Raw genomic sequence first — 55,524 nt, 5'->3', positions numbered from 1 at the left:
ATCCCTGTATGGAGTAAGCCGCTCCCGGGCGCAGTCCGCCCGGCAGGAGCCTGCTAAGTGAAGGGAGCACGGGCAGGGAGCGTTCGCTTCCGCGCTTGCCCTGCATGAGGTGGATCTGCGCCTGCAAGTCATCGCGCAGCGAAGCCGGCGAAGCGGAAGACAGGCGGGATGACATACTTCAATTTTCGAACATATATTCGAATGAGTCAATTGCTCGGGATCCGCTTCGAAGGTTGGCCTCCTCAACGATCTACTGTTTTTGATGCGGACTCCCTGTTTCCGGGCGCGTGGTTCCGGGTCGGCGGGGCAGTGTCAGGGGCGAAACTGGTCAGTTGTTGAGGGCTAAGGCCCCCTGCGAGCGCGACCACGTCACGCTCGACAGCGAAACGGCCAGGATCGAAGCGAGGATCAACGCCGAGGCCGGGGCGGCAACGGCCCAAGGGGCACGCTCCACGTAGTTGATACCCTCGGCGAGGATAAGGCCCCACTCGGGCGACGGCTGGTGGGGGCCGAGGCCGAGGAACCCCAAAGCAGCCAAGGCGAGCGCGATTCCCGGTACCCGGAGCATCGAATGCCTGAACACCGGGCCAAGGATGGCCGGGAGGATGTAGCGCCAGAGGATGCGGACCCTTCCCACGCCCAGGACCGGAAGGATCTTCACGTGGGGCTGGGCCCTGGCCTCCTGCGCCAAGGCCGCCGTGTGGGCGGCGAGGGGTGCCCAACTGACCAGGGTGACGGCTATCGCCGCACCTTCGGCAGACGGCCCGGTCACCACGGCAACGATCAGGCCGGCCAGGATGGGCGGAGCGGCGTTGGCTACTTCAAGGGGACCGGTCGCCGCGAGCGGGAAGAGCCCGACGACGATCCCGATCACAAGGCAAGCCAGCACCACGAGCAGAGCCGTTCCCAGCGTGGACACGGCACCGTGCCCCACCCTGGCAAGAATGTCCCGTCCGCTCGCGTCGGCCCCGAAGGGCAGCTCGAAGCCCGGGCCGGCAAGCCGCGCATGGCTCGAGGTGAATGGGTCGCGAAGCAATCCCGCGACGACGATGAGCATCAACGCTCCTGCCGCAACGAGCGGAACCGCGGCATCCCGCCGTCGTGATCTTCCCGGCGAGTCCGGGACCGGAACCGTCCCCGAGCGCAGCGCCGCTCCCATGAGAAGGTATCGGGCCGCGGCGCTGAGGGAACCTGCCACGACGGCCAACATGAGGAGGGCCAGCACTCCTGCCTGCAGCGCGGGTATGTCCTGGGCGCTCGCCGCGCCCAGGACCGCGCGGCCCAAGCCCGGAATCGCGAAGACTCTCTCCACGGCAACCGCCCCGCCGGTAAGGCCAATGAGGACAAGTCCGATCTGGCTCATCACCGATGGCAGGGCCCGGCGGAGCACCGCCGCGGTGAGCCGGGCGCGGCTTGCTCCGGCCATCGCCCAGGTGGCCACCCATTTTTCGGCGAACGCCAGGCTGATGGCGTCGGAAAGAAGCCGCCCGATGAGCCCGCCGGCGGGCAGGCCGAGGGCGAGCGCCGGCAACACCGCGTGGTCCAGGCCCTGCCAGCCATACGGCGGGAACCAGCCCAGCCACACCGCACCGACGACAAGGAGCATCGCCGCGAGGAGGAACTCGGGGAGCGCAGTCATGGCCGCGGCCACGACGCCGGAGCCCCGCCCGGGGTTTCCGGCGAGCCCGCGCATCACGGACGGAACGCACAGCGCGGTGGCCACCACCATTGCGACGGCTACGGCGCACGCCATCAGGGTGACGGAGACTCCCAGGGTTTCCACGGTGCCGGGGCCAACAGGTGTGTTGGTAATCCAGGAATTCCCCATGTCCCCGCGCAAAAGGCCTCCGGCCCAGTCGAGGAAGATGTGCACCGGTCCTCGATCAAGTCCGAGCTCCGCGCGGATCATGCCCAGCGTTTCATCAGTCGCTTCCCGGTCGGCGTACCGGGCCCGCAGGATGGTGTACTCCGGGCTTTGTCCCGAAAGCCATGGCAAGAGCCCGATCAGCAGAACGATAGCGAAGAGTGCCACGGCTCGGGAAGCCGCGGTTTTGACGAACGCCGGGCCCCGCATCAGTCGGCGATTCCTGTCTTGCTGGTGATCAGGGCGCGCTCGCGGGGATCACGTTCTACGTTGCGGATCCTGGCTGATTCGCCTTGGATGACGCGCTCGTGCAGGAGCGGCACGGCCGCATCCTTCGAGAGGATCAGCGCCTCGGCGGCGGCAATTGCCGCCCGGCGCTCCGGGCCTGCCGGAATGGCTGCGGCCTTGCTCAGTGCTGCGTCCACCTCCGGATCGCAGAACTGGGAGATGTTGAACGAGCCTTTGCAGGAGAAGTCGCTGAACATGTAGGCGACGGGGTCGCCGGAGTCGAGGACCGTCGCGCGGGACAGGATGAAGGCATCGAACTTGCCGGCCAGGGCGTCTGCCTCGATGTGCTGGTACTCGCGGACTTCCTGCTCCACGATGAAGCCGGCGGCTTCGAGCTGCTGCTCAAGCTGCACGGCGACCTCGGGCAGTTCGGCCCGGTCCGTGAACGTGCCGAGTTTGATGCGGCGGCCATTGGCGGGTGCCGCTTCCGCCCGCTTCTTCAGGGCTTCAACGTATGGGGTGTTGTGCCGCTCCTTGGCCGCCCAAGGGAGAGCCGGGCCCAGAAGGCCTTCGGCGATGTCCGCCCGTCCCTCGTAGACCCGGTCGACAATGGTGGCCCGTTCGACCGAGGTGCGTGCCGCTGCCCGGACCGACGGATCCGCGAAAGGACCCGCCTTGGTGTTCAGGTAGAGGGTATTGGTGCGGGGCATGGGGACTTCATGAATCAAGTCCGCCTTGATCTGGGCGACCTGGCCCACGGGAATGGCCTCCACGACGTCGGCAGTTCCGGCCCTCAGCGCGGCTGCACGCGCTGTGCCGTCGGGAACGTATTGGACGTCGACGCCGCTGCTCGCTGCTTTCTCGCCCCAATAGTCGGCGAAGCGGTTGAGTGTTGCCGAGCTGGTGCCGTCCGCGGATGCAAGGACGTAGGGGCCAGTTCCGGCGTTGATGGGGCTGACGACCCCGCCGGGCTTGTAGGCGGACGCGGCGAGGATGGAAAGCTGCGGGCTGGAAAGCCGCTGCGGAACCAGCGGGTCGTCCGTCTGGGTGGTGACGACGACGGCGTTCCCGCCGTCCGTGCGGACGCTCAGCTGCACGCCGTCGAGGATCCGTGGCTTGGGCTTTGCGCTGGCAGCCGCCGTCAACGATGCCGCCACTTGCCCGGCCGTGAGAGGCGTTCCGTCATGGAATTTCACGCCTGCGCGGAGTTCGAAGCGCCAGTTCCTGCTGTCCAGTTGCTTCCAAGCTGTTGAAAGCGATGGCTGGGCATCGCCGAGGGTATCGAGGACAATCAGCGTCTCGGCGGTCTTCCACCGTGAGAGTTTGAAGGCGTCGTCGCTCAGGGGAGTGAGTCCGGAACGGGGTGGCTGCAACATGGCTACCTTGATTCGGGAGTCGATACTGCTGCCAGCTGGAGTGTTGCCTTGGGCGAAGCAGGCGCTCAGTATGGCGGCCATTGCGGAGGAGAGGAGTATCGCGGCAACTGCTTTTGGACGTGGAATAGCCATGGATGGATGCCTTCTTTCGTGGGTGCGAGTGGATTTAGGCGGGGTGGACTTGTTGCGGGTACGGCGCAGGGAGGGGTGCCGGAAGGAAACGGTGCATGAGTGCCGCGGAGGTTACGAGCTCCTTGGCTTCCCGGGTCTGTGGATTGGCATACACGGCTGCGGTCGGCCCGCGTTCCACCACGCGACCCCCGGAGAGGACCAGGGTCTCGGAGCACAGGCGGGCGACGGCGGACAAGTCGTGCGAGACGAATAGGAGCCCGAGGCCGTCCCCTTGGACCAGCTGTTCCATGAGGTCCAAGACCGTGTTCCTGAGGGGAAGATCGAGCCCGCTGACCGGCTCGTCTGCCAGGAGGATGCTCGGCGCGGGGACCAATGCCCGTGCAATGGCCACGCGCTGGTTTTGCCCGCCGGAGAGTTCCCGGGGCCGACGGGTGAGCATGCCCGGATCGAGATCTACCCGTTGCAGGGCATTCAGGATCATCCCCCGGTGGTCGCCGTCAACGCGCAGTTGCCTCAGGGGTTCCAGGAGAAGGCGCTCCACGTTCATGCCCGGGTCGAGGCTCGCCGCCGGGTTCTGCGGGATGTATTGCACCGCGCGGCGGTACCATCTCAAGGACGAGGCCGGACCGGGCACAACCGGAGTGTTATTGAACGTGACGGTTCCGGCATTTGGCTTCTCCAAAGCGAGCAAGATCCGCAGGAGAGTGGATTTTCCGGCGCCCGAGCCACCCACCAAGCCGATGCTGCCGCCAGTGGCAATGCTGAGGGAAACGTCCTGCAGGGCCGGCCGGGATGGCCGTTTCTTCAGGAGCCCCCTGCCCGGGTAGCTGAGGCCCAGATTGTCGGCGCTCAATACTGCATTCATGATGCGGCTTCCGTGCGAAGGGAATCAGTGCCGACATGGGCGGCTTCCACCAACTGCTTCGTGTACCGGTGCGTGGGTCGTTCCACGAGGGACTCCATCGATCCGGCTTCGATGATCCGGCCGGAACCCAGGACAAGGGCCTGGTGGCAAAAGGCCGCAGCCACAGGGAGGTCATGAGTGATGAACAACATCGCGCCGGTGGGCGTGGAATGCCCGGACGTGGAATGCGCGGATTCGGAATGGGTCGATTCCGAATACAAGGACAAGGCATCGAGGACCTTCGCCTGGCTGACCATGTCCAGTGCGGTAGTCGGTTCATCCGCCACCAGGACGGCGCTACGGCAGGCCAGGGCGAGGGCGATGCAGACCCGTTGCAGCTGACCGCCCGACAATTCGCCGCTGAAGCTTTGCATGGTCCGCTCGGCTTCTTCTATCCCCACCGACGCGAGCAGCTCAAGTGCCTGTTGCCGTGCGATGGAGGCCGAATGGCCGGCATGCCGCAGCGGGATCTCCAGCTGTCTGCCCAGGCGTACCAAGGGATTGAGCGCTGACATCGGGTCCTGATGGATTGCGGTGATTCCGGCGCGACGCCTTCGCCCATTGGACAACGGCACGTCCACTCCGTTGATCTGCAACCGCCCTGAAGCAGTCATCGTGTGTGGAAGCTGTCCGAGGAGCGCGGCCGCGGTTAGGGACTTGCCTGAACCCGAGGCTCCGAGAAGTGCCAGTCTTTGACCCGGGTCAATAGCGAAGCTGACTCCGTCAATCAGGGCGCGCCCCCGGAGGGACACCCTCAAATCTCGGACCAGGAGGGCAGGGTGCATGGGGGACTTTCATGTTAGGAGCGACGAGAATACTGATGCTATCAATACTCATTCTCATTAAGCGAAATATTGAGACGCGTTGAGTTCCCCACGCTCTTGCCAAGTGGCTACAGCCGGCGGTTAGGGTGGGGGCGGGGACTTTGAGCATGGCTACGCACACAACGGCTCCATCACGGCTTCGACTCTCGTATTGCTTGGCGACCGTGATGTGATCAAGCCCGAGCACGGGGTGCAGATGGTCCGTGCCATTCCGGGGAGCCGCCTGATGATCGTGCCGGGGAACCATGGAGACTACCTCGGGGAGCAAGCAGCCAGCGACGGCGATCTCCGGACTATGCGCGCGGCCCCTCCTTTCCTCCTGCGCCACCTCGACGACGATTAAGGCCAGGTCACGTTATCGCGGCGTGGAGAATTGCCGCGTTTTCGGCCAGCCACGCTCGGCGGCGAAGAATCTTGTCACCGACGCCTTCGTCCCACATCCGTTTCCACCCGCCGCCCTGGGTAAGCGCCCTGCGCCGCATCAAATGCCAGGAGCGCTCGGCGGCGTTCAGGGCCACGTCGACTACCTTGGCGCGATCAACCGGACCCAGGCCATAGGCGTCCACCAGCACGTCAGCCCGGGAGGCGGCGTCGACGTCGCGCATGACGGGATCACGGTCCGTGACGGGCATCCAGGCGCCCCACCAGAGCAGCAAGTTCGCGATTTCTTCCGCGCGGGTTGCCGGGCGCACCAAATCGAAGTCGATCAGGGCTACCGCGGTACCGTCCCGGAACACGACATTCTCCGGGGTGATGTCCATGTGGGCGAGGAATGTTGCCGGTCCCGCGATCGAGCTAGGGCACCCCTGCGGATCGTCATCGTCGCCCGCGCGTGCCCAAGAGGGTACGCCCAGCGGCTGCACGGCGTCATCGTAGCTCCGGACCAGGCGCGCGACGCTGATGGCGCTCGATTCGTCGGCGACCCAGCGTGGCCAGGGGCGGCCGGCGGTGTCCCCGGGAACGAAACTCAGGGTGTCCCTGCCGCGTCCGTCGATGCCCAGGAAGCGGGGCGCTCCCTGGAATCCGGCCGATTGCAGGAAATCCAGGAGACGGCGGACCCGTTGCGAAGCGTCGCCTACAGGGCGCCGCACTGTGTCGCCGACCCGGACGAGCCCCTCCGTCACGTCTCCGCCGAGTAGCGGAACGGCAAGTTCCGGCTGCCCGGGCTCGACGTACGGACGGGTATCTGCAGTCATCGTCCGATGCTGCCACGGCGGGGCCGCTGGCGCCAGCCGGTGTGGTCCGGGCCAGCTCGAGTCTCCAAGCGGTAGTGTCATCAACGATGGAAGATCTGGGCGGCACCGTACTGACAGCGGCCGGAGCCTTTGCGGCGACAAACCTTGATGACCTTCTGGTCCTGTCCGTTCTTTTCTTGTCAGCCAGGACGCGCCCGGTGCCAAGACTCTGGCGAATTTGGGTAGGCCAATACATCGGCATCGGAATACTGACCGGGGTGGCGGCCGCAGCGGCATTGGCGCTCAACCCCGTCCCGGTGGAGTGGGTGGGTTTCCTCGGTCTGGTCCCGTTTGCTTTGGGCTGTTACGCCTTGCTCAGGATTGCCCGCCCGCCCGGAGATCCACCGAAGCCCCGGTCGCTGACCGTGCCCGTGGTTGTCGCCGTGACGGTAGCCAACGGTGGAGACAACATCTCCGTCTACATTCCGCTGTTCCGCTCGCTGGCACAGGCTGCTTCGGTGGTGACGGGTCTGACTTTTGCGGTGATGGTGGCAGTGTGGTGCGCCGCCGGCTACTGGCTGACAGCGCACCCGACCGTAGCCGCGCTCTGCCGCCGGGCTGGAGAATGGGTGATTCCTGTGGTCTACGTCGCGCTCGGGGCCACCATCATTGTCCGCTCCGGAGTCATTGCGCTGCTGTTCCAGCGCTGATCTTCGCAGCATGCAGGGTTCTCCCATGCGGAACTGATATGACTGCGGGTGGGTTTCATCCGGAAGCGCGCAGGAGGATTGGCAGGATATGTTCCGAGGTTCGTTTGTTGTAGGCGCTCTGGTGCTGCTTTTCGGGGCAGCGGCCGTGTTGGGGTTCGGAGCCATCTTCCGGGCCAAGAGTGTCGCGGCCCGGATTGACGCCGCCGCAGCCGGGATATTGGCCGCCGCAATGGCGGCGGCAGGGCTCGGGTGGGCTCCGCTTGGTGTGGTCCCGCTCGGAGCTGCGATTGGCCTTGTCTTCCTCTTGTTCGTGGTCAGGATCGTGTACCAAGGCCCACGGACAGCGGGGACAGCGGGGACAGGGCGATGGTCGGCGATCTATGGCGCAGCGGTGGCGGCCATTTCAGGCTGGGTGCTGCTCTCTGCGTCGAGTGGAGCTGGATCGGTGTCGGATCATCCAGGACACCAACTGGGCATCATCCTTGCCGACATCATGAGCGCGATCCTCATGCTCTTCGCCGCCACGGGTTGGCTGTTGGGCACGTTCGCGATGCCAGCTGAGAGCAAATCGCACGCCGTTCCCCGATTGAAAGGTGTCCGCGAGGCGCTGATGGCAGCTGGACTTGCCGTAGCGTTGTACGCGATCTCCTAAGCCCGGTGCCGCCCGGAGCGACCGGGTGGTGGATTTAGAATGGAGCCATGATCGATATTTCGGTCGAGAAGGTAGCCCTTCTCCTGATTATTGCCGTTTTGGTCCTTGGACCGACCAAGCTTCCGGAGTATGCGAGGAAGCTGGGGCGGCTTATCCGCGAACTGCGGCGCATGGCCTCCGGCGCGCAGGAAAAGCTTCGCCAGGAGCTCGGCCCGGAATTCGAGGACATCGATTGGCGGAAAATGGACCCACGCCAATACGATCCTCGCCGCATTATCCGCGAAGCCCTCCTGGAGGACGAGCCGCTCACTGAGCCGGTCGTCCCAACCCAGGCGCAGCCTCCGGTCCAGCCTCCTGCCCGCCCGGTTGTTCGGTTGGCGGCCGGGCAGAAGGCCCCTTTCGACGACGAGTCCACCTGATTCGTCAGTCGAGGCGCGGTGTGCGCGGGGGACTTGTGCGGCGCTCGCCTGTTGCTTCAAAAGCCGCGGCCAGTGCGAGCAGTGCGGTGTCGTCGTAGGCGCGGCCGGCGAATGTGAGTCCGACGGGCATGCCGATATCGCTCATGGTTCCCATCGGTACGGTGACTGTCGGGATCCCCAGGTGCCGGGGGACGAGGTTGCCGTTGGCTACCCAGACGCCGTTGCGCCAGCCGAGGTCGGCTGAGGATTCGTTGACGTCCATGTCGGCTGGTCCGACGTCGGCGGCGGCGGGGAAGATGACCGCATCCAGGCCGAGGCCGTCCATCCATTCCTCAAGGTCCACTCGCCGGGTCGCTTCGAGTCCGCGCAGGCCTTCTTCGAGGTGCGGGATGTCGGTAAGGGAGGCGACCGCGTGTGCGCGGATATGTGCCGGGTAGTCGGCGATGTCGTCGTCGAACCCGTCATAGCGGTCCGGGAGGGCGCCGTCGGGGTGCGGGAAGATCGCCGTGCCGTCGACGTCGGCCAGCCTGTTTAGTGCCGGATCGCCGTTGGCTGCGAGGAAGTCGTCCCAGGCCCAGGCCGAGAGATCGACGATTTCCCGCTTCAGAAACTCCGGGCTGACCAGTCCACGGCTGGCGATGGTGGGCGCTCCCGGGCGGTCGCCTTCGTAGTTGGAAACCACGGGGAAGTCCACCAAGACCACGTCGGCACCCGCGGCTTCGAGGTCGCGACGGGCAGCCTCCCACAGTTCCATCACGGAATCGCGCGTCTGGATTCGTTGGCCGGTGGGTCCGCCGATGCCGGGAGTTTCGCTGGTGCCGGCGTCGGGGTCTGCGTTGATGTACATGGCCGGTATCCCGAAGCGCTTGCCCTCCAAAGCCGAGCGGGCGCCGTCGACGTCGGACGGTGCCAGCGCCGGATAGGAAGCCGGACGCACCCGGGACGCGGCCGGGATCCGGACCCAAGGCTGCGCGCGCCAGAAGTCGCCGCGGGTTTCGGCGTCGTCGGCAACGATGACATCGAGCAGTTCCAGCAGGTCTGCCATGGACCGGGTGTGAGGCACCACGACGTCCATGGTGGGGACCAGTGGCCAGTTGCCGCGCACCGAGATGACGCCGCGCGAGGGCGTGTACGCGCACAAGGCATTGTTCGACGCCGGTGCGCGGCCACTGGACCAGGTCTCCTCGCCCAGGCCGAAGGCTCCGAAGCTCGCCGCGGTCGCGGTTCCCGAGCCGTTCGAGGAGCCGGAGCCGAAAGCCGCGGTGAGGAAGTCGCCGTTGTAGGGGCTCTCGGCGCGTCCGTAGACCCCGCGCTGCATGCCGCCGTTGGCCATGGGCGGCATGTTGGTCAGTCCGATGAGCACGGCGCCTGCCGCGCGGAGGCGTTCGATGGTGAAGGCATCGCGTTGGGCGATGAGGTTTTCGAACGCGGGGGAGCCCGCGGCGGCCGTGAGCCCTTTGGCCAGGTAGCTGTCCTTGGCGGTGTACGGAATGCCGTCGAGGGGCCCGTGGGTGGTGCCGCTTGCCCGGCGTTCGTCGGAGGCCCGGGCATCTGCGAGCGCTTCGGGGTTCATAACCACCATTGCGTTCAACGTGATGCCGTTGCGGTCGTAGGCGTCGATGCGGTCCAGGTACGCCTGGGTGAGTTCCTCGCTGGTCACCTCACCGGCTTCCAGTGCTGCACGCAACTGCGCAATGGAGGCCTCGACGACGTCGAAGCGGCTCATCGCGCGGCCTGACTGGTGAGTTTGGGCTGCTGTTGCGTGATGCAGTGGATTCCTCCGCCCCGGGCGAGGATCGGCCGGGCATCCACTGTGACGACGCGGCGGCCCGGGTATGCCTCGGCCAGGATTTCCGCGGCCAGCGCGTCGGCTCGCTCTTCGCCATAGCCACACGCAATCACGCCGCCGTTGACCACGAGGTGGTTGACGTAGCTCCAATCGACGAAGCCTTCCTCGTCGCGGAGGGTCTCAGGCGCGGGAAGCAGGGTGATCTCGAACGGCTTGCCTGCGGCGTCCTTCTGGGTTTCGAAGAACCGCTGCAGGGTGCGGCTGACCTCGAAATCGGGGTGACCTGGGTTGGTCTGCGAGTGCAGCAGGACCCGGCCGGGGGAGGGAAGCGTGGCCACCATGTCGATGTGACCGCGTGTGCCGAGGTCCTCGTAGTCACGAGTGAGGCCCCGCGGTACCCACACCGCGCGGGTAGTGCCCAGCGTGCGCGACAGTTCCGCTTCGACGCGTGCCTTGTCGGCGTAAGCGTTTCGGCGAGGATCCAGCTGGACGGTTTCGGTGACAAGGACGGTGCCTTCACCATCGACGTGGATGGCGCCGCCTTCGTTGACGAGCAGCGAAGTGACCAGTTCCGCCCCGGACTCTTCGGCGACAAGGCGGGCCATGCCGGCGCTCTTCTCCCATTCGGACCAGGCCGGCGCGCCCCAGCCGTTGAAGATCCAGTCGACCGCGCCGAGCACGCCGGGACGCTCGTCGTCGACGACGAAGGTGGGTCCGACGTCGCGCATCCAGAATTCGTCGAGCGGAGCCTCAAGCTGTTCGATTCCGGCGCCGAGCATGCGGCTGGCCCGGTCCCGTTCGCTGGGGTCGACCACCATAGTGACGGGCTCGAACTCGGACACTGCATGCGCGACGGCGGTCCAGGCCGCGTACGCTTCTTCGGCCGAAGCTGCGTCGTCGCCCAAGGTCAGGCCAGTGCGGGGGAACGCCATCCAGGTGCGCTCGTGGGGTGCAGTTTCGGCTGGCATTCTCCAGGCCATGGAAGTCTCCTCTGTGTTGTGAGGTGAAAATTCTTATTGATCGCATGATCAACAACAAGAAAACTACTTTAGACTGTTGTGTGATGTCAAGCACCATACAGAAACGCGCTGCGCGGAAGACGCCGGCCGAACGCGCGGCCGAAATAGCCGAGGCTGCCAAGGAAATAGCGCTTGAACAGGGGCTTTCCGCCATTACGCTGCGCAACGTGGCAGCGCGGGTAGGGGTGGCCTCAGGCCTCGTCGCGCATTACCAGCCCAATGCGGAGGCCTTGGTGGCGGGCATCTTTTCGACCATCGTGGCGGCGGAGACCGAGGAGGTTGCGGGCCTTCTGGAGAAGCAGCCGACTCCCTTGGAACAGCTCGGGATGCTCCTCGAAACGCTTATGGACGTCAGCCGGCTCGATGTCACTGCAATCTGGGTGGAGGCGTGGACCCTGGGGCGTCGGAACGAGGCGCTCGCAGCCTGCGTCCGTGAGCAGATGGATGCATGGCAGGCCGTGGTGCAGCGAGTGGTCGAAGCGGGGATCGACGCCGGTGAGTTCGATACGTTCGATGCTCCGTCTGTCGCCTGGCAGATCCTGGGCATGGTGGACGGACTGAATGCCCAGGCCCTGGTGCGCTGGGACGGCGTCAGCGACCGCGGTACGCACCTCGCCCGCGCCGTAGAAGGCATGGTAGGTGCGGCCCGCGGTTCGCTGGTGCCGGGCGGTGTCCAGCACCTCGGGCGGATCTCAAGCTCGGATTCTTAGATCCCCAGATAGTGTTCCAGCCGCTCGAACTCCGGTTGGGAAAGCTCGCTCGCGACGGCGGCGGCCCCCACCGCGCAGGCGGCCGCGAGGCTGCTTTCCTCATCCAGGCCCGACGCGAGTGCCAACACGAGCGCCGCACAGAAGGCGTCACCGGCCCCCACGCTGTTGACGACGCTCGTCTTGGCTGCGGGGGCATGGGCGGTCCTGACCCCTTGTGTGTACATCGACGCGCCGCCTGCGCCGTATGTGACGGCCACGCGTTCGGCGCTCCGGAGCTCGGGGATGAGTTCGTACTCCGACTCGTTGACGATCACCAGGTCACAGCGTTCCAGAAATCCTGCCGGGAGTGCCTGTGCCGGAGCCGCATTGAGGGCGAAGAACCCGGTGGTGCGGCGCGCGGCTTCCAGGACGGCGTCTACGGCGATTTCAAGCTGCGCGAGCACTGGCCCGCCATCGGAGAAATCGGCGCGATCCAGCGAAACCACCGCGTTGGCTCCCGGAGCCACGGCGATTTGGTTTTCGCCCTCGCTGTCAATCACGATCAACGCCGTCCCCGTCGGCGCGGAAACCTGCTCCACTGCCGAAATGTCGACCCCTGCCCGGTCCAGGGCCTCCGTCAGAAACCGGCCATCCGGATCCGCTCCGACGGCGCCCACCATGCGGGCAGCCCCGGCCAGCCGTGCAGCAGCCGCGGCCTGGTTGCCTCCCTTTCCGCCGGGCTGACGGGTGAGGGTGCCGCCGCCGATGGTTTCGCCGGGGGAGGGCAGGCGGTGGACGCGGCACGTGAGATCGACGTTGAGGCTGCCGAGAACAGTGAGCGTGCTGGGGATGGGCATGAGTTGTCCTTTTGGTGGTGCTGGATTGCGGTGTCGGGGTTCCGGTCTAGTGCCAGAAGCCACGGTGGACCTCTGTTGCCTCCGGAAGCGGAACGGGACCCGTCACGGTGACGCTACTCCCGCCATGGGCAAGGACTTCGCGGCAGGGCAGGTCAAGAGTGGGCACGCCGGACTGCTCGGTGACAATCGAGGCAAGGTCCTTCTCGGACAAGGCATAGACCACGCGTCCGATTCCCGCCCAATAGATTGCCCCGGTGCACATGGCGCACGGTTCGGTGCTCGTGTACAGCGTACTGGCGGCCAATGCGCCGGCATCGAGCTTCCTGGCGCTCAGGCGGACCAGATTGGTCTCGGCATGACCGGTGGGATCGTGTTCCGTGTTGACGGTGTTCATCGCTTCCACAATTGTTCCGTCCGGCGCCAACAGAAGTGCGCCGAACGGGTGGTCGCCGCGGTCCCGGGCTGCCCTCGCGAGGGAAATGGCGCGGTCCAGCAGTTCGAGGTCGGCCTGGCTGGGCTCGGCGCCGTGGGAAGCAGTGTCTTCGGAAGTGTTCATCAAAAGCCCCTTCAGTTCGCCGCCGGCAAGGACAGGATCCGCTCCAGAAGGTGCGCAGCGGCGTCGCCCTTGACGGACAGCACAACCCGGGACGCCCGCTCCGGCACCTCCCGCGCGCCGGCGGCTCCGCCGTCGAGCAGCTCGCAGCGAGTCTTGCCACTAGCCGCACCCGTGCTCGTGTCCACGGAAATTCCGACGTACGGGGCGTCGTCGAGCTCGAGGGCACCGACGGCGATGGCCGCTGCCAGCGGATCGTGGAGGGCGGCGCAATGTTCACCGAAAATCGTGTTGTAAAAGGCGAAGTACTGGACGAGCATGCCCGACAGTGCGCTGGCCACCGGATGTCCGGCAGTCGCGAGCGCCGCGCGATGGGTTTCATCGAAGCGGTGGTTCATGGTGACGTCCAAGGGAACCATCGTGACCGGCCAACCGGCTTCCATCACCACGGCGGCTGCTTCGGCGTCATTGAAGATGTTAGCCTCGGCGACTGGGCTGATGTTACCCGGCACAAACGCGGCTCCGCCCATGACCGTGACATCGCGGATGAGCGACGGGAGCTTCGGGTCCAGTTGCAGCGCGAGGGCCAGATTGGTGAGCGGACCGACGGCGATGACGCGCAATTCACCCGGGTGCTCGTTGGCGAGCCGCACCAGCATCTCCGCGGCTGTCTCTGATTCCGACAACACTCCCGAGTCTTCCAACGCGACCCCGCCGATGCCGTTCTCGCCGTGAACGTGCGGCGCCCCGCCGTCGAACGTGCCCACGAGGGGATCGTGGGCACCCACGGCAACCGGGATCCCGGCCCTTCCGGCAGCGTGCAGCAGGTTCAATGTGTTGACGGCGCCGACCGCGGCGCTGACGTTGCCGCTGACGGTTCCGATCCCGGCCAGCTCCACCTCGGGGCTCGCCAGGAGATAAGCGATTGCCAGGGAATCGTCGATGCCGGTATCGCAATCGAGGTAGAACGGCTGCGGTGTGGTGGTGGTCATGGAGCTCCTTTGTGGGTTGGGTGACTCGAGTTCGGGCTTAAGCATGGGTGACGACGACGGCGGGCGCCGCCGCGGCGCTCGCAGCCACTGGGCGGAGGATCAGGGAAGCAGCAAATGCCGCGAGGGCGAAGCCGGCAGAGATCCACAGGGCAGTTTGGTAACCGGCGATGGTTCCGGCGGCGACGACGGGTGCGACGACGGCGATTCCCACACTGGCTCCGATTCCAAAGCATGCTCCATTCAGGCCGGGCACGGAACCCGGCGCCGATTTGGGTGAGTTCAGCACCGCGATGCCGCTGACGGTGCTCTGGAACTGGCCGAGATACAGGACTCCCATAATGATCAGCAAGCCGAACACCATCCAACGGTCCGCGGCAAAGATCGCGACCGCAACCGCGGCGACAACGATCAGGCCGCTGCTGATCCTCAGGGCCCTGAACCAGCCGATGCGCTGCGCGAACCAGCCGGAGAACACCGCCGTGAGTACACCCACGAACGCCGTGGGCGTCAGGTACAGGAGGGCTGACATGGAGGCCGACAGTCCGTATCCGGCTTTTGCGTCCTGGCTTAGGAGGATCACGGTGAAGTTCAATGCCGAGAAGATACCGGCAAGCGTCAGCACCGTGCTCGCCAAAACCGGCCACACCTGGCGGGACCGCAATTGCTCGACGGCGATCAGCGGACGGGCAACACGCTTTTCCACGGCGACGAACGCCAGCCCGGCAACCACTGCGCCGGCGAGATACCCAAGGGTCCAGGCGTCGCCCCATCCGGACGTGGAAGCCTGTCCGATCAGGTTGCTCAAGAGAACCAGGAACGTGCCCAGGGTGCCTGCGCCCCACCAGTCCATGCGTCCCTCGCGTGTCCGGGCGGCCCTCTTCGGGACCACGACGGCAACCAGCACGATCGCCAGCACGCCCACGCCGAGGACCAAGACAAAGAGGAACTGCCAGCCGATGGTGTCGGTGATGAAACCGCCCAGGAAGCCGTCGAGTCCGCCAATGCCGCCGTTGACCGCCGAAATAACGCCGACGGAGATGCCGAAGAGGCGTTTGCTGAAACGCTCGGACAGGAGCAGGAAGGAAATGGTGAACGTGGCGCTCGTTGCACTTTGCAGGACCCGGCCCACGAGTAGGACGGTCAGGTTCGGAGCCAGCAGGCACAGGACCGTGCCGCACAGCATCATGGAGAGGACGATCAGCAGGGTGCGGCGGCGTCCCAGGAAGTCGCTCCATCGGGAAAATGCCATACCCAGGACCGCGCCGGTCAGGAAGAAAAGCGACTGGACTTTGGCCACGTTTTCCGTGGATTCCTGGAAATGGGCGGCCATGGCGGGTAGTGCCGCCGAGAACAGGCTGGCGTTGAGCTGGTAGCTAAGGATCGAAAGGATGAGCGTGGCAATGAGGACGGGCACTCGGGCTGCTTTTCGCCGAAGGGGGAGCCCTGCGGTGCTGGTGGCTTGGGTAGTCATGGACAAACTTCCTTGTTTGAAACAAAACGGCTTCGGGAGCGGCTCGATGCATGTGTGGCGCAGAGCACAAGATGGCTTATATGTGCATCATACATGCTTGTTATACAAGCTCGGAATACCCATCGCGTAAACTCTCAATATCGACGAAGGGAGCCATTTTGGACCGCAGTGCTGAGGCCGTTCTTTCGGAGCCGTTGGATGCCACCGCCAACATCCCGCTCCGAGTTGCCGTGTACTCGCGCATCATGAATGCGATCCGGGCGGGGCACTTCCCGGTTTCGTCGCTGTTGCCCTCGGAAACGGACCTTGGTTCGGCAATGAAGGTCAGCCGGACGGTGGTCCGTGAGGCTCTCATCCTCCTCGAGGAAGACGGATACGTACGCTCGCGCCGAGGGATTGGACGTTTTGTGGCCACCCGCCTGCCGCGGGTTGGCCTCGAACGGATCAGGCCCATGGAGGAGATCCTGGCCGAGGCCGGATCCGCCATCCAGGTCAGCCGGACACAGCATGTGCTGCACCCGTCGTCGTCGGTTTTCACTGCGGAGCCCCTCGGAATCCGCGAAGAAGAGCCCTCCTGGTTCTTCGAGAGTGTCCTCAAACGGGACGGCTCACCCATTGCCCTGGTCCAGGAACACATGGCAAGTAAGGGGGCTCTCATTGATCGTGACCCTGAAGCGGCACGCGCCATTGTGGACGACTTCGAGAGAGAGGCCACGCTGCTGGCTAACTTAATTGCGGCTGTCGGCCCGGCCTTTGGTCCGGGCGAGACCGATATCGCGGCAGGCACCCCGGGCGTCGCGCGAGGCGAGCTGCTTGAGCTGGACGCCAAGGACCCTGTGCTGATCCTGACCCAGACCGTCGAGCATTCCGGGCAGGTTGTCTATTTGGCAAAGACGCTGGTCAACACGGGAGTGGTCCAGATCGGAATCATCCAGGGAACCTGAGCGCGGGGCTGCCCATTGTCGTGTGGCAGCCCAACTGACTGGCAGTAGGTGTCGTTTTGGGCGCTCAGAACGACACCTACTGCTAGCTAGTTGGTAGGGCGCACAGCTCGTCCCGCGGCTGCGATCACCAGCTTCTCCGGCAGGAGCTTGACGGCCACCCGGGCAACAAAGGAGTTGAGACGGCCATCGACGACGCTCGGCTTGTTCCCGCGGATCGCGGACATAGCGGTGTCCACAACCTGCTCCGGGGTCCGCATCGATCCGGCGGCTGCAGCCTCGCCGGCGATTTCAAAGAATGGCGTGTCCGTAGCGCCCGGGCAAACGGCCAGGACTTTCACGCCTGTGCCTTGTGTCTCGGCCCATAGTGCCTGGGTGAACGAGAGCACGAAGGACTTTGTCGCGCCGTAGACGGCCATGTGGGGTATCGGCTGGAATGCGGCCGTACTCGCGATGTTGATGATGGCCCCCGAGCCGCGCTCAACCATGCCGGGCAGGTATCGCGTGCTGGTACCGACCAAGGTGGAGCAGTTCAATTGGATCTGTTCGACATAGCGATCGGCGTCTGCGTGGAGAACTTGTCCATGTGTTCCGAATCCCGCGTTGTTGACCAGGATGTCCACTGTGAGTCCCAGGGATTCGGTGGCGAGGTGGAGCTCCTTTGCGGCGTCCGGCAGGCTCAAGTCCATTGCGATGACAGTCACTTCCGTGCCCTGCCCGCGGAGTTCACCCGCAAGCGCTTCCAGCTTGTCCTGGCTGCGGGCAACCAGAATCAACCGTGCGCCCTCGGTAGCGAGCCTTCGGGCAAAGACTGAACCAATGCCGGTAGACGCTCCAGTGATGAGGGCTGTTTTGGCTGAAATATTCATTTCTACTCCTAGTAAACTGAGCTAATAAACTGACTGTGCGGTTTGTTTTTTGGCCAAGTGTTGAAGTCTTTGACTCGTGGGTTGCTGCGTTACTGGCTGGAGATGAACTGCTGTTCGAGGAGTTGCAACAGTAGCGTCGCGCGTCGCTCGAAGGCATCGAGATCTTTGGGGTCAAGGGCGTCGGTGACCGACTTCAACCCATCGAATGCGGCCACAATAACCGTTGCCGCGTCGCCGGGATCGCCTGAAAACGTCAAGACGCCGCTTGCGCGGCCCCGTTGAAGAATGCCGGCGACGAGATCCACCCATGCGGCCAGTGGGGAGGCTCCGCCGGGGTGCTCCTTCGTGGATGCCAGTTGATTCGCCAAGTGCACCACGCCCCACGCGGAAGAGTCGCTCAGGACTGTCCTGACCATGAACTCCCCGAGATTGCGCAACTCCTCCAGAGGGTTGTTCTTGCTGAGAATTTCCTCGTGGACGCGGCGCAGCCAACGTGCCTTTTGCTCGTCGACGACGGCCTGGGCCAACATTGCCTTCGAGGAGAAATGGAAGTAGATGGCCCCCTTCGTGAGCCCGACTTCGCGGATGATGTCGTCCATCCGGGTCTGCTCGAAACCCTTGCGCGCAAAAACATCCGCGGCAACCCGAAGGATCTCACTACGCGTGGCTGCGCCCTTGGGCGTGCTTCCGGTATCGCCCATCTCCATATAGCCAAACTACAAACCGACCAGTAGGTATGTCAATTTGGGCCGGTTCACTCCCTCCGATAGCTCCACGGGCCCGGCTTGCCGATAGGATTTGGGCGTTTAATGGGGGCGCAACAGCAGCGATCGTTGCTCCAGCAGATCCTGGGAGGAGTGGGGGGACCCAATGCGCGATGAAGCGCTCTTCGAGGCTTCCGTCAATCGGGAGCTCGTTCATAAGCGCTCCGTTTCGGAAGTATTCTTGACTGACTTTGTTCAATCAAGTTCCAGGCGGTTCGTTGCAGGGGCGCAATGGCCGCGATGGCATGTTTTTTATGGGTCGCCGGACGGTTCCCCGGATTCGGCCCTCATGGCCGAGACGTTGAGGCAGGCAGTGATCTTCTTGTCCCACTTGTGCGGAGTGCCCCTCACGCACAAGTTCCTCATGCCGCACATGAGCATCTCGGTGGAACCCACCGCCTTGGATCCCCTGGTGCCCGCGCAGGTTGCTGTCGAGCTTGACGTGAAGGATATGAAGCTCAGCGGAGGGCAGTTGTCGGCCCTGACTGTGTCTGCGCGGTTCGTCGTTGATGGCACTCCCATAGGGGAAGGTGCGGCGGCTGCCCGCATTGTGAATGCTGCCACGTACGAGCGATTTCGCGGCGCGGTCCCCACTGTCCTTCCCGGTGCCGGCGAAGACTTGCTGGCGTGTGCCGACCTCGGGCATGCCACCCAGCGGAACGTGATGCTCGGGCAAAGTTCGCGCCCGTTCGTCTGGCCGCTGCGGGTCGATCCAACGCACCCCATCTTCTTTGATCATCCTCTTGACCACGTACCGGGAATGCTTTTGGTGGAGGCTGCGAGGCAGGCTGTGCGCGCAGCGTGTTCCCGACCGGATGCCGATTTTGCCGTGTTTGAGGCGGAATTCATGAAGTTGGTCGAGTTCAGCTATCCCGTAGACGTCGCTGTGACGCAGCTCGAGTCACATAGCGCCCACGGTGTGATGAGGGTCCGGCTGTTGCATGAAAAAGAAACCCTGATGTCCTTGTTGGCTCGGGTCAAAGCACCGCGTTGATTCAGGGAGTCCCTTAGCCTTGCCGGTGAATCGGCACGATGGCCGGCATCATGAAACGCCACATGTCGTCAATCCGATTGAGAACGTCGCGCCGTTCGGTCAGCACGTTGGAAACCATTTGGACGCCCGTGAAAGACGCAACCAAATACCGCGCGAAGTCTGCGGCATCGACTTCGGGCCGCACGTCACCCTCCAGTTGGGCTTGCCGCGTCAGCATCTCCATGGTCGCGACCCAGTCCTGATAGGGACCCTTGACGTCTCCATTGAACGCCGAAGCTTCAAACGTCAGCCGGATTCCAGCCCTGACGATTGGCTCATCGAGCAACTGTTGGCCGAATGTCCGGCACATAGCGATCATCGTCTCAAGCGCAGGCAGCCCGGCGGCGGCGATCTTCTCCCCAGCGACACGCACAATATTGTGCTGTTCGGCGATGACTGCCAGCGCCAGGTCTTCCTTCGACTTGAAATGGAAATAGAGCGCGCCCTTAGTGACCGAGGCGCGGTCAGTGACGTCGCTCAGGCTGGCATTCCCGTAACCGACTTGTTCGAAAATCGACGCTGCACCCTCAATGACTGCCGTTCGGGTGGCTTTGGCACGTTGTTGCATGATCCGCGTGGAGACCTCTCCGGTTTCTGCGTCCGGGATACTTGAGTACATGAAACTGACGGACCTGAAGACCGGTGGGGGCCATGTCGACATGTGTTGACCACGTGCCCCGGGTCCTGGTCCTGGGTTCGTCAGGTTTCATTGGAAGCCGGGTTGTAGCCTCGCTCGCCGGATCCGGAGGGGCGCACGTTGTGGCACTCTCACGAAAACCGCTTGCAAGACTACGAAACAATAACGCTACCATTGCGACCGCCGACATTTCCGTACCGGGGAGCCTGACCCCCTTCCTGGCCGATGCGGATGTTGTCATCCACGCCGCGTCCTATGTGGGCTCCGAACCTCGCCTTGCCCATGAGATCAACGAGGCCGGCACCGGCCACGTCGTCGAGCAATGCCGGCAAGCCGGCGTTGCCCGGCTGATCTATGTCAGTACTTGCAGTGTTTACGGGAGCGGCCCTCACAGCGGCATCCTTGAATCCGAGGCCGGGTATCACCCAGCCTCGGTGGCCAGCGCCAGCCGCGCCGTCGCCGAACAATTGATTCTCGGCTACGGCGGCGAAGTTGTTCGTCCCAACCTCGTGTTCGGCGCGGGAGACCGCTGGTTTGTACCGGGCCTGCTCAAACTGATGAAAGTGGCTGGAGGGTGGCCGGGCGATGGTTCGGCGCTGCTTTCGATCATCGGTGTGGAGGCACTGGGCAGGCTGCTTTCCGGGCTTGCGCTGGCGCCGGGACGACCTGGGCACGCTTTTCATGCCGCATACCCGGAACCTGTCCGGGTGTCATTCCTCTTACAGAGCGTTGCCCGGGCATTCGGTGTGGAGTACCCGAAGTTCCTGGGAGATGACGAACGTGCCGGCTCGGCCTTGCGCGCCGCAGGATTCAGTGGCCATCAGATTGACTTGGTGACGAAGGATCACTGGTATTCCTCTGAAGGCCTTTGGCGGATCTCCGGGCGGGAACCGGAGACGTTCGACAGTGCTCTTGGTGAATTTTCTTCCGCCTACCACGTTCCGCGGGAGTCCGCCCGGTCTTAAACCGGTTGAACGGTTTGTTTAATGGCCAATCAGTCTCTACACTTCAGTGCAGTGGCTCGTTGTGTTTTGCAGCAACAGCTGAAAGGCAGTAATGGGGGGAGGTGCGGCCGAGCAATCGACCGCACCTCATCTGTCTGCCGCACCTCATCTGTCCTAAGGCCAGCAGCGTCCGATTTCCTATCTCACATTGTTGTGGTTTAGTATTGACGAGTTGCTCCGGCGGGGATGTAAGTCCCTGCGGGCAAAGTTCGGGGCTGTGGCGCAGCTGGTAGCGCACCTGCATGGCATGCAGGGGGTCAGGGGTTCGAGTCCCCTCAGCTCCACCAAGGGAAAGGGAACCACCCGCGCGGGTGGTTCCCTTTTTCGTCTCTCCGTGGAAAGCGCATGATGCACCCGTACTACTCGGGCTTGACTCCATACTCTGCTGCGCTGACAAACTCGATGGCCGAGTAGGTCTCGTCGCCTACGACCCAGGCGTTGTGTCCCGGCGGAATGGTGTACGAATCTCCTTTGGAGATGCTGATCTTCTTGCCGTCGCTGGTCTCGACTTCGAGCGCACCGGCAATGCAGTAACCCACGTGGTTGAGCTGGCAGGAATCCGTTTGGACCACAGGTTTGATGCAGTCCGCCCAACTCCAGCCCGGTTCGAAACTGAGGCGGCCGATGGTGTAGTCACCCACAGTGACGTTTTCCACCACGGTTTTCTCCGGGCGGCGAATTTCATCGGGGGAATTGTGCGACTTTACTTCAAGCTGAGTGACGAGGTTGACAGTCATGGTCTGCTCACAAGGGGGAGTGGGAGCCTGGTTTTACAGATCCGCAACGTGGCTCGCCCTTCGCAGCGGACCCTGATGTCCGGGCTGCTTGCGGCGCGTGCCGTGCCTTAAGCAGCGGTCGGACGGTCGATTACTTGCAATCACTACCTTCCTCCGCCACCCCCGTGTTGTCGAGGGTTCCTGAGGGGGATAGATTGGTGCACCGTGACCTTGACCGAGCTGGATGCACACCTTGAGACGCTCTTCGGCACCTTGCGCCGCCTTCCCGACGTCGAGGCGGAGAACCTGCAGGCGCATGACGCCACCGACCGGCTCCTCCTTGAGACCGCTGCAGGCTACATCGTTAGTCCGGAGACCCGTGTTGCGGTGGTCGGTGACCGCTACGGAGCCCTGACCCTGGGCGCTTTGGCGGCCCTCGGCGTCGGGCACGTCCGCGTGACCCAAGACCTCTACGTCAGCAGGCTCGCGCTGCAACGGAACGCCGACGCGTCCGGGTTTGCCGGCCGCTTTGATCAGTCCGAGCTGGGCGCCGGGTTGCTCGACGGCGCCGAGCTGGTGATCATGCAACTCCCCAAAGCCCTTGCGGAACTGGAAGAAATCGTCGACGCCGTTGCGCGCTTTGCAGCGCCCGGAGCCGTCCTGCTGGCCGGAGGACGCGTCAAGCACATGACCCTGGGGATGAACGCCGTCCTTGAACGACGCTTCGAATCCGTCCAACCGCAGCTCGCGCAGCGAAAGTCGCGTGTCCTGCTTGCTGCCGGTCCCAAGCGGCCGGACAACCCCGAGCCCTTCCCGGTCTCAGAGCAGAACACCGAGCTGGGGATCATGGTCTGCGCCCACGGGGGTGCGTTTTCAGGCACGAAGCTGGATATCGGCACGCGCTTCCTCTTGGGCTTCCTGGACAGAATCCCCGAAGCCCGCCACGCCGTGGATCTTGGCTGCGGGACCGGGATCCTTGCCTCGATGTACGCCCGGAACCGTCCCAAGGCCCGGGTTACCGCGACGGACCAATCGGCCGCAGCAGTGGCGTCGGCCCGGGAAACCGCGGCGGCCAACGGACTGTCAGCTCGAATCACGGTTGTCCAGGACGATGCCATGTCCACCTTCGAACCTGGCAGCGCCGACCTCATCCTGCTGAACCCGCCGTTCCACCTCGGCGCGAGCGTCCATGCCGGCGCGGCCATGAAGATGTTTGATGCGGCGGCACGCGTCCTGGCTTCCGGCGGCGAACTCTGGACTGTCTACAACAGCCACTTGCAGTATCGTGCGGCGCTTGAAAGGCTGATCGGCCCCACCACCGAAATCGGCCGGAACCCGAAATTCACGGTGACCCGCAGCATTAGGCGTTAAGGGTCAGCGCTCCGACAGCACCTGCTCCACCCCGAAGTGCCCGATTCCAGCCATCCCGGGATTGTCATCTGAGAAACTGACCATCGCTGTCGCGAGGACCACTGCCCAGCCCTTGGCCCGGGCCCACGTAGCAGCATCCACGGCGCGTCCGAAAGCCGCCATGAAACGGTGCCGCGCGCCGTCGTCGAACATCAACCACGCGACGGCCAGATCGACGGCGGGGTCCCCGGCCCCGAGGTCTCCGAAGTCGACGACGGCCGCGAGCCGGCCGTCGGGCCGGAGGAGGACGTTCGCCGGGTGAAGATCTCCATGCAGCCACAGCCCGGGCCCGCCCCACAGCGGGGCCAGGCAAGCCTCGGACCAGATCGTCCCCAACCGCACCGCCTGCGGATAACGGTTGGAATCGTCGAGCCGGTCCATGACCGCGTCAAACCTCGCTGCCAAAGGCACCCCGCGGACGGGATTGACAGGCGAGCCCGGCGCGGCGGGAACATGGATGGCGAGGAGGAACGCGGCAAGGTCCTCGGCCGCCACATTCCGTGACGCTTGGGAGACAAGCACCGCGGATAGTCCCTCCAACCAAGGAGTCACGCTCCAAGGCCATGGATAGGCTGCAGATGGCCGTCCCGAGTGGATGGGGCCGGGGAGGGGCACGGGGGAACGCCTGGCATACCCGGGGAGATATTCCTGTTCATGCAGGATCAACTGCGCTGCTGCCTCCCGGCGGGGCAGGCGGACAGCCCACTCCTTGCCAAGCCGGTAGATGACGTTGTCCCAGCCGTTTGCCACCAGCTCCAATGGAAGGTGGGAGAGCCCCGGCAGTTGCTCCTCGAGTAAACTCCTCACCAACCCCGCGGTGACGTCGAGCTCGGCCTGCGGCATGAGTGCCATATTCGAGGGCCTCCAAAGGCAATATCCGGGTCCGTTACGCCTGGGCAGCGTGTGGGCATACCGGGACAAGCACGCGTGCCGTACGATGCAAATGCAACAGCATTATTCGAATGATTTTAGGGGAATCCGTGACTGAGATCCGCCAGCCGACTCCGAGGCGCGGAACCAATCTGCCCCGCATGGGGGACTTCAACCTGACTGTCATCCTCGACGCGATCAGGCGCTCGTCGGGCGGACTGAGCCGGGTGGAACTCGCCCAAATCGTCGGCCTTTCACCGCAGACTATTTCGAACATCTCCCGCCGCCTCCTGGACCAACAGCTCATTATCGAGGCAGGCAAGGAAGGCAGCGGTCCAGGTAAGCCCCGCACCATCCTGCGCCTGAACCCTTCCGGAATGTACGCGCTTGGCGTCCACCTTGACCCCGCGGTCATCACCACGGTGGTCCTGGACCTGGTGGGCGACGTTGTGAAGCACTCAAGGATTCCCACGCCCACCGGAAGCAGTCCACAGCGCGTCATTGCCGCCATAGCGGAGGAGATCAAGGCGCTGATCGAAGATTCCGGTGTTGATACGGGAAAGATCGCGGGACTTGGCGTCGCGGCCCCGGGACCCATAGATCTTGACGAGGGTACGGTCGTGGATCCGCCCCTCATGACGGGTTGGGACCGGGTGCACTTGAGGGACGCCCTCGCCGAAGCCACCGGACTCGAGACCCTTGTCGACAAGGACGTCACCAGCGCGGCCGTCGCCGAAACCTGGGCCGGCGGGGCCAGCGGCACCGGAAGTTTCATCTTCATGTATATGGGTACCGGCATCGGTTGCGGCATCGTGTTGAACGATGAAGTTGTCCGCGGAACATCCGGCAACGCCGGTGAAATCGGACACATCATTGTCGATCCGGACGGGCCCCCATGCGATTGCGGCCTGCGCGGTTGCGTCAAGTCTTCCTGCATCCCGCAGGTCCTCGTGGCCGAAGCCGAAGAGCAAGGTGTCCTGAACGGTGGCCGCAAAGGCACCGAAGGTCCGGAAGTCCAGGAAGGCTTCGCCCGGCTTTGTGATGCCGCGGATGCGGGTGACGAACGCGCCATCGCGATCATAGACAAGTCAGCGGTGCTGGTTGCCCGGGCGGTTGCGGTGGTGACCAACACCCTCGACGTCGAACGCGTCGTCTTCGGCGGTCCGTTCTGGGGCCGGATGTCCGAACGTTACCTGGATCGCATTCCTCCCCTGCTCGCCGCCAACAGTGCCGCCAACAGCATCCATGGCATCGAGGTTGTGGGGACCGGAGTGGGCGAGGACGTCGGCGCCATCGGGGCGGCCTGCCTGGTGCTGGAACATACGCTTGCGCCGCGCGCCCAGCGGCTCTTGTTGGAAGGCTGAGGCCTTCTCCACGTCCTGCGTCGCAGGGCTGCATTATCAATATCGGCAACAGGCTGGGCCAGCTGAAGTGTGGGGGCTGCAGCCGCTTGAAGATCGGAGCGTCATGCGTCGCCCAGTCCGGATCGGAGCAGCACTGCTCGGCGTCGTAGGCCTTTTGGCCTCGGCCGCCTGTTCCACCCAACCGCAAGCTGTCAGCAAACAAACCATCAAGATCGTCTATCAAAAAACGGACTCCTTCACCGCCCTGGACAAGGTCTTCCAGGACGCGAAGCAGGAATTCGAGGCAGCAAACGCCGGCGTCACTGTGGACCTTGAGCCCATCCAAGCCAACGACGACGACTATGGCACCAAGCTTGCGCTGTCCCAGCGATCCCCGGACACCGCTCCGGACGTCTTTTACGAGGACACCTTCAAGGTCCGATCGGACGTCGACGCCGGATACTTGCTCAAACTCGACTCGCAGCTGGCCGCTTGGGATGAGTGGTCCAAGTTCAACGAGGGTGCCAAAGCCGCGGGACGCGGTGACGATGGAAGTATCTATGCCGTCCCGCTCGGCACCGACACCCGGGCGATCTGGTACAACAAGACAGTCCTCCAAAAGGCCGGCATCCCGTTGCCCTGGCAGCCGAAAACCTGGGATGACATCCTGGCCGCGGCCCGCAAAATGAAGGCCGCGGATCCGAGCGTGATTCCCTTCAGCATGTACGCCGGAAAAGGCACCGGTGAGGGAACAGTCATGCAGAGCTTCTACGAACTGCTTTATGGCACGGGAAGCTCCCTCTATTCGGAAAGCGACAAGAAGTGGGTGGTGGGATCCAAGGGATTCACCGATTCACTCCAGTTCCTGAAGACCCTCTACGACGAGAAGCTTTCCGTGACCCCCGCGGACGCCCTCGATTCGAATGTATGGAAGAAAGTCTTTGGACAGTGGCTGCCGCAAGGCAAAATGGGCGCCACGGTGGAAGGCTCCTACGCGCCGTCGTTCTGGCAGAAGGGCGGTTCCTACGAATGGGCCGGGTATGCCCAGGATATGGGAGTAGCCAAGTTCCCCACCCAGTTCGGGCAGGATCCCGGCGGTGTGAGCATGTCCGGTGGTTGGACGCTCGCCGTTGGTGCGAAGACCAAAAGCCCGGACCTGGCCTTCAAGTTCCTGACCACTGCCGTGAACAAGAAGAACGCCTTGGCCTTCGACGTCAACAATTCCCAGATCGCCGTCCGCACAGATGTTGCGTCGGATCCCGGTTACCAAGCGGCCAACCCTTTCGTGAAGGAAGTTTCCAATCTGGTGGGCGTCACGCACTATCGCCCGGCGACCGCTGACTATCCGAAGATTTCCCTCGCCGTCCAACAGGCGACCGAGGCCGTCATCACTGGCAAACAAAGCCCGGCAGAGGCGGCAGCCGAATACGACGCTTCGGTCAAGAAACTCGTCGGCGACACCAAGGTCATGCAGAAATGACGCATGGCAGTCCCTGATTCCCTCAGCCGCGGTTCCCTGCGACGAAGATCTCCAATCCCAAGGTCTCTGCGTCGCGGGCTCCGCTTGCTGCCGGTGGTGCCGTCAATCCTGCTGCTGGCCCTCTTCATGTTGGCACCTGTGGCGTGGTCCTTCTTCGCCTCCTTCACCAATGCCGCATTGTCAGGCCAGGCGGCCCTGAACCCCCAATGGGTCGGCCTGGACAACTACGCCCGGATGCTGACGGATTCCGTCTTCCCGCTCTCGGCATGGTTGACGGTAGTCTTCGTGGCCGCCTCTGCCATCCTCGGACAGAACGCCCTTGGCCTGGTCATTGCCTTGTTGATGACGAGGTCCGGGGGAGCGACGGCGTCGCTGGTGGGCACGGTGGTGGTCGCCTCGTGGATACTGCCGGAGATCGTCGCGGCCTTCGCGGCCTACGCCTACTTCAGCCAGGACGGCACGCTCAACCAGCTCTTGGGTATGTTCGGTGTCCAGGGCACCAACTGGCTCTATGCCTTTCCGATGGCCGCCATCATCCTGGCAAATGTCTGGCGCGGCACCGCGTTCTCGATGCTGGTCTACAGGGCGGCGCTCTCCCAGGTCCCGCGCGACGTTTCCGAAGCCGCCCTCATGGACGGGGCAACGGGTTGGCAACGTCTGGCCTTCATCACCCTTCCGATCATCCGCGGTAGCATCGCTACCAACCTCATGCTCATCACCCTCCAGACGCTCGCGGTATTCACCCTCATCTGGGTGATGACGGCGGGTGGTCCCTCGAATGCGAGCACCACCTTGCCCGTGCTGGCGTACCAGGAAGCCTTCAAGCTCGGAGACATCGGCTACGGCACCGCGATCGCTTCGGTATTGATCCTGATCGGCATGGTCTTCGGTGCCGTGTACGTCAGGTTGATCCGCGGAGCGAAACCGTGACCTCCCTGCGCCGTGCGCCTTTGCTCGCCGGGAAGCGCCCGACGGCGGTGGCCGGGGGACGGCTCCGGGTCCGCCTGGCTGCCAATGCGGCTTTGGCCGTGATCGGGCTGTGTTTTGTGCTGCCCCTTGCGTGGTTGCTTCTTGCTTCCGTTGATCCGCACGCCGGCTACGAGACGCGGTGGCCGCAATCGGCGTCGCTCGCTAATTTTGCAGCCGTACTGACGCCAGGACTGCTCTTCCAGCCACTCATGAACAGCTTCGTGCTCTCAGCCGGAACCGCCGTCGTGAACCTAGCGGTTGCCGTGCTCGCTGCCTATCCGCTGTCCCGCTACCAATCGCGATTCAACAAGCCGTTCCTGTACGCGATCCTGTTCGGCACCTCGCTCCCGGTCACGGCGATCATGGTGCCGGTCTATGGCCTGTTCGTGCAGCTGCAATTGCTGGACTCGATGCCGGCAACCATCTTCTTCATGGCAACTACCACCTTGCCCATGGCCATTTGGATGACCAAGAACTTCATGGACTCCGTACCGCTCGAGCTGGAAGAAGCCGCCTGGATGGACGGGGCCTCAGGACTGGCCACCCTCCGGAGAATCGTCGTGCCCCTGATGAGGCAAGGGCTGGGCGTGGTGTTCATCTTCGTTTTCATCCAGGCCTGGGGGAACTTCTTCGTACCGTTCATCCTGTTGCTGTCCAGTTCCAAGCAACCGGCCGCGGTGTCCGTCTTCAGCTTCTTTGGCCAGCACGGAGCCATTGCTTACGGAGAACTTGCCGCGTTCTCCATCTTGTATTCGGTCCCGGTGCTTATCCTCTACACCGTGGTTGCCAGGGGCTCCGGCAGCGCGTTTGCGCTTTCCGGCGCGATGAAGGGCTGATCAGCCGACGGCCGGGACTCAGCAGCCGGGACTCAGTCGATGTCCTCCACGATGGTGCCGTACGGGATGGAATCATCCAGATGCGCTTGATGGCCTGTAAGGCCGCGGTTGTAAAGTACGCGCACACCGTGAAGCTTGTCCGCGGCCGATTGCATCAAGATGGGGCGGACGGTTTGGATGAACCGCTCGTCCTTGCCGTCGAGGTATTCCTGATAACTGGCTGGAAGCTGGATCATGGCAAAAGAATAGTCCTGCAGGACCGTCATGGGGAGGGCTCGCGACCCGGTTCTCCCTGACGTACTGTTTTGGGCTTCAACCGTGCCGGACGTCCAAACGAACAATCTTCAGAAATCAGGCGAAACGTAGCGTAAAAGTGCGTCTTAATTCGGTGGGGGATTTGTGGCGCCCGGGGGCTCGATCTAGAGTCGTATTCAAGTTACCGCGGTAACGTGTCAGCGATCCTCCGCCGGATCTGCCTCTTGAAGGCAGGCAGGAGGGTGTGGGTGCCCCCATGTGGGCCTGACATTTGCACACGGACAACTTCATTCCAGGCGTAACAGTCGCGGCTGCGCCCTGCTGGAGTTCGTTGCGTGTATCCCCAAACTCAATTCACCGATTCTGCAGTCCACGGACCTGGTTTTCAAGTCCGTGAACGCAGGCCCGCTGACACACAGCCAAGGACGCAAATGTCACCACCAAGCCTCATCGACACTCATCCGAACTTGACCGGCGCGGCTCCCGTTGCCCTGTCCTACGAACTTTTCCCTCCCCGCTCTCCAGCGGCCGCGGAGTCCCTCTGGACGACCATCGGCGAGCTCGAGGCCACTGACCCCGACTTCGTTTCCGTGACCTACGGCGCCAGCGGATCCAACCGGGACACCGCCGTCGAGCTCATCAACCGACTCCTGCTCGAAACGACCCTGCGGCCATTGGCCCACCTGACCTGCGTCGGAAACACCCCGGAGGAATTGGCCGAGATCATCGGCGAGCTTCTGGACAACGGCGTGCGCGGCATCCTTGCGCTGCGTGGCGACCTCCCCAAGGACAGCGGACAGCCGGTAAACGGTTCGCTGCGCTACGCCCAGGACCTGATCGAACTGATCCGCCGCGTGGAGCAGCGACGTTCGGCCCTCCTGTGCGCTGGCAAGATCGCCGTCGGCGTGGCCGCCTATCCCACCCGCCACCCTGAGTCCCCGAGCGTGGAGCACGACGTCGAGGTGCTGCTCGCGAAGCAGCGCTCGGGCGCCGACTTCGCCATCACGCAGGTCTTCTTCCACACCGAGCAATATGCGGACCTGATCTCCCGTGCCCGACGTGCCGGCGTCACGATCCCGATTATTCCGGGCGTCATGCCGCTGACGAGCCTTCGCCGGCTCAAGCGCCTCGGCGAGCTCACCGGCGTCGAACCGGCACCGGAGCTGATCGACCGCCTTGCCGCGGCGGACAGCGACGCCGAACGGCGCAAGATCGGAGTCCGCGCCACCGTGGACCTGGCCAATGCCGCCCTCCAGGCCGGTGCTCCGGGCATCCACTTGTACACCTTCAACGAGCACGCCTGCGCCCTGGACGTGCTGGACAAGCTTGCCTTGCCCCGGCCGGCCCGGCCTGCCAGCAGGCTCAGCGCGATTGCCCGCCGGCAAGAACTCGTGAGCTGATCAGCCAACGCTGCTACGCAAACCCCTAGACACCTCGATTTGCACCTACTGCCCCAAGGAAATCCCATGACTGAACAAAACAGCACCCAGTTCCCCGCAGCCTCGATTCTCGGCTACCCGCGCATCGGCCGCCGTCGCGAACTCAAGAAGGCCGTCGAAGCCTACTGGGCAGGCAAGATCGACGCCGCCGCCCTTGACGCCGCTGCCAAGGACATCCAGCTGACCACCGCCAAGCGACTCCAGGAGCTCGGCCTCAACGAAGCCGCCGCCGTTCCTGGCACCTTCTCCTTCTACGACCAGGTGCTCGACGCAACGGCTCACTTGGGCGCCGTCCCGGCCCGTTTCGGCCAGCTGCTCAACGCCGAAGGCCAGCTCGACATCGATGGCTACTTCACCTTGGCGCGCGGCAACAAGGAACAGCAGCCGCTGGAAATGACCAAGTGGTTCGACACCAACTACCACTACCTCGTTCCGGAAATCGGCCCGGAGACCGACTTCAAGCTCGCCTCCAACCGCATCGTCGAGGAATTCGAGTTCGCCCTCGCCAACGGCATCGAGACCCGCCCGTACATCGTCGGCCCGGTCACCTACCTGCTGCTTTCCAAGGCTTCGGATGACGCCCCTGCGGGCTTCGCTCCGCTGTCCCGACTCGAGGACATCCTCCCGGTCTACGTCGAACTGCTCGGCAAGCTTGCCGCTGCAGGCGCCAGCTGGATCCAGTTGGACGAGCCCGCCCTCGTTGTCGACCAGGACACCCCGGCCGCGGAAATCCAGGCTGCCACTGCCCGGGCGTACGAAGTGCTCTCGGGTGCCGCAGCGCGCCCGCAGCTCTTCGTCTCCACCCCGTATGGTTCGCTTGACGGCCAGCTCGGCACCCTTGCCGCGACCAACATCGACGCCCTGCACGTCGACGTCTTCAAGGGCGCGGTTCCGTCCGCAGCGGCCCTGGCGGGCCTCGGCAACAAGACCCTGGTTGCCGGCGTCGTCGACGGCCACAACATCTGGCGCAACGACCTCGCCGTCTCGGCCGCCAAGCTGGACGAATTGAAGGCCGCGGCCGGCAAGCTTGCCGTCAGCACCTCCACCTCAACCCAGCACGTTCCGCACGACACTGCCGAGGAGACCCAGCTCTCCGCGCAGCTCCGCAGCTGGCTCGCCTTCGCTGACCAGAAGGCCGTCGAGGTAAAGGTCCTCGCGGACTACCTGGCCAACCCGGCTTCCGCGAAGGCCGCCATCGACGAAGCTTCCGCTGTGATCGCCTCCCGCGCCACCGCCGAAGGCGTCCAGCGCGCCGACGTGCGTGCCCGCACCGCTGCTCTCACCGAGGCCGACTTCAACCGCTCCGAGTACTCAGTCCGCGAAGCCGCCCAGGAAGCAGCGCTGCACCTGCCGCCGCTGCCCACCACCACCATCGGTTCCTTCCCCCAGACCTCGGAAATCCGCTCCGCCCGCGCCCGCAACAACAAGGGTGAGCTCAGCAACGAGCAGTACGAGCAGCTCATGAAGGACGAGATCAAGCGCGTTGTCGAGCTGCAGGAAGAGCTCGGCTACGACGTCCTGGTGCACGGCGAGCCCGAGCGCAACGACATGGTCCAGTACTTCGCCGAGAACCTCGAAGGCTTCGACGTGACGGTTCACGGCTGGGTCCAGTCCTACGGCTCCCGCTGCACCCGTCCGTCCATCCTCTGGGGCGATGTCACCCGCTCGGCTCCCATCACGGTTGCCTGGGCCGAATACGCGCAGTCCCTCACCAGCAAGCCGATGAAGGGCATGCTCACCGGTCCGGTCACCATCCTGGCCTGGTCCTTCGTCCGCGACGACCAGCCGCTGGGCGAGACCGCCAACCAGGTCGGACTGGCGCTGCGTGACGAAATCGCCGATCTCGAAGCTGCCGGCATCAAGGTCATCCAGGTGGACGAGCCTGCCCTGCGCGAACTCCTTCCGCTGCGCAAGGCTGACCACGCCGCCTACCTGAAGTGGTCGGTTGACTCCTTCCGCCTGGCCACCGCCGGTGCCGCCGACGCGACCCAGATCCACACCCACCTCTGCTACTCGGAGTTCGGCGTGATCATTGACGCGATCGACGGCCTCGACGCCGACGTCACGTCCATCGAAGCAGCACGTTCACGCATGGAGGTTGTCCACGACCTCGAGGCGCACCACTTCGGCCGCGGCGTTGGTCCTGGCGTTTACGACATCCACTCGCCGCGTGTTCCGGGCGAGGCAGAAGTCACTGAGCTCCTGTCCACCGCCGTCAAGCATGTTCCGTCCCGCCAGCTCTGGGTCAACCCGGACTGCGGCCTGAAGACCCGTGGATACGCCGAGACCGAGGAGTCCCTGCGCAACCTGGTCAAGGCCACCAGGACGGTCCGCGCCGGACTGCTCGAATCAGCCAAGTAAAACCCCAGAAGTACAAACAGCTGCGGCCGGTCACCTCGAAAGGTGACCGGCCGACGGTGTTTTTTAATCATCGCTTGCTGGGCCCACGCCGGCAGGGTTCCCTGGCCGAACTTGTGAGGCGAGGGGGCCGGTGAGGAGCGTCAGGACTCCCAGAGGATCTCGTCGTCCACCACGCCGTCCTCATCCGCCGCCACGACCAGGAGTTCGTCGGTGAAGTGCGAGCCCAAGGTGAAGTCCAGGACGAAATAGCGCTCCGGCTGGCCGGGGTAGATCGCTACATGACCTAGTTTGAGGGCCCTGAGGAAGACGTCCTTGGTGAGCTGCGTCTTGTCGCGGACGCCGAACACCGCCTCCAGTTGCTCTTCCTTGAGCTGGTTGGAGTGGAAGTGGAGGAACTGCTGGGAGTTGGTGCCGTCCTGGTCCAGCTCCTCGGCGATCATGTCCCGGACCTGGTCCACCAACTCGGGGAGGTAGCCCAGGCGGTAGTCCACCTTGTGGAGTGCCTTCTCGTCGAAGTGGTCATGCGCCGTGACGTTCAGGTCCAGTTCAAGGGGATTTCCGGCGAGCTCGTGCGAAGCCACGTAACAGTGCTCCCGCCCGTGGTTGAGCTCGATCTCCCCAAAATGTTTGCTCGCTACCTTGCTCATGTCTTCAAGATAGTCCCAAACAAGCAGCGTGTTCCAGCATCCTGGAAGATTTCAGGTACGCGGTTTGGCCGTTGACTTTTGAGTCGTTTTGGGCATCGTCGCGGCGCTGCGCGCCCGGACCGTTGCGGTGCTCCCGCGAAGCGTGTCGGCCAGCAATTCCGTGAACAGCTGCACCTGCGCCGTGCGCTTCTCGTTGAGGAGCAGGGCGAACACGTTGCGGGCGAGCCGGATGTCCGGAACATCGAGAACCACGACGCCGGGCGGCCGGTGCCGCAGCGCGAGTTCGGGCACCAGGGCGGCGCCGAGTCCCGCTGCCGTCATCTCGAGGCTGGCGTGGAAGTCATCGCTGTAGGCCACGACGCGCGGGTGCAGATTGCAACTGGCGAACAGGCGCTCGATCACTACAGCGTCGCTGGTGCCCGGATGGTGCATGATCCAAGGCATGTCCGAGAGTTGCGAGGCCTGCATTTCGGCGTCCTCCCGGATGCCCCACGACGCGGGGAGCACCACCCGGAAATCGTCGTCGCCGATCCATTGCCGGTCCAAGGTGTGCGGCCACGCGAGCCCGGACTGGCCCACTTGGTACACCAGTGCGAGGTCCAGTTCGCCGCCGGTGCGCAGCCCCTGGATGGTCTGGGAAGGTTCGGCCACCCATACGCGGAGTTCAATGCCGAGATTCTTCCAGCTCGGGTTCCGGAGGATGTCCGGGAGGATGTAGGTTGCCAGGCTGGGGAAAATGCCCAGCCGAAGTTCCTGGACGGGGGAGTCCGTGCTCCGTGAGGCGGCCGCCAGGAGGGTCTCGACGTCGGTGAGCACCTTGGAGGCATGGCGCACCATGGTGAGGGCGGCTTCGGTGGGAACCACGCTTCGGGCGGAACGGTGGAAGAGTTCGACGCCGGTGTCCCGCTCCAGCGCTGCCATCTGTTGGGAGACGGCTGATGCGGTGTAGCCGAGCCGCGCGGCGGCTGCCGCGAAGGAACCGAGCCGCGTGACTTCAAGCAGTGTCCGCAGGTGGAGAAGGTTGACCATCAGTGATCCTTAGGCTCGGTGCCGGCCGAAAGACCGTGGAAGCCAGCATAGCTGTGTGAATTAGGTCTCCGCTGCCGCCCGGGCGGCGCCACGAAACCTTGTTTGCAGGATGCCGCGACACGCCGGGACCCAAGCGACACGCTGGCGATTAAATGTGGCTAAGTAGTCCACAGGGTGTGGATTACGTCTCCGGATTTGGCGGATTCCCGGACATTTTTACCTCCCTTGCCTGTGGACTACCGGTGCGTAAAATGACATACTTGTAATACATCATCTTGGGGTTCCGCCGAGGCGCTTGCACTACATGTAGTATCGATTTACGGATTGAGCGGGAAACCAGCACAAGACATGAATGCAAGACGTGAATAGGATAGTTTGGCCGCCCAGGCGGCCAGCGGGCCAGTATCGGAGTCGGAATCAGTTCCGGTCGGGGCCTGCCGAACGAAGAGCAAAGACTTCAACAAAGGGGACAGGGACCATGACTGTTACGGTTTACACGAAGCCGGCCTGTGTTCAGTGCAACGCAACGTACCGTGCACTCGACAAAAAGGGCATCGCCTACCAGAGCGTTGACATCTCACAGGATGCCGAGGCCCTTGAGCGCCTGAAGGCCCTTGGATACATGCAGGCCCCCGTCGTGGTGACCGAGCAGGACCACTGGTCAGGATTCCGTCCGGACAAGATCGAAGAGCTGGCACTGGCTGCCGCTTCGGTGGCCTAGTTTTCAAGACTCCGCCACAACAACAAAGTATTCCAATGTAGTCGAGGTGACTCCCATGGCAGCGCTGGCAACAGCTCCTGCTCAAGAAATGGCTGAAGCTGTCAGCACGCGGAGTCACCTCATCTACTTTTCCTCCACATCTGAGAACACCAAGCGCTTCGTCCAGAAGCTCGGCGTCGACGCGGCACGCATCCCGCTCCATGCCAAGGACGCGCCGCTGCTCGCACTGGAACCGTTCGTCCTTGTGTTGCCCACGTATGGCGGCACGAATGGCGAAGGATCGGTGCCCAAGCAAGTCATCAGGTTTCTGAACAACCCGCAGAACAGGGAACTGATCCGCGGCGTCATCGGAGCAGGAAACACCAACTTCGCGGAAAACTACTGCATGGCGGGAGACATCATCGCCACCAAATGCCGGGTTCCGCTTCTTTATCGATTCGAACTCATGGGGACTCCGGAAGATGTTGACCGGGTCAATCAAGGATTGGAAAAGTTTTGGACACGACTGTCGCAGATACAGAAGTAACCAAGGGCGCTATGGACACCGCCAAGGTCAAGAAGCCATTGCCGGAGGCCTACAAGGGCCTTGGCTACCATGAGCTCAACGCCATGTTGAACCTCTATGGTCCGAACGGAGAGATCCAGTTCGAAGCCGACCGCGAGGCCGCGCACCAGTACTTCCTGCAGCACGTGAACAACAACACCGTTTTCTTCCACGACCTGGAAGAGAAGCTGGACTACCTGGTCAAGAACCAGTATTACGAGCGCGAAACCCTAGATCAGTACACGATGAACTTCATTCGTGAACTCTTCAACCGCGCCTATAAGAAGAAGTTCCGCTTCGAGACCTTCCTCGGCGCCTTCAAGTTCTACACCTCGTACACGCTCAAGACGTTCGACGGCAAGCGCTTCCTGGAGCGCTACGAAGACCGCGTCTGCATGGTTGCCCTGCACCTTGCCCGCGGCAACGAAGAACTGGCCAGCCGCCTCGTCGACGAGATTATCGACGGCCGCTTCCAGCCCGCCACGCCCACGTTCCTCAACGCCGGCAAGGCCCAGCGCGGTGAGCTGGTCTCCTGCTTCCTGTTGCGCATCGAAGACAACATGGAATCGATCGCCCGCGGCATCAACTCGGCGCTGCAGCTGTCCAAGCGCGGCGGTGGCGTGGCCCTCTCGCTGACGAACATCCGCGAGCACGGCGCCCCGATCAAGCAGATCGAAAACCAGTCCTCAGGCGTCATCCCGGTCATGAAGCTCCTCGAAGACAGCTTCTCCTACGCCAACCAGCTCGGTGCCCGCCAGGGTGCGGGGGCCGTGTACCTGCACGCCCATCACCCGGACATCTACCGCTTCCTGGACACCAAGCGTGAAAACGCCGACGAGAAGATCCGCATCAAGACGCTGTCCCTCGGCGTCGTGGTCCCGGACATCACGTTCGAGCTGGCGAAGAAGAATGAGGACATGTACCTCTTCTCCCCGTACGACGTCGAACGCGTCTACGGCGTCCCGTTCTCCGATATCTCGGTCACCGAGAAGTACTACGAGATGGTGGACGACTCCCGGATCAAGAAGACCAAGATCAGCGCCCGTGAGTTCTTCCAGACCCTCGCGGAGATCCAGTTCGAGTCCGGCTACCCGTACATCATGTTCGAGGACACCGTGAACCGGGCCAACCCGATCGCCGGCAAGATCACCATGAGCAACCTGTGCTCGGAGATCCTGCAGGTTTCCACGCCGTCCATCTACGCTGAGGACCTCAGCTACGAGACTGTCGGCAAGGACATCTCCTGCAACCTTGGTTCGATGAACATCGCCAAGACCATGGATTCCCCGGACTTCGGCCTGTCGATCGAGACGTCCATCCGTGCCCTCAGTGCGGTGTCGGACATGTCCTACATCAACTCGGTGCCGTCCATCGCGCAGGGCAACGCCCAGAGCCACGCCATCGGCCTTGGCCAGATGAACCTGCACGGCTACCTTGCACGTGAGCACGTCCACTACGGTTCCGAAGAGGGCCTGGACTTCACCAACATCTACTTCTACACGGTGCTGTTCCACGCTCTCCGTGCCTCGAACAAGCTGGCCATCGAGACCGGTCAGCCGTTCGCCGGCTTCGAGAACTCCACGTACGCCAGCGGCGAGTTCTTCAACAAGTACACCGAGCAGGAATGGACCCCGGAGACCGAGCGCGTTAGCGAGCTCTTCGCCGGCATCCACATTCCGACGCAGGACGACTGGCGCGAGCTGAAGGCTTCCGTCATGGAGCACGGCATCTACAACCAGAACCTGCAGGCCGTGCCGCCCACCGGTTCCATCAGCTACATCAACAACTCGACGTCGTCGATCCACCCGGTGGCCGCCAAGATCGAGATCCGCAAGGAAGGCAAGATCGGCCGCGTTTACTACCCGGCTCCCTACCTCGACAACGGCAACCTGGAGTACTACCAGGACGCGTACGAGATCGGCTACGAGAAGATCATCGACACCTACGCTGCCGCCACGCAGCACGTGGACCAGGGCCTGTCCCTGACGCTGTTCTTCAAGGACACTGCCACCACGCGTGACATCAACAAGGCACAGATCTACGCATGGCGCAAGGGCATCAAGACCCTCTACTACATCCGCCTCCGCCAGCTCGCGCTGGAAGGGACCGAGGTTGAGGGCTGCGTTTCCTGCATGCTGTAACCGATAACGGTTGTTTATTTGCGGCAGCCGCCGCGCCTCAAAACTGAAGAGTACGACGCCGGGTGAGCGCCCGGCGTCGTACGCTTACCTTAAGAACACATACGTTAAGGGGACGAAATGACCGAAAAGGTCAAGCTGCTTAGCCACGTCGAAGCGATCAACTGGAACCGCATCCAGGATGACAAGGACGTGGAGGTCTGGAACCGCCTGGTCAACAACTTCTGGCTGCCGGAGAAGGTGCCGCTGTCCAACGACGTCCAGTCCTGGCACACCCTGACGCCGGACGAGCAGCAACTCACCATGCGCGTATTCACGGGCCTGACCCTGCTGGACACCATCCAGGGCACGGTTGGCGCTGTTTCCCTGATCCCGGACGCGATCACCCCGCACGAAGAGGCCGTCTACACGAACATCGCCTTCATGGAGTCTGTGCACGCGAAGTCGTATTCGTCGATTTTCTCGACCCTGTGCTCCACCAAGGAGATCGACGACGCCTTCCGCTGGTCCCTCGAGAACGAGAACCTGCAGAAGAAGGCCCAGATCGTCATGGACTACTACCAGGGCGACGATCCCCTCAAGCGCAAGGTCGCTTCCACGCTGCTGGAATCGTTCCTGTTCTACTCCGGCTTCTACCTTCCGATGTACTGGTCTTCCCGTGCCAAGCTCACGAACACGGCTGACCTCATTCGCTTGATCATCCGCGACGAAGCCGTGCACGGCTACTACATCGGCTACAAGTTCCAGAAGGGCCTGGAAAAGGTCTCCGAGGAGAAGCGCCAGGAAATCAAGGACTACACCTTTGAGCTGCTCTTCGAGCTGTACGAAAACGAAGTCCAGTACACGCACGACCTCTACGACGGTGTGGGCCTGGCCGAGGACGTCAAGAAGTTCCTGCACTACAACGCCAACAAGGCCCTCATGAACCTCGGCTACGAGGCCATGTTCCCGGCCTCCGTCACCGACGTGAACCCTGCCATCCTGTCGGCGCTGTCACCCAATGCTGACGAGAACCACGACTTCTTCTCGGGGTCCGGGTCGTCTTACGTGATTGGGAAGGCTGTCAATACTGAGGATGAGGACTGGGAGTTCTAGTTTTTGTGAGCTGTCACTTCCATTGAAAGAAACGCACCAGCTCCGGGCTAGTTGGCGAATATGTCGCAGTGCGAGACGGCGGGCTCCCTGAGAGAATCACCGTCCATATGGAAGAAACGCGTCGACTATTTGAACGTCTTCCAAGTGTCGGCGGCTTTATGAAGCATTTATTGAACGACCCCGTACGCCGGTCGTGCGGGGTCGTTTGTTCAGTCATCTTCTGGACGGTTGTTGGAGATCTACAACCGAGTGCCATGAAAGTTTGGACGGCCAGGCAAACGCATGGGCACTCTGCAAATCCAACAAGTGAAACGCAGGCTGGAAGACAGTATCGTTCCTCATCTCGACCTTTCCGACCTCAGCGCTAACCTCCGCCCGTTAGTCGCTCCTATTGCGCTAACGGAACCGCCAAAAAGAGATGTGAAAGCCAGGCCGGCTTCGGGCCGCCCGCCATATTGCGCTGGCGCGAGCCGAAGCCGGGTGTATCTGCTTCTGTGGGAGCCGTACTGAGAGTCCTTTGGTGTGGCAAGTTGATGAACGGCTCGGCGATGCCGCGGCGTTCAAAGCTCGCCAAGACCGAGCCGCGAGTAGCGAATGGGGGAGCTTCCACAGCCGGGACCGAGCGACGCTACACGATCGAGGGCCTTTGACCGTTTTTCGGAGGGTGACCTGAATTGCGGATCTCCGGCGTGTATCGGTCGATTTGGGTGCGAACCGGGTGGATACACTGTTAGCCGAGGAGGTGTGTGCCATGAGTGACAAAGACGGTCTCTCTGCTAATGAGCTGCTTAATGCGCTCAAAGCACTGGCCAATCCTGTGCGCCTGCAGATCATGGATTGGCTCCGCGACCCGGTCGCTGAATTCGCCGATTATGATCCCATCGCCGACCGGATCGAGGTCGGTGTCTGTGTCAGCCATATCCAAGCCAAAAGCGGCCTTGCCCAATCGACGGTCTCCTCGTACATGACCACCCTGGAGCGTGCCGGGCTGGTCCAATCCACCCGCGTGGGCAAGTGGACCCACTACAGGCGCAACGAGAGTCTCCTGCGCCGAGTGGGGGACAGGGTTGCGGGCAACGTCTAGCAACATATCGACATATCGCGATTTGTAGATATGATGAGCGGGTGAGCACGCAAACTGACACCCGCGCCTCGGCGCTCATCATCCACGCCCACCCCGAGACTGCCTCGTTTTCCACTGCCCAGGCGCACGCCGCGGCCGAGTCCCTGCGGGCGCAGGGTTACGCCGTCGAGTTCATCGACCTGTACGCAAAACAATGGGAGCCGGTCCTCGACAGGGACGAGTTCGAGCAGTTCGAGGGGCCGTTCAAACCGCAGCGCGAGCAATGGAATGCCGTGAAGACCGGGACCCTGCCGGCAGACGTCGGCGCCGACCTGGACGCGGTGTTCCGCGCCGATCTACTGGTGCTGTCGTTCCCGCTGTGGTGGTTCTCCCTGCCGGCGATCCTCAAAGGCTGGCTGGACCGGGTCTTCGTCATGGGCGGCGTCAGCGCCGGCGACCTCGGCGCCTTCGAGCAGGGCGCTTTGACTGGTCGGCGAGCCGTGGTCCTGGCCACGACCGGCGGTTCGGCCGATGCCTTCGCCCCCGACGGGGCGTTCGGGGACATCAATGATTTCCTCTTCCACATCCACCGCGGAATGTTCGAGTTCGTCGGCTACGACGCCCTCGAACCCATCATCACCTACGGCCCGGCCCACCTGGACGATGCCCGGCGGGCAGAAGCGCTCCACCGGGTGCGGCACGCTTTCAGCAACCTTCATCGCAGGCCCCTGGCGGCTTCCACGCGTTACCGCGACCTGACCGCCACTTCGTAACCACCTGACCATACCGGCAGCGGACAGTGCATCTTACACGTCCGCCGCTCAACTGCGCCCATCCGGACTTCCGGATGCCGCTCCAGAAAGGGACCACCATGACCGCGAATACTTTGCTCGCGACCAGGGCGGCGGAACGGCTTACCGTCCGCCAGCGCCTGGCCGTCGCCGTGCTGCTCACGGCGAACTTCACCCTCGCCGTGGACTTCTCTGTCCTTAACGTCGCCCTGCCGCACATCGGCAGCGACCTCGGATTCACCACCGCGAACCTGCAATGGATCGTCACCGCGTTCGCCCTGTGCGCGGCCGGCTTCACCCTGTTCTTCGGCCGTGTCGCCGACCTGTTCGGCCGCAAACGCCTGTTCATCCTCGGCATCATCCTTCTCGGTGCCTCCTCCCTCGTCGCCGGCCTTGCCGACGAACCCGTGCTGCTCCTGACCGCCCGCGTCGGGCAGGGCCTCGCCACCGCCATGGTCACCCCGGCGGCCCTGTCACTGCTCACCACCATGTTCGCCGAAGGGCCGGCCCGCGCCCGCATCCTCGGCCTCAGCGGCGCCCTCATGGCCGCAGGGTTCACCACCGGTGCCGCCCTCGGCGGTGTGCTCGCCGGCTTGGTGAGCTGGCGCTGGGCCTTCTTCATCAACGTCGCCGTCGCCCTGTTCGTCCTGGCCACGGCCCCGTTCGCGTTGACCGACAAGCCCACCGAACGCCGACCCCGCCTTGACGCTCCCGGCGCGATCACCGTCACCCTGGCCCTGGTCTCCCTCGTCTACGGCATCACCACCGCCGGTGAGACCGGATGGGCCGACCCGCTCGCTTGGGGTCCGATCCTCGCAGCCGTGGTCCTGTTCACGGTCTTCCTGCGGATCGAATCCCGTGTCGCCGAACCCCTCCTAGCCCCGGCGCTGCTGAAGCGCCGGAACATCGCCTGGGGCAACTTCGCCGGGCTCCTGGCGTTCGCGACCGAGACCTCGCTGGTGTTCCCGCTCACCCTCTACCTGCAGGAAACCCTCGGATTCAACGCCGTCACCGCAGGCCTGATCTTCGCCTGGCTCGGCATCGGGACCGTCCTCGGCGGACTCATCGCTCCGAAAGTCATCGGAAAGATCAACTCCAAGAACGCAATCGTCATCGGCTTCATCGTCCAGGGCGCCGCGACCCTGCCGCTCGCCTTCGTCTCCGACAACCAGGCCTGGGTCATTCCGCTGCTGGCCGTCACCTTCATCGGCGGCGTGGCCAACCTTGTCGCGATCGTCGGCTACGCCGTCGCTTCCACCACCGGAGTGCCGGCCGAACAGCAGGGCCTCGCCACCGGTCTGATCACCATGAGCCAGCAGGTCGGCATCACTCTCGGCACCCCCGTCATGTCCGCAATCGTCACTGCCTTCGCTGCCTCCACGCTCCTTCCCGGACTCCAGGCCGCAATCGGCATCAACGCGGCCATCTGCCTGGTCTCCGCAGTCGTGGTCGCGCTCTTCCTGCGACTGCCGGCCAGCAGTAAAGCCACGGCCTGAGGACACCACCGCCGCCAGGTTGACGCGGGGACCCCGCCGCGGATGTGGCCGTCCCCGCGGAAACCTTCGTCGTCGCTGATGCCCTGAGGACTGGTGCAAAGCAGGAGAAAATGGCCAAGTACTTCGGAATAGCGCCATCTTCGAGTGAGTGCACGGACAATGGGGCCAACTATGCGGAATGATCCAAATAGTTCGGAATCTCACATAGTTGGAAGTCTTCCAACTGGCTGCAACTAAGCGGCCCTGCACGGCAAATCGTGCCGGGCCGCTTCGTGCGTTGTGGCTGAGATCGGAAGCTAGTTCGCGGTCGGGCCATTACGATGCGAATGTGACCGAGAATTGGCGGCGACCGCGTTAATAAATGGTAAGCAGGCTGAGTGTTTTCGTCCGGGGCCGACGCAATCTCCGATCGGATAACCGGCGGCGGGCGTTGTTTCTCGAATCACAGAGCCTGTCCCGGCGGAACTCCCTGTCAATCAATCCTCACCGGCGGAAAACTTGGCACTCCGTCCGGTCAGACCGAGGCTGACGCGGCTTAGGCGGCCCTAATCGACCTCGATCGGCGGTGCTGAAGCATGTTGTGTCTCGACCGGGGTGTCGGGGCGAAGGCCCCATTCGGCCCAGGATCCGTCGTAGACCCGGACACCCTCGCGTCCGAGAACTTCGGTGAGGGCGTACCACGCGGTGGCCGCGCGGCCGCCGACGGTGCAGTAGGTGATCAGCTCGTCTTCTTCCTCGAGCTCCGGTACGTGCATCGCCTGGCGCAGCTCGTCGGACGGGAGGAATGCACCTTTCTGGTCGTAGAGATCGCCGAACGGCCGGTGGACGGCCGTCGGGATGTGGCCGGCGCGCCCTCCCTGTTCCATTCCGCCGGAGGGCCAGAACCGCTCACCGGCGTACTCGGGCTCGGAACGGACATCCAGAATCGTTGTTCCAGGGCGCCCGATGGCCTGCCGCACCGCCGGCATGTCGGCGAACAACCTCTGGTCCCGTTCGGTGAGCTGGTATGGAGACTCTTCCACGCGGATCGGTGACGTGCCGTAGGGATGTCCTTCGGCGCGCCAGGCGTCGCGGGAGCAGTTCAGGATGCGGACATCGGCGTGTCCGTACAGCTTGAGCAGCCAGTAGCCGAGCGGCGGGGTGTAGCCGTAGCACACGACCGTCGTGGCCGGGCCTATGCCGGATCGGGCCAACAGTCGTTCAACGGTTTCTCTGCCGACCGGACGATACCGATCGTCTTTGAGGTCGGCGTAGATGTTCCACAGCACGGCGCCGTCGATGTGCCATTGATTGAAGGCGGTCGCGGAAACATCCACCTCGACGACGCGGACTGCAGGATCGTAGAGGTGATTTGCCAGCCAGATGGGTTCGATGAGCATGTCCACATTCTGCGCGCTTGTCATTGGGCCAAGGTTGGCTCAAAGTTGGCGCTACATTGGCGTCGGCGAGTTTGCCTATTCCGCTTGAATCCACCCCAGCAGATCCTCGCGACTGACTGCTTGGAGGAGCGCCGGGTGGTCGCTCGCGATGTGGCCGCGGATCGCACCGATCACTTCCTCATCAGTGTCGCCGCGGACGACGAACCCGCATTCGCAACGGATGAGCTTCGCCATAACGACCTCCCAAAAACCTAGTCGAGCCCTCCCAGGAGCGATGAGGGCACATGAGATCATGTTGTCATGACCGTGCAGTCAGCGCTCCGTCTCCAGATCTGCGGGCCACTGGTTGTGGAGCGGCACGGTATCAGGCTAGATCACCGCCTGCCCGGGCGTCAGGGGCGCCTGATGTTCACCTATCTCGTGGTCAATCGTCATCGCCAGGTACCCCGTGACGAACTCGTCGAGGCGCTGTGGCGCTTTCCCGAATCGGCCGGGATCGACGCGCGTCTCAACCCGTTGATCTCAAAGCTTCGCCACGTCTTTGGCCCGGACGCGGTGGATGGGCGCGTCACTGTCCAGCTTCACCTTCCCGACGCGTGGATTGACCTCGAAGCTGCCGTGGAGGCAATACACCGAGCCGAGTCTGCCGTGGCTCAGCAGGACTGGGCCCGCGCCTGGGGTCCGGTTCTGGTCGCCTTGTTCGTCGCCGAACGCGGATTCCTGCCTGGTGAGGATGCCGATTGGATCGACCAGACCCGCAATCAGCTCGCTGAGATTCGGCTGCGGGCACTGGAATGCTACGCCGCCGCCGAGCTTGGCATCGGCGGCGCCGAACTCGCCGGTGCGCTCCGGGCCGGCCGCCGGCTCATCGCCCTGGACCCTTTGCGCGAAAGCGGCCATCGCTACCTGATGGAGGCTCTCGCCGCCCAAGACAACCTGGCCGAGGCGCTGGCTGTCTACGGCCGGCTGTCGGACCTACTGCGCGACCAGCTAGGTGCCTCGCCCGGCCCGAGGACCCGCGCGGTCTACCAGCAGCTTCTCGGCCGGACCTGATCTTCGGGAAGACACTCTTCCTCGGGACAGGCATTCATCTCACTCGAGGAACTCCGCTATCCAGTCAACTGGCTTGATCGCTACTGAGCCTTCACAAGTGAGTCACCTGCGATAGGCACCTTCCACCTGGACCTGCCGCAGGGGCCAAGTGTCCGGATGAGTGCCCTGCGGAAGTCCGCTGATTTTCTGTCCGGTTGAGGATGCAGTCTTTGAATTTAAGAGACCCCTTGACGTGAGCTGCATCATAGTTCTAATCTTCATTTAGTCGTAAATAAAGGAGAATACAATGGTTCGGCCGAGCGGCAACGCTGACGTTACGCGGTCTGCGATCCTGGCATTTCTTGGTACCTCCGGAGGCGCTTCCCGGGCTGACTTGGCAAGGGCACTTGGCGTCTCCCCGGCTCTCATGACCCAGCTCATCAAAGAGCTCATCGCGGATGGCCTCGTCAGGGAGCTGTCAATGTCTCCCTCCAACGGCGGTCGTCCTGCCCGGATGCTGGGCCTGGCCACCGCCGCCGGGCGCGTGGTGGGTATGAAGATCTCGAAAGACCACGTCGCCTTCGTGGAAACGGAACTTAGCGGGCATGTAGTCCGGTCAGACAATAAGGCATACGACGCTTCCTCGATCACGTCGCTTTCCGACGTCGTCTCACTCGTCCATTCATTCGTTGGCGAAGACCGTGTCACCCCCCTTCTGGGAATAGGTGTCGGTGTTCCCGGATCGGTGGACGCGCAAGGTAGTGGTGTGGTTGATTCAAGCCTCCTTGGGTGGCGGCAGGTACCGCTTGGAGCCGTTCTGAGCCGGGAACTGCATGTTCCGGTCCTGGTGGAAAACAATGTCAACGCCCTCGCCGTAGCCGAACGGCTCTATGGGTCGGGCCGCGAGCATGCCGAGTTTCTGGTTGTAACGATCGGCGAAGGCGTAGGTGCTGGATTTGTTACCGGCGGCGCCGTCGTGCGCGGCAGCAGGGGCGGTGCAGGCGAAATCGGTCACATACCAGCAGTTGCGGATGGACCTCTTTGCACCTGCGGCAACCACGGATGCATTGAGGCCCTGATCGGGGAAAAGACACTTGTCGCGCAGGCGCGGCAATCCGGAATCATTTCGTCGTCCGCCACCATGGCTGACCTGCAAGAGCGCGCGAACGACGGCGACCCCCTCGCGCAAGATATTTTCCGGGTAGCCGGTCAGCCGCTGGGTCGAATCGTCGCTGGGCTCGTGCAGATCCTGGATCCGGAGATTGTCATTGTCAGCGGGGAAGGAACCCGCGCATGGCGCCATTGGGCAGCAGAATTCGAGCGATCTTTCCGGGGTGCCCTGACGGCGGACCGCCGGAGCATTCCTGTGATCGTCGAGTCCTGGGACGACGAGGCCTGGGCGCGCGGAGCCGCCGCGCTCGTGGCGTCTGCGCCCTTCTACAGCGAAGAAAGTTCAGGTGAGCAGGGGAGACGGGTTCGTGCCCGGCTCACCCACGTACCGGCGGAGGTCGGAGGATTGTGACCGCACTACAAGACTCGAGGTCCGGCAGCCCCGGATCCACGGCAACTACGAAGCGCTACCGAGGCCCCGGGGTTCGGCGTGATGCCACCGGCCCGCGTCTCAAATACGGGCTGACTGTCGCAGCGTTCCTCATCCCGAGCGCGTTGCCACTCTTGTTCTTCACCATCATTCCCATGTTTTCCGCGTTTTGGATCAGCCTGAACCAATGGAATCTAGTCGGCCCGATGAAATGGGTAGGCCTCGGGAACTACGGCAAGCTCATCGGCGATCCGGGCACGCAGGGCGCCTTCCTGCACACCATCTACTACATTGTCGGATACCTGCCGCTTGTGTACATCGGGGGGCTGGCCATAGCGCTTGCGCTCAATTCCCGGATCAGGGGACGCAGCATGATGCGCGGCCTTTACTTCCTCCCCGTGGTGACCAGCTGGATAGTCGTTGCCTTGGTCTGGCGTTGGCTACTGAATCCCAGCACGGGAATCGTCAACTGGCTGCTTGGACTCATCGGGGTGACAGGGCCGGGGTGGTGGACAGATCCGGCATGGTCCATGCCTTCGATCATTGTGGCTTCGGCGTGGAAGGACCTTGGCTTTGTCATGGTGATTCTGCTGGCTGGCCTCCAAGCCATTCCGGAGGACTTGTATGAGGCCGCGACCGTCGACGGCGCCGGCCGGTGGAGGCGGCTGTTCAGCATTACGCTTCCCATGCTTTCCCCCTCGACCTTCTTTGTCATTGTGTTGTCGCTGATCAATGGATTCCAGGTCTTTGACCAGGTCTATGCCATGACCGGGGGCGGCCCCAACAACTCTTCCCAGGTGGTCGTCGAGCAGATTTACGACCTCACGTTCCGCTACGGCAGGGCCGGCGAAGCATCGGCTCTGTCATGGCTGCTGTTCCTTTTCATCCTGGTCATCACTCTGATTCAGGTGCGCGGTCAAAAGAAATGGGTCCACTATGCGTAAGCAGCGTCCCTCGATCACCCTGAACATCCTCGTCCTCGTTGGCGCCCTCATGATGGTCTTCCCTTTTCTTTGGGCGTTCGTAACGTCCATCAGCCCCGGCGCAGGCCTCTCCGCGACGCCGCAACTTATCCCGGAGAATCCTTCACTGTCCGCCTACGCTCAGTTGCTCCAACGGCTCCCGTTTGCCCAGATCGTGCTCAACAGCCTGATCCTTGCCATCCTCACCACGGTGTTCCAGCTTGTCACCAGCTCACTGGCTGCCTATGTCTTTTCCAGGATGCCGTTCAAGGGGCGCAACGCAGTGTTCGCGGTGTATCTGGCCACCATGATGATCCCGATGCAGGTGCTGGTCGTCCCGTTGTTTGTGGAAATGAAAAGTCTGGGCCTTATCGATACCTATCTAGGCGTGCTGTTGCCGGGGATCGCCAGCGCCTTCGGCGTGTTCCTCCTACGGCAGGCAATGAATTCCGTGCCGCAGGACCTGGACCAGGCCGCGACATTGGATGGGGCTGGCCACTTCCGGATCTTCGGCCTCATTGTTCTGCCCTTGGTTCGTCCGGCGCTGGCCACACTGACGGTGTTCGCGTTCCTCAACAGCTGGAACAGCTTCCTTTGGCCGCTGATTATCCTGCGCACTCCCGCAATGAAAACCCTTCCCGTGGCGTTGGCAGGACTGCAAGGCCAGTACACCACCCAGTGGGACATCGTGATGGCCGGATCAGTGGTCAGCGTCCTGCCAATGCTCGCCCTCTATATCTTCACCCAGAAGTACATCATCCAAGGGGTTGCGGGCACCGGACTCAAATAGACCGGATCGGCCAGTTTCCTCACCTATCAATGGAGATACACATGAACAAGAAGCCCCTGGCATCGCTGGGTCTAGCTCTCACCGCAATCCTGGCCATGTCAGGCTGTGGAACGGCGGCAAGCTCAAATGTTGCAAGCACCGAAAAAGTAACCATCAAATACTCAAACTTCACCTCGAACGGAGGCAATGAAAAGAACCTGGACACCATCGTTCAGGCCTTCGAGAAGGCCAACCCGAACATCACAGTCCAAGTCACGACGTTGCCCTACAAGGACTACGCCACGGCGCTCCAGACAGACCTGGCCGCCGGGACCCAAGCCGATACTTTCGACATTGAGTACGCGAACCTTCGTTCCTACGTGGCCAATGGGGCCGTCGCACCTCTGGAGGGAGTTGACGGTTCCAAATACAAGCAGTCCTTGCTGCAGTCCTACCAGTCAGACGGCAAGCAGTACGCACTGCCCAGTTCCTTCTCCGACGTCGTCCTCTACTACAACAAGGCACTCTTCGACGCCGCCAAGGTCGCCTACCCGACTTCCAGTTGGACTTGGGCTGATGAAACGGCCGCTGCGAAGAAGATCACGGACAACGCCGCGGGTGTCTATGGAGACTTCCAGAACGTGAGCTTCTACGAGTTCTACAAGGCACTGGCCCAAACCGGCGGCAAATTCCTCAATGACGACGGCAAATCGGTCGCCTTCAACTCGCCCCAGGGCATCAAAGCGGCCGAATGGCTGGCAGGGAAGAGCGGAACCACCATGCCCACACCCGCCCAAGGCGCCGGGACCCCGGACTTCGACACGAAACTGTTCAAGGACGGCAAACTTGGCATTCTCCACAGCGGCATCTGGGTGGCCAGCAGCTTCGCCGATTCACCCAAAAGCTGGGACATCGCCGTCGAACCCGGAGACACGCAGAAGGCAAGTGCGGAGTTCTCCAATGCCATTGGTGTTTCTGCCAACTCGAAGAACAAGGCCGCAGCCCAGAAATGGGCCGAATACATGACCAGCTCAGACGTCATGGCACAGACGCGCATCAGCGCGGGATGGGAACTTCCCGCCACCTCCGATGATTCAGTCCTGAAGCCGTATCTCGCAAAGGACAAGCCGGCAAACCGCAAGGCCATTTTCGACGCCCTTGACAACGTTGCCCTCCCGCCGGTCATCGGCGACAACCAGCAAAAGATGGTCGACATCATCACCAATGCTCTTGGCGAAGTCGAAGCGAAGCGCTCCAGTGCGGCCGATGCCCTGAAGGGCGCCGCGGACCAAATCAACGCTCTGCTGAAATAACCGGGCATAGCCCGAACAAGGCCGGTGAGCGGGCCGCGGTAACACCGTGAGCTGCTGGCGGCACGGCGACCCGCTCACCATCTGAAAGAGAAGCCAATGATCGACAAATCAAAGCAAGGTTCAACGGTAATGCGCAACGGAGATCCCGCAGTCCGTTCGATAGTCCAGGCCGGCATCCGGCTCATCCTGGAACAGCAGACCCCTGGGGGCGCCTACCCGGCGAGCCCGTCGTTTTCCGCCTACGCTGGGTACTGCTGGTTCCGCGACGGCTCATATACCGCTGACGCCATGTCCGCCGCCGGGCACATCGAATCCGCCGAACGGTTCTTCGACTGGTGCTCGAACGCCTTGACCTCCCGTGCGGGAAGGATCCGCCGTATCGTGGCTGAAAGCCTGGCCGGCAGGCCGGTGGCCGGCGACCAAATGCTTCCCACGCGTTTCACTCTCGACGGGGCCGAAGGAAGCGATGAGTGGTGGGATTTCCAGCTCGACGGATACGGTACATGGCTTTGGGCCTTGGCTGAGCACAGCGCCCGCCATGACCGGCCACTCGAACGGTGGACTGAGGCCATTGACCTCACAGTCGACTACCTTTCTGTCTCCTGGCAACGGCCCTGCTATGACTGGTGGGAAGAGTCGGCCCAGCACGTGCACGTGAGCACTCTGGGTTGCATCGCCTCCGGATTGGCCAGCATCGCCCAAAGCGGGCTGATCGAGGAGTCACTCTCAGAACGGGCCGCCTCGACCGCGTACCAGATCCGCCGTCGAGTCCAAGACGAAGGTGTCCAGGACGCCCATCTCACGAAATGGCTGGGAACAGACACGGTAGACGCTAGTCTCGTCTCGCTGATTGCTCCGATGAACTTCCTGTCCCCGTACGGTCCCTTGAGCGCACGGACCATCGCGGTCATCGAGGAGCAGCTCACCGTCGACAACGGAGTTCACCGGTATCTTGCTGACACCTACTACGGCGGTGGCCAATGGCCGTTGCTTAGTTGCTTCCTAGGCCTGGCCCATGCCGCTTCCGGAAACAGGACCAGAGCCCATGAGCTCCTGGAATGGGCCGCGTCGACCGCCGGCGCGAACGACGAACTTCCCGAACAGGTCGACCATCACCTTCTTGACCCCGATCATCTTCAACCTTGGAACGAGCGCTGGGGTTCCTCGGCAAGTCCGCTGCTGTGGAGCCACGCCATGTTCATCCGTCTCGCCATCGCCCTCGGCGTCCCCTACGACACCGCCGATCTGACTTCGGCTCCAACAGCGAAAGAGAGCGCTAAATGATCCGCCACAAGCCATTCGGTTCCGGCCACCCGTATGTGGACGACACCGATCAGCGCAGCCCGTCCCATCCTGTCGCGGGGGAGCCCGTCACCTTGGGAGTGCGAACCTCCCCGGAACTGACCGACGTGATCTGCGAACTCGAAGTCACCGGTCGCGACGGCGCTGTCACGAAATTGATCCAAACCCTCGAACGAGTACCGGCAGCATCCCGCGGACAGGTCATCGACGGCGGCCACCTGGCATCCGCCCAAGCCAAACTCGCCCGTTCGGCCAGCGGCTGGCAGGTATCCCTCGCGCCGGCGGAGCACCAGACGACATACAAGTACCGCTTCACGGCGCAGACCCGAAGTGGAGGAACTCAAAAGACGCAGTGGTTTAGCTATAGTGCCGCCACCTGGGCGGCCGCCAGCCAGGCTGTTAACGTCATTGGAGCTGACCGCGTGATCGCCGACTCCGTCGAGGTGTTGCATGACGGTGTCCGCCCTTTGCGTGTTCGTTTCGCACTCCCGTTGGCCTTGAACGAGCGTGTCACCGGCTTTGGAGAACGTTTTGATGCCCTCGACCACCGGGGGTCCAAGCTGGACGCGGTCGTTTTCGAGCAATACAAGAGCCAAGGAGCGAAGCGGAAAACTTACTTGCCCATGCCTTTCGCCCACGTAGTAGGCGGAGACGGCTGGGGATTTCACGTCGAAACTTCCAGGCGGACCTGGTACGACATCGGTGCCTCCGACGAAAACCGCCTGGTCATTGAAGCCGAAGTCGGCCCCGAACCCCTGAACGGGGACACTCTTCTGAACGTGAGGTTCTTCGAAGGAACTCCGACGGCGGTCCTGAAGTCCTTCCTGTCTGTCGCCGGCAGCGCCAAGGAGCTTCCGGACTGGGTGTTCAAGCTCTGGGCGAGCGGAAACGAGTGGAATACCCAGGCAGAAGTCATGCGACAGATGGATCGGCACCGGGACACCGGGATTCCGGTCGGGTCCGTCGTCGTCGAAGCGTGGAGCGACGAGTCTACGTTCACGGCATTCCGCGACGCGGAATACGAGCCGAATCCCGATGGTTCACCGCACCGTCTCAGCGACTTCACCTTCCCGGAGCATGGTGCCTGGCCGGATCCGAAGGCCATGGTCGATGACCTTCATGCCCGGGACATCCGGGTGGTTCTGTGGCAGATTCCGCTTATCAAAATGCGACCCCACCCACAAGGACAGGCCCGATTCGACGCGGAGGCGGCGATTCGTGACGGTCGGCTCATCCGTGAGGAGGCCCCGGACGGCAGCCTGCGTCCATACCGTAACCGAGGGTGGTGGTTCCCGCTCAGCCTGATGCCGGACCTGACCGATCCGGAAGCCGCCCGATGGTGGACGGAGAAACGACGCTATCTCGTCGAAGAAATCGGCATCGACGGATTCAAGACCGACGGCGGGGAACACGCCTGGGGCGAAGAACTCCAGTACCTGAACGGAATGCGTGGAGACGAAGGAAACAATCTCTTCCCGGTGGCCTATTCAAGGGCTTATGGCGAATTGCTTGAATCCTCAGGCAAGGCCCCGGTCACCTTCAGCCGCTCCGGATTCACCGGTTCCCAGGGACACGGGGCATTCTGGGCCGGGGACGAGAATTCCACATGGGATGCATTCCGTTGGTCCCTGTTTGCCGGACTATCCGCGTCAGCATGCGGAGTCTTGTACTGGGGCTGGGACTTCGCCGGCTTCTCCGGCGACGTCCCGAGCGCGGAACTATACCTGCGGTCCGCAGCCGCAGCAGTATTCGTGCCCATCATGCAGTATCACTCCGAGTTCAACCACCACCGGAAGCCATCGAGGGATCGCACTCCCTGGAACATTCAGGAAAGAACCGGAGATCAGACTGTCATCCCGGTCTTCCGTGAACTCGTCGAACTGCGCGAACGCCTCATTCCCTACCTGGCTGAGCAAGCGCGGAAGGCTATCGACACCGGGGCCCCCCTCATGCGCCCGCTGTACTTTGACCACATCAAAGACGAAGAGGTATGGAAGCACCCCTTGCAATGGATGCTCGGTGAGGACCTACTTGTTGTTCCCGTCACCGATGAGGCGGTCCGCACCTGGGCGGCGTACCTTCCAGGCGGCAACTGGGTCGACGCCTGGACGGGGGAAAAATACGCAGGCCAGCGAACGGTCGAGGTATCCGCGCCGCTGAACCGCGTTCCTGTCTTCGTCAGGGCGGAAGCCTGGAACGAGATGAAGGACGTTTTCCTTCCAACCGCGTAATCAAGAACTGAACGGGACCAACAACCACGAAGGAGATCCTTGGAATACAGAAAACTTGGCCGGAGCGGCATGTATGTCAGCGAGATCGCCTACGGCAACTGGCTAACGCACGGATCGCAAATCGAGGACGACGCCGCAGCGCAGTGCGTGCATGCTGCGCTCGACGCAGGCATCAGCACCTTCGACACCGCCGATGCCTACGCCGAGACGCGTGCAGAAGCCGCCCTCGGTTTGGCGCTTTCCGGGGTCCGGCGTGAAAGCGTGGAGATCCTCACCAAGGTGTATTTCCCCACTGGGCCCGGAAAGAACGATCGCGGACTCTCTCGAAAGCACATCATGGAGGCTGTCCATGGAAGTCTCAACCGGCTCAAAACCGACTACGTAGACCTGTACCAGGCCCACCGGTTCGACTATGAAACACCCCTTGAAGAAACGATGCAGGCTTTTGCTGACATCGTGCACGCGGGGAAGGCCCACTACATCGGCGTCTCCGAATGGACGGTGGATGAGATCCGGTCAGCAGCCGCCTTGGCCAAGGAACTCAACATCGAGCTGGTCTCCAACCAACCCCAGTACAACATGCTGTGGAGGGTTGTTGAACCAGAAATCATCCCGGCCTGCGAAGAGCTCGGGATAAGCCAGATCGTTTGGTCCCCGCTTGCCCAAGGAGTGCTGACCGGCAAATATTCACCAGGTAAGGGCGCCCCTGCCGGTTCCCGCGCCACCGACCAAAACGGAGGCAAAGACACGATGGCTAGGTGGCTGGGCGATGACGTTCTCACAACGGTCCAACGCCTTCAGCCCCTGGCAGCAAGCGCAGGAATTCCGCTGGGAACCCTCGCTTTGGCATGGGTGCTTCAAAACCCGAACGTATCTACAGCCGTCGTCGGAGCCTCCAAACCAGAGCAGATCAAGGAAAACGCGAAGGCCGCAGGGCTGACGCTGGAGGACGCACTCCTGAAGGAGATCGATGAAATCCTCGAACCCGTCATTGAACGTGACCCTCGCAAGGTCGATAGCTGCCACAGCAGGCCTTGAGCACCACTAGCAGCAGTAGCGATAACAGGCTGCCGCCCTCTAACAGATCAAAGAATCGGACCAACATGCCTGTAAACATGACAAGAGCGGGCCATTTCATTGGCGTTGACATCGGTGGCACCGGCGTCAAGGGCGGGATCGTGAACCTCGAAAGGGGCGAGATTCTGGGAAGCTGCGTTCGTTTGGCCACGCCCCAACCAGCGGATCCAGAGTCCGTCGGAGATGTTGTTCGGCAGCTCGTGGAGGAACTCACCGCAGGAAGCGAAGCGGGACTTGATTCAACCGTTGGCGTCACCTTTCCGGGCATCGTCCAGCACGGCACGTCCCGATCTGCGGCAAATATGGACAGGACCTTCATCGATTTCGACATCGGCACCCATTTCTCCGACCGCATTCGGCGGCCCGTTGCCGTCCTGAACGACGCCGACGCTGCAGGACTCGCGGAAGCCCGCTACGGCGCCGGCCGGGGAACTCGCGGCACCGTTTTGGTCATTACCCTGGGCACAGGGATCGGATCAGCCTTGATTTTCGACGGAAACGTCTTGCCCAATGTAGAGCTCGGTCACATTTCCATCGATGGCTACGACGCTGAAACCAGAGCATCCGCCGTCGCCCGTGAACGCGACGGATTGGGTTGGCCGGAATACAGCGTTCGCCTGCAACGCTACCTTTCGGAGCTTGAGTTCATGTTCTCGCCCGAACTCATCATTGTTGGCGGAGGCATCTCCCAAAGAACCGATGACTACCTGCCTCTCCTCACGCTGAGGACTCCGGTCGTCCCGGCGAAGCTCAGGAACGATGCTGGCATCGTAGGCGCCAGCATTCAGGCGGCATCAACCGCGTTGGGCCTGCTTGGCTGAAGTAGTCCAGCGATGGCGGGCTGCGTAGCTACATCGTTGGCATCTGGCACTGCTCAGCGCCGCCGCATTCGTCCCGCTCGTCCCTGGCCCGGGGGAAGAGCCAGATATGCTCGCCCTTGAGCGATCACTCCACGAGACCCTGCCCATCGGACCCGGGGAGAGCCCGTTGTTCTACATCCAGAAGCAGGTGGCCCGGGGTCTTCGTCCACTTCCATACCCTTGGTAGGTAGTTGTGCAATACATCCTCGTTCTGCAGTGGCCAGCCGACTCGGAGGCGGACTATGACGCCCTCATCGCCATGGAGGGCGCACTCCCCGCCGCCCATGGCTTCGTGGATGGGCACGACTTCGGCGCAGGCGGGATGAATATCTTCGTCCACACTGACGACCCCCTCGAAGCGTTCGGGGACGCGGCGACGTCCCTTGCCGCTGACCCAAGATGGGCCGAGGTACGGGCGGCCTACAGGCCTACAGAAGGCGAACGCTACGTCGTCGTGTGGCCGGAAACGCTTCAGAACTTCTCGGTGTCGTGATGCATCGTGCCCTGCCCATCATCCTGGCAACGGCAACCAGTTCGTCCACCGTCGTCTCAGTCACCATGGCCTCCTGTTGATCACTTGTGGGGACGAGCCTACTAGGAGGGGCGCCTGTGCTGCGCCGTTTACGAGGGCGTTCAGGGGCGGCCGCTTCTGTCGCCGGCGTGAAGTTCTGGTCGATCAGACAGGGCGGAACGCGCCTGATTCCGGGAAGGGGTCGTTCACGAAACCTGGCTCGCCGGGATCGTCTGGCCAGCCCGGATCGTAGGTGTCGTCGGGGTCGGGCCATGGGTGTGCGGCCGTGAAGGCGTGCCAGTCCGGGAAGGGGTCCGGGGGCAGTTCCGGTTCCGGATTCCCGGGCAGGTCGTGGTCCGGTGGGATGTCCGTGTCCGTGTCCGTGTCTGTCTCGGTGATGGGGGTGTGGTGTGGCCAGCGGGGTGGTTCCCAGTCCTGGTGTT

54 protein-coding genes, 1 tRNA gene and 1 pseudogene (1 of these 56 only partly in view) are annotated in these 55,524 nt (G+C 63.0%); 33 read left to right on the top strand and 23 right to left on the bottom strand.

The features are described from left to right. The 5 genes from imuA' to AC4CS3_RS14765 all read right to left on the bottom strand — a co-directional run. Window positions 1-175, bottom strand: the start of a protein-coding gene (gene imuA' / locus AC4CS3_RS14785; RefSeq protein ID WP_490784098.1) for a DnaE2-dependent mutagenesis accessory factor ImuA'. 482 nt of this gene lie to the left of the window's left edge; the window shows 175 of its 657 coding nt (coding positions 1-175); its start codon is at window positions 173-175; the stop codon falls past the left edge of the window. A 153-nt stretch (window positions 176-328) separates the two neighbouring features. Next, a complete protein-coding gene (locus AC4CS3_RS14780; protein ID WP_490784097.1) occupies window positions 329-2,074 on the bottom strand; it encodes an ABC transporter permease subunit in 1,746 nt (581 codons plus the stop codon). Further along, entirely contained in the window at window positions 2,074-3,600 is a 1,527-nt protein-coding gene (locus tag AC4CS3_RS14775) for an ABC transporter substrate-binding protein (RefSeq protein ID WP_490784096.1), read from the bottom strand. The genes AC4CS3_RS14780 and AC4CS3_RS14775 overlap by 1 nt, the downstream gene beginning before the upstream one ends. 34 nt (window positions 3,601-3,634) lie before the next feature. After that, window positions 3,635-4,465, bottom strand: coding sequence for an ABC transporter ATP-binding protein (locus AC4CS3_RS14770; protein WP_490784095.1), 831 nt, complete (start codon window positions 4,463-4,465; stop codon window positions 3,635-3,637). Further along, window positions 4,462-5,289 (bottom strand): ATP-binding cassette domain-containing protein, encoded by an 828-nt coding sequence (locus AC4CS3_RS14765; RefSeq protein WP_490784094.1) that lies wholly within the window; start codon window positions 5,287-5,289, stop codon window positions 4,462-4,464. Before AC4CS3_RS14765 ends, AC4CS3_RS14770 begins: the two co-directional genes overlap by 4 nt. Before the next feature lie 190 nt (window positions 5,290-5,479). Here AC4CS3_RS14765 and AC4CS3_RS14760 point away from each other — a divergent pair, with 190 nt between their 5' ends. Next, window positions 5,480-5,671, top strand: coding sequence for a hypothetical protein (locus AC4CS3_RS14760; protein ID WP_490784093.1), 192 nt, complete (start codon window positions 5,480-5,482; stop codon window positions 5,669-5,671). A 7-nt stretch (window positions 5,672-5,678) separates the two neighbouring features. On the opposite strand, the gene AC4CS3_RS14755 is transcribed toward AC4CS3_RS14760, so the two are convergent. Then, complete coding sequence (locus AC4CS3_RS14755) at window positions 5,679-6,524, bottom strand: phosphotransferase (RefSeq protein WP_490784092.1); 846 nt, start codon at window positions 6,522-6,524, stop codon at window positions 5,679-5,681. 86 nt (window positions 6,525-6,610) lie between these two features. On the opposite strand from AC4CS3_RS14755, the gene AC4CS3_RS14750 reads away from it, so the two are divergent. The 3 genes from AC4CS3_RS14750 to AC4CS3_RS14740 all read left to right on the top strand — a co-directional run bounded on the left by AC4CS3_RS14750 (window position 6,611) and on the right by AC4CS3_RS14740 (window position 8,284). After that, on the top strand, window positions 6,611-7,213 hold the full coding sequence (locus AC4CS3_RS14750) for a cadmium resistance transporter (protein ID WP_490784091.1): 603 nt from the start codon (window positions 6,611-6,613) through the stop codon (window positions 7,211-7,213). Between the two features lie 121 nt (window positions 7,214-7,334). Further along, a complete protein-coding gene (locus tag AC4CS3_RS14745; RefSeq protein ID WP_490784090.1) occupies window positions 7,335-7,865 on the top strand; it encodes a hypothetical protein in 531 nt (176 codons plus the stop codon). Window positions 7,866-7,912: 47 nt separating this feature from the next. After that, window positions 7,913-8,284 carry a sec-independent translocase gene (locus tag AC4CS3_RS14740; protein WP_490784089.1) on the top strand — a complete coding sequence of 124 codons (372 nt, stop codon included), beginning with the start codon at window positions 7,913-7,915 and terminating at the stop codon, window positions 8,282-8,284. 4 nt (window positions 8,285-8,288) lie between these two features. Here AC4CS3_RS14740 and AC4CS3_RS14735 read toward each other — a convergent pair whose 3' ends face one another. Both AC4CS3_RS14735 and AC4CS3_RS14730 read right to left on the bottom strand, forming a co-directional pair. Further along, window positions 8,289-10,010, bottom strand: coding sequence for an amidase (locus tag AC4CS3_RS14735; protein ID WP_490784088.1), 1,722 nt, complete (start codon window positions 10,008-10,010; stop codon window positions 8,289-8,291). Beyond that, window positions 10,007-11,053 (bottom strand): agmatine deiminase family protein, encoded by a 1,047-nt coding sequence (locus tag AC4CS3_RS14730; protein ID WP_490784087.1) that lies wholly within the window; start codon window positions 11,051-11,053, stop codon window positions 10,007-10,009. The genes AC4CS3_RS14735 and AC4CS3_RS14730 overlap by 4 nt, the downstream gene beginning before the upstream one ends. An 83-nt stretch (window positions 11,054-11,136) precedes the next feature. On the opposite strand from AC4CS3_RS14730, the gene AC4CS3_RS14725 reads away from it, so the two are divergent. Continuing rightward, complete coding sequence (locus tag AC4CS3_RS14725; RefSeq protein WP_441414439.1) at window positions 11,137-11,802, top strand: TetR/AcrR family transcriptional regulator; 666 nt, start codon at window positions 11,137-11,139, stop codon at window positions 11,800-11,802. On the opposite strand, the gene AC4CS3_RS14720 is transcribed toward AC4CS3_RS14725, so the two are convergent. From AC4CS3_RS14720 to AC4CS3_RS14705, 4 genes are read right to left on the bottom strand one after another with little or no spacing between them, the layout of a single operon-like run. Beyond that, window positions 11,799-12,638 carry a PfkB family carbohydrate kinase gene (locus AC4CS3_RS14720; RefSeq protein ID WP_490784086.1) on the bottom strand — a complete coding sequence of 280 codons (840 nt, stop codon included), beginning with the start codon at window positions 12,636-12,638 and terminating at the stop codon, window positions 11,799-11,801. The two genes, AC4CS3_RS14725 and AC4CS3_RS14720, sit on opposite strands and share 4 nt — an antisense overlap. Window positions 12,639-12,684: 46 nt before the next feature. Further along, window positions 12,685-13,194, bottom strand: coding sequence for a nucleoside deaminase (locus AC4CS3_RS14715; protein ID WP_490784085.1), 510 nt, complete (start codon window positions 13,192-13,194; stop codon window positions 12,685-12,687). A gap of 11 nt (window positions 13,195-13,205) precedes the next feature. Beyond that, a complete protein-coding gene (locus AC4CS3_RS14710; RefSeq protein ID WP_490784084.1) occupies window positions 13,206-14,183 on the bottom strand; it encodes a nucleoside hydrolase in 978 nt (325 codons plus the stop codon). A 37-nt stretch (window positions 14,184-14,220) separates the two neighbouring features. Continuing rightward, complete coding sequence (locus tag AC4CS3_RS14705) at window positions 14,221-15,654, bottom strand: MFS transporter (RefSeq protein ID WP_490784083.1); 1,434 nt, start codon at window positions 15,652-15,654, stop codon at window positions 14,221-14,223. Between the two features lie 158 nt (window positions 15,655-15,812). Between AC4CS3_RS14705 and AC4CS3_RS14700 the strand changes: the two genes are divergently transcribed. Further along, window positions 15,813-16,598, top strand: a complete 786-nt coding sequence (locus AC4CS3_RS14700) for a GntR family transcriptional regulator (protein WP_490784082.1) — start codon at window positions 15,813-15,815, stop codon at window positions 16,596-16,598. Between the two features lie 86 nt (window positions 16,599-16,684). Here the strand turns inward: AC4CS3_RS14700 and AC4CS3_RS14695 are convergent, their stop codons facing one another. Further along, window positions 16,685-17,464 carry an SDR family NAD(P)-dependent oxidoreductase gene (locus AC4CS3_RS14695; RefSeq protein ID WP_490784081.1) on the bottom strand — a complete coding sequence of 260 codons (780 nt, stop codon included), beginning with the start codon at window positions 17,462-17,464 and terminating at the stop codon, window positions 16,685-16,687. An 89-nt stretch (window positions 17,465-17,553) separates the two neighbouring features. After that, window positions 17,554-18,171, bottom strand: coding sequence for a TetR family transcriptional regulator (locus AC4CS3_RS14690; protein ID WP_490784080.1), 618 nt, complete (start codon window positions 18,169-18,171; stop codon window positions 17,554-17,556). A gap of 163 nt (window positions 18,172-18,334) precedes the next feature. Between AC4CS3_RS14690 and AC4CS3_RS14685 the strand changes: the two genes are divergently transcribed. Next, window positions 18,335-19,222 (top strand): ScbA/BarX family gamma-butyrolactone biosynthesis protein, encoded by an 888-nt coding sequence (locus AC4CS3_RS14685; protein ID WP_490784079.1) that lies wholly within the window; start codon window positions 18,335-18,337, stop codon window positions 19,220-19,222. 13 nt (window positions 19,223-19,235) lie between these two features. Here the strand turns inward: AC4CS3_RS14685 and AC4CS3_RS14680 are convergent, their stop codons facing one another. Continuing rightward, window positions 19,236-19,880: a ScbR family autoregulator-binding transcription factor gene (locus tag AC4CS3_RS14680; RefSeq protein WP_490784078.1), complete on the bottom strand. Its 645-nt coding sequence runs from the start codon at window positions 19,878-19,880 to the stop codon at window positions 19,236-19,238. 32 nt (window positions 19,881-19,912) lie between these two features. Here AC4CS3_RS14680 and AC4CS3_RS14675 point away from each other — a divergent pair, with 32 nt between their 5' ends. Next, a complete protein-coding gene (locus AC4CS3_RS14675) occupies window positions 19,913-20,863 on the top strand; it encodes an NAD-dependent epimerase/dehydratase family protein (protein WP_490784077.1) in 951 nt (316 codons plus the stop codon). Window positions 20,864-21,113: 250 nt separating this feature from the next. Beyond that, window positions 21,114-21,189 (top strand) — tRNA-Ala (locus AC4CS3_RS14670). 72 nt (window positions 21,190-21,261) lie between these two features. On the opposite strand, the gene AC4CS3_RS14665 is transcribed toward AC4CS3_RS14670, so the two are convergent. Next, a complete protein-coding gene (locus AC4CS3_RS14665) occupies window positions 21,262-21,639 on the bottom strand; it encodes a cupin domain-containing protein (RefSeq protein ID WP_441415264.1) in 378 nt (125 codons plus the stop codon). Window positions 21,640-21,849: 210 nt separating this feature from the next. Here AC4CS3_RS14665 and AC4CS3_RS14660 point away from each other — a divergent pair, with 210 nt between their 5' ends. Continuing rightward, a complete protein-coding gene (locus AC4CS3_RS14660) occupies window positions 21,850-22,989 on the top strand; it encodes a class I SAM-dependent methyltransferase (RefSeq protein WP_490784188.1) in 1,140 nt (379 codons plus the stop codon). 3 nt (window positions 22,990-22,992) lie between these two features. Here AC4CS3_RS14660 and AC4CS3_RS14655 read toward each other — a convergent pair whose 3' ends face one another. Then, window positions 22,993-23,880, bottom strand: coding sequence for an aminoglycoside phosphotransferase family protein (locus AC4CS3_RS14655; protein WP_490784076.1), 888 nt, complete (start codon window positions 23,878-23,880; stop codon window positions 22,993-22,995). Between the two features lie 128 nt (window positions 23,881-24,008). On the opposite strand from AC4CS3_RS14655, the gene AC4CS3_RS14650 reads away from it, so the two are divergent. From AC4CS3_RS14650 to AC4CS3_RS14635, 4 genes are all read left to right on the top strand, one after another. Then, window positions 24,009-25,262, top strand: coding sequence for an ROK family protein (locus AC4CS3_RS14650; RefSeq protein ID WP_490784075.1), 1,254 nt, complete (start codon window positions 24,009-24,011; stop codon window positions 25,260-25,262). A gap of 103 nt (window positions 25,263-25,365) precedes the next feature. Continuing rightward, window positions 25,366-26,721 (top strand): extracellular solute-binding protein, encoded by a 1,356-nt coding sequence (locus tag AC4CS3_RS14645; RefSeq protein ID WP_490784074.1) that lies wholly within the window; start codon window positions 25,366-25,368, stop codon window positions 26,719-26,721. Between the two features lie 3 nt (window positions 26,722-26,724). Further along, window positions 26,725-27,651, top strand: coding sequence for a carbohydrate ABC transporter permease (locus tag AC4CS3_RS14640; RefSeq protein ID WP_490784073.1), 927 nt, complete (start codon window positions 26,725-26,727; stop codon window positions 27,649-27,651). Between the two features lie 47 nt (window positions 27,652-27,698). Then, a complete protein-coding gene (locus AC4CS3_RS14635; RefSeq protein ID WP_441415280.1) occupies window positions 27,699-28,526 on the top strand; it encodes a carbohydrate ABC transporter permease in 828 nt (275 codons plus the stop codon). Window positions 28,527-28,558: 32 nt separating this feature from the next. Here AC4CS3_RS14635 and AC4CS3_RS14630 read toward each other — a convergent pair whose 3' ends face one another. Next, window positions 28,559-28,762 (bottom strand): hypothetical protein, encoded by a 204-nt coding sequence (locus AC4CS3_RS14630; protein WP_113990700.1) that lies wholly within the window; start codon window positions 28,760-28,762, stop codon window positions 28,559-28,561. A gap of 450 nt (window positions 28,763-29,212) precedes the next feature. On the opposite strand from AC4CS3_RS14630, the gene AC4CS3_RS14625 reads away from it, so the two are divergent. Then, window positions 29,213-30,181, top strand: a complete 969-nt coding sequence (locus tag AC4CS3_RS14625) for a methylenetetrahydrofolate reductase (RefSeq protein ID WP_345452188.1) — start codon at window positions 29,213-29,215, stop codon at window positions 30,179-30,181. Window positions 30,182-30,247: 66 nt separating this feature from the next. Next, a complete protein-coding gene (metE, locus tag AC4CS3_RS14620; RefSeq protein WP_490784072.1) occupies window positions 30,248-32,581 on the top strand; it encodes a 5-methyltetrahydropteroyltriglutamate--homocysteine S-methyltransferase in 2,334 nt (777 codons plus the stop codon). Between the two features lie 140 nt (window positions 32,582-32,721). Here the strand turns inward: metE and AC4CS3_RS14615 are convergent, their stop codons facing one another. Beyond that, entirely contained in the window at window positions 32,722-33,228 is a 507-nt protein-coding gene (locus AC4CS3_RS14615) for a DUF2004 domain-containing protein (protein WP_236811282.1), read from the bottom strand. A gap of 51 nt (window positions 33,229-33,279) precedes the next feature. Continuing rightward, complete coding sequence (locus tag AC4CS3_RS14610; RefSeq protein WP_490784071.1) at window positions 33,280-34,257, bottom strand: LysR family transcriptional regulator; 978 nt, start codon at window positions 34,255-34,257, stop codon at window positions 33,280-33,282. A gap of 478 nt (window positions 34,258-34,735) precedes the next feature. On the opposite strand from AC4CS3_RS14610, the gene nrdH reads away from it, so the two are divergent. From nrdH to AC4CS3_RS14575, 7 genes are all read left to right on the top strand, one after another. Further along, window positions 34,736-34,978 (top strand): glutaredoxin-like protein NrdH, encoded by a 243-nt coding sequence (gene nrdH / locus AC4CS3_RS14605; protein WP_028267421.1) that lies wholly within the window; start codon window positions 34,736-34,738, stop codon window positions 34,976-34,978. Between the two features lie 55 nt (window positions 34,979-35,033). Beyond that, complete coding sequence (gene nrdI / locus AC4CS3_RS14600) at window positions 35,034-35,504, top strand: class Ib ribonucleoside-diphosphate reductase assembly flavoprotein NrdI (RefSeq protein ID WP_441415258.1); 471 nt, start codon at window positions 35,034-35,036, stop codon at window positions 35,502-35,504. An 11-nt stretch (window positions 35,505-35,515) separates the two neighbouring features. Beyond that, a complete protein-coding gene (gene nrdE / locus AC4CS3_RS14595) occupies window positions 35,516-37,663 on the top strand; it encodes a class 1b ribonucleoside-diphosphate reductase subunit alpha (RefSeq protein WP_490784187.1) in 2,148 nt (715 codons plus the stop codon). A 117-nt stretch (window positions 37,664-37,780) separates the two neighbouring features. Then, complete coding sequence (nrdF, locus tag AC4CS3_RS14590; protein WP_059389329.1) at window positions 37,781-38,755, top strand: class 1b ribonucleoside-diphosphate reductase subunit beta; 975 nt, start codon at window positions 37,781-37,783, stop codon at window positions 38,753-38,755. Window positions 38,756-39,506: 751 nt separating this feature from the next. Then, window positions 39,507-39,839, top strand: coding sequence for an ArsR/SmtB family transcription factor (locus tag AC4CS3_RS14585; RefSeq protein WP_490784070.1), 333 nt, complete (start codon window positions 39,507-39,509; stop codon window positions 39,837-39,839). 41 nt (window positions 39,840-39,880) lie between these two features. Continuing rightward, the gene (locus AC4CS3_RS14580; protein WP_490784069.1) at window positions 39,881-40,591 is read left to right on the top strand and encodes an NAD(P)H-dependent oxidoreductase; all 711 of its coding nucleotides are present in this window, start codon (window positions 39,881-39,883) and stop codon (window positions 40,589-40,591) included. 98 nt (window positions 40,592-40,689) lie between these two features. Then, entirely contained in the window at window positions 40,690-42,105 is a 1,416-nt protein-coding gene (locus AC4CS3_RS14575) for an MFS transporter (RefSeq protein ID WP_490784068.1), read from the top strand. A 545-nt stretch (window positions 42,106-42,650) separates the two neighbouring features. Here AC4CS3_RS14575 and AC4CS3_RS14570 read toward each other — a convergent pair. Then, window positions 42,651-43,508 carry a sulfurtransferase gene (locus AC4CS3_RS14570; RefSeq protein WP_490784067.1) on the bottom strand — a complete coding sequence of 286 codons (858 nt, stop codon included), beginning with the start codon at window positions 43,506-43,508 and terminating at the stop codon, window positions 42,651-42,653. Between the two features lie 51 nt (window positions 43,509-43,559). Next, complete coding sequence (locus AC4CS3_RS14565) at window positions 43,560-43,718, bottom strand: DUF1059 domain-containing protein (RefSeq protein ID WP_490784066.1); 159 nt, start codon at window positions 43,716-43,718, stop codon at window positions 43,560-43,562. A 66-nt stretch (window positions 43,719-43,784) separates the two neighbouring features. Here AC4CS3_RS14565 and AC4CS3_RS14560 point away from each other — a divergent pair, with 66 nt between their 5' ends. From AC4CS3_RS14560 to AC4CS3_RS14515, 10 genes are all read left to right on the top strand, one after another. Continuing rightward, window positions 43,785-44,537 carry an AfsR/SARP family transcriptional regulator gene (locus tag AC4CS3_RS14560; RefSeq protein WP_490784065.1) on the top strand — a complete coding sequence of 251 codons (753 nt, stop codon included), beginning with the start codon at window positions 43,785-43,787 and terminating at the stop codon, window positions 44,535-44,537. 286 nt (window positions 44,538-44,823) lie between these two features. Further along, window positions 44,824-46,038: an ROK family protein gene (locus AC4CS3_RS14555; protein WP_490784064.1), complete on the top strand. Its 1,215-nt coding sequence runs from the start codon at window positions 44,824-44,826 to the stop codon at window positions 46,036-46,038. After that, a complete protein-coding gene (locus AC4CS3_RS14550) occupies window positions 46,035-47,000 on the top strand; it encodes a carbohydrate ABC transporter permease (RefSeq protein WP_490784063.1) in 966 nt (321 codons plus the stop codon). Before AC4CS3_RS14555 ends, AC4CS3_RS14550 begins: the two co-directional genes overlap by 4 nt. After that, window positions 46,993-47,808, top strand: coding sequence for a carbohydrate ABC transporter permease (locus tag AC4CS3_RS14545; RefSeq protein WP_490784062.1), 816 nt, complete (start codon window positions 46,993-46,995; stop codon window positions 47,806-47,808). The genes AC4CS3_RS14550 and AC4CS3_RS14545 overlap by 8 nt, the downstream gene beginning before the upstream one ends. 41 nt (window positions 47,809-47,849) lie before the next feature. Next, window positions 47,850-49,100 (top strand): ABC transporter substrate-binding protein, encoded by a 1,251-nt coding sequence (locus tag AC4CS3_RS14540; RefSeq protein WP_490784061.1) that lies wholly within the window; start codon window positions 47,850-47,852, stop codon window positions 49,098-49,100. Between the two features lie 96 nt (window positions 49,101-49,196). Continuing rightward, window positions 49,197-50,384, top strand: coding sequence for a glycoside hydrolase family 15 protein (locus tag AC4CS3_RS14535; RefSeq protein WP_490784060.1), 1,188 nt, complete (start codon window positions 49,197-49,199; stop codon window positions 50,382-50,384). Continuing rightward, a complete protein-coding gene (locus AC4CS3_RS14530; protein WP_490784059.1) occupies window positions 50,381-52,633 on the top strand; it encodes a glycoside hydrolase family 31 protein in 2,253 nt (750 codons plus the stop codon). Before AC4CS3_RS14535 ends, AC4CS3_RS14530 begins: the two co-directional genes overlap by 4 nt. Window positions 52,634-52,672: 39 nt before the next feature. Further along, the gene (locus tag AC4CS3_RS14525; protein WP_490784058.1) at window positions 52,673-53,671 is read left to right on the top strand and encodes an aldo/keto reductase family protein; all 999 of its coding nucleotides are present in this window, start codon (window positions 52,673-52,675) and stop codon (window positions 53,669-53,671) included. Between the two features lie 77 nt (window positions 53,672-53,748). Then, complete coding sequence (gene ppgK, locus AC4CS3_RS14520) at window positions 53,749-54,531, top strand: polyphosphate--glucose phosphotransferase (RefSeq protein ID WP_490784057.1); 783 nt, start codon at window positions 53,749-53,751, stop codon at window positions 54,529-54,531. Between the two features lie 232 nt (window positions 54,532-54,763). Continuing rightward, window positions 54,764-55,063: a hypothetical protein gene (locus AC4CS3_RS14515; protein WP_490784056.1), complete on the top strand. Its 300-nt coding sequence runs from the start codon at window positions 54,764-54,766 to the stop codon at window positions 55,061-55,063. A gap of 183 nt (window positions 55,064-55,246) precedes the next feature. On the opposite strand, the pseudogene AC4CS3_RS14510 reads toward AC4CS3_RS14515, so the two are convergent. After that, window positions 55,247-55,524: pseudogene (locus AC4CS3_RS14510) on the bottom strand (hypothetical protein); the annotation flags it as partial.

The sequence above is a fragment of the Arthrobacter sp. SE2 genome (assembly GCF_058244265.1).
This window is presented reverse-complemented; position numbering and strand designations above follow the sequence as displayed.

What these genes read in the sequence shown, in the direction of transcription:
- AC4CS3_RS14780 (WP_490784097.1), bottom strand. Translation starts at nt 2,074, where the DNA reads ATGCGGGGCCCGGCGTTCGTCAAAACCGCGGCTTCCCGAGCCGTGGCA.
- AC4CS3_RS14775 (WP_490784096.1), bottom strand. Translation starts at nt 3,600, where the DNA reads ATGGCTATTCCACGTCCAAAAGCAGTTGCCGCGATACTCCTCTCCTCC.
- AC4CS3_RS14770 (WP_490784095.1), bottom strand. Translation starts at nt 4,465, where the DNA reads ATGAATGCAGTATTGAGCGCCGACAATCTGGGCCTCAGCTACCCGGGC.
- AC4CS3_RS14765 (WP_490784094.1), bottom strand. Translation starts at nt 5,289, where the DNA reads ATGCACCCTGCCCTCCTGGTCCGAGATTTGAGGGTGTCCCTCCGGGGG.
- AC4CS3_RS14755 (WP_490784092.1), bottom strand. Translation starts at nt 6,524, where the DNA reads ATGACTGCAGATACCCGTCCGTACGTCGAGCCCGGGCAGCCGGAACTT.
- AC4CS3_RS14750 (WP_490784091.1), top strand. Translation starts at nt 6,611, where the DNA reads ATGGAAGATCTGGGCGGCACCGTACTGACAGCGGCCGGAGCCTTTGCG.
- AC4CS3_RS14740 (WP_490784089.1), top strand. Translation starts at nt 7,913, where the DNA reads ATGATCGATATTTCGGTCGAGAAGGTAGCCCTTCTCCTGATTATTGCC.
- AC4CS3_RS14735 (WP_490784088.1), bottom strand. Translation starts at nt 10,010, where the DNA reads ATGAGCCGCTTCGACGTCGTCGAGGCCTCCATTGCGCAGTTGCGTGCA.
- AC4CS3_RS14730 (WP_490784087.1), bottom strand. Translation starts at nt 11,053, where the DNA reads ATGGCCTGGAGAATGCCAGCCGAAACTGCACCCCACGAGCGCACCTGG.
- AC4CS3_RS14725 (WP_441414439.1), top strand. Translation starts at nt 11,137, where the DNA reads ATGTCAAGCACCATACAGAAACGCGCTGCGCGGAAGACGCCGGCCGAA.
- AC4CS3_RS14720 (WP_490784086.1), bottom strand. Translation starts at nt 12,638, where the DNA reads ATGCCCATCCCCAGCACGCTCACTGTTCTCGGCAGCCTCAACGTCGAT.
- AC4CS3_RS14715 (WP_490784085.1), bottom strand. Translation starts at nt 13,194, where the DNA reads ATGAACACTTCCGAAGACACTGCTTCCCACGGCGCCGAGCCCAGCCAG.
- AC4CS3_RS14710 (WP_490784084.1), bottom strand. Translation starts at nt 14,183, where the DNA reads ATGACCACCACCACACCGCAGCCGTTCTACCTCGATTGCGATACCGGC.
- AC4CS3_RS14705 (WP_490784083.1), bottom strand. Translation starts at nt 15,654, where the DNA reads ATGACTACCCAAGCCACCAGCACCGCAGGGCTCCCCCTTCGGCGAAAA.
- AC4CS3_RS14695 (WP_490784081.1), bottom strand. Translation starts at nt 17,464, where the DNA reads ATGAATATTTCAGCCAAAACAGCCCTCATCACTGGAGCGTCTACCGGC.
- AC4CS3_RS14690 (WP_490784080.1), bottom strand. Translation starts at nt 18,171, where the DNA reads ATGGAGATGGGCGATACCGGAAGCACGCCCAAGGGCGCAGCCACGCGT.
- AC4CS3_RS14685 (WP_490784079.1), top strand. Translation starts at nt 18,335, where the DNA reads ATGCGCGATGAAGCGCTCTTCGAGGCTTCCGTCAATCGGGAGCTCGTT.
- AC4CS3_RS14680 (WP_490784078.1), bottom strand. Translation starts at nt 19,880, where the DNA reads ATGTACTCAAGTATCCCGGACGCAGAAACCGGAGAGGTCTCCACGCGG.
- AC4CS3_RS14675 (WP_490784077.1), top strand. Translation starts at nt 19,913, where the DNA reads ATGTCGACATGTGTTGACCACGTGCCCCGGGTCCTGGTCCTGGGTTCG.
- AC4CS3_RS14665 (WP_441415264.1), bottom strand. Translation starts at nt 21,639, where the DNA reads ATGACTGTCAACCTCGTCACTCAGCTTGAAGTAAAGTCGCACAATTCC.
- AC4CS3_RS14655 (WP_490784076.1), bottom strand. Translation starts at nt 23,880, where the DNA reads ATGGCACTCATGCCGCAGGCCGAGCTCGACGTCACCGCGGGGTTGGTG.
- AC4CS3_RS14645 (WP_490784074.1), top strand. Translation starts at nt 25,366, where the DNA reads ATGCGTCGCCCAGTCCGGATCGGAGCAGCACTGCTCGGCGTCGTAGGC.
- AC4CS3_RS14640 (WP_490784073.1), top strand. Translation starts at nt 26,725, where the DNA reads ATGGCAGTCCCTGATTCCCTCAGCCGCGGTTCCCTGCGACGAAGATCT.
- AC4CS3_RS14630 (WP_113990700.1), bottom strand. Translation starts at nt 28,762, where the DNA reads ATGATCCAGCTTCCAGCCAGTTATCAGGAATACCTCGACGGCAAGGAC.
- AC4CS3_RS14625 (WP_345452188.1), top strand. Translation starts at nt 29,213, where the DNA reads ATGTCACCACCAAGCCTCATCGACACTCATCCGAACTTGACCGGCGCG.
- metE (WP_490784072.1), top strand. Translation starts at nt 30,248, where the DNA reads ATGACTGAACAAAACAGCACCCAGTTCCCCGCAGCCTCGATTCTCGGC.
- AC4CS3_RS14615 (WP_236811282.1), bottom strand. Translation starts at nt 33,228, where the DNA reads ATGAGCAAGGTAGCGAGCAAACATTTTGGGGAGATCGAGCTCAACCAC.
- AC4CS3_RS14610 (WP_490784071.1), bottom strand. Translation starts at nt 34,257, where the DNA reads ATGGTCAACCTTCTCCACCTGCGGACACTGCTTGAAGTCACGCGGCTC.
- nrdH (WP_028267421.1), top strand. Translation starts at nt 34,736, where the DNA reads ATGACTGTTACGGTTTACACGAAGCCGGCCTGTGTTCAGTGCAACGCA.
- nrdI (WP_441415258.1), top strand. Translation starts at nt 35,034, where the DNA reads ATGGCAGCGCTGGCAACAGCTCCTGCTCAAGAAATGGCTGAAGCTGTC.
- nrdE (WP_490784187.1), top strand. Translation starts at nt 35,516, where the DNA reads ATGGACACCGCCAAGGTCAAGAAGCCATTGCCGGAGGCCTACAAGGGC.
- nrdF (WP_059389329.1), top strand. Translation starts at nt 37,781, where the DNA reads ATGACCGAAAAGGTCAAGCTGCTTAGCCACGTCGAAGCGATCAACTGG.
- AC4CS3_RS14585 (WP_490784070.1), top strand. Translation starts at nt 39,507, where the DNA reads ATGAGTGACAAAGACGGTCTCTCTGCTAATGAGCTGCTTAATGCGCTC.
- AC4CS3_RS14575 (WP_490784068.1), top strand. Translation starts at nt 40,690, where the DNA reads ATGACCGCGAATACTTTGCTCGCGACCAGGGCGGCGGAACGGCTTACC.
- AC4CS3_RS14570 (WP_490784067.1), bottom strand. Translation starts at nt 43,508, where the DNA reads ATGACAAGCGCGCAGAATGTGGACATGCTCATCGAACCCATCTGGCTG.
- AC4CS3_RS14565 (WP_490784066.1), bottom strand. Translation starts at nt 43,718, where the DNA reads ATGGCGAAGCTCATCCGTTGCGAATGCGGGTTCGTCGTCCGCGGCGAC.
- AC4CS3_RS14560 (WP_490784065.1), top strand. Translation starts at nt 43,785, where the DNA reads ATGACCGTGCAGTCAGCGCTCCGTCTCCAGATCTGCGGGCCACTGGTT.
- AC4CS3_RS14555 (WP_490784064.1), top strand. Translation starts at nt 44,824, where the DNA reads ATGGTTCGGCCGAGCGGCAACGCTGACGTTACGCGGTCTGCGATCCTG.
- AC4CS3_RS14545 (WP_490784062.1), top strand. Translation starts at nt 46,993, where the DNA reads ATGCGTAAGCAGCGTCCCTCGATCACCCTGAACATCCTCGTCCTCGTT.
- AC4CS3_RS14540 (WP_490784061.1), top strand. Translation starts at nt 47,850, where the DNA reads ATGAACAAGAAGCCCCTGGCATCGCTGGGTCTAGCTCTCACCGCAATC.
- AC4CS3_RS14535 (WP_490784060.1), top strand. Translation starts at nt 49,197, where the DNA reads ATGATCGACAAATCAAAGCAAGGTTCAACGGTAATGCGCAACGGAGAT.
- AC4CS3_RS14530 (WP_490784059.1), top strand. Translation starts at nt 50,381, where the DNA reads ATGATCCGCCACAAGCCATTCGGTTCCGGCCACCCGTATGTGGACGAC.
- ppgK (WP_490784057.1), top strand. Translation starts at nt 53,749, where the DNA reads ATGACAAGAGCGGGCCATTTCATTGGCGTTGACATCGGTGGCACCGGC.